64 protein-coding genes, 1 tRNA gene and 1 pseudogene (1 of these 66 cut by a window edge) are annotated in these 55,972 nt (G+C 35.0%); 51 read left to right on the top strand and 15 right to left on the bottom strand.

What is annotated here, in order from left to right:
• The 29 genes from PWP26_RS03690 to PWP26_RS03830 all read left to right on the top strand — a co-directional run.
• On the top strand, positions 1-953 hold a 953-nt coding region (locus tag PWP26_RS03690; protein WP_301398973.1), incomplete at its 5' end, for an aspartate-semialdehyde dehydrogenase.
• 3 nt (positions 954-956) lie between these two features.
• Positions 957-2,057, top strand: coding sequence for a spore photoproduct lyase family protein (locus tag PWP26_RS03695; protein ID WP_038061186.1), 1,101 nt, complete (start codon positions 957-959; stop codon positions 2,055-2,057).
• Positions 2,045-3,295 carry a hypothetical protein gene (locus PWP26_RS03700; protein ID WP_038061185.1) on the top strand — a complete coding sequence of 417 codons (1,251 nt, stop codon included), beginning with the start codon at positions 2,045-2,047 and terminating at the stop codon, positions 3,293-3,295. The genes PWP26_RS03695 and PWP26_RS03700 overlap by 13 nt, the downstream gene beginning before the upstream one ends.
• The gene (rph, locus tag PWP26_RS03705; protein WP_301398974.1) at positions 3,295-4,005 is read left to right on the top strand and encodes a ribonuclease PH; all 711 of its coding nucleotides are present in this window, start codon (positions 3,295-3,297) and stop codon (positions 4,003-4,005) included. The genes PWP26_RS03700 and rph overlap by 1 nt, the downstream gene beginning before the upstream one ends.
• On the top strand, positions 4,002-4,649 hold the full coding sequence (locus PWP26_RS03710; RefSeq protein WP_038061181.1) for an XTP/dITP diphosphatase: 648 nt from the start codon (positions 4,002-4,004) through the stop codon (positions 4,647-4,649). Before rph ends, PWP26_RS03710 begins: the two co-directional genes overlap by 4 nt.
• Complete coding sequence (gene pgeF, locus PWP26_RS03715; RefSeq protein ID WP_051754456.1) at positions 4,634-5,362, top strand: peptidoglycan editing factor PgeF; 729 nt, start codon at positions 4,634-4,636, stop codon at positions 5,360-5,362. The genes PWP26_RS03710 and pgeF overlap by 16 nt, the downstream gene beginning before the upstream one ends.
• Before the next feature lie 15 nt (positions 5,363-5,377).
• Positions 5,378-6,631 (top strand): 3-deoxy-D-manno-octulosonic acid transferase, encoded by a 1,254-nt coding sequence (locus PWP26_RS03720; RefSeq protein WP_038061179.1) that lies wholly within the window; start codon positions 5,378-5,380, stop codon positions 6,629-6,631.
• Positions 6,632-6,698: 67 nt separating this feature from the next.
• On the top strand, positions 6,699-7,283 hold the full coding sequence (locus PWP26_RS03725; RefSeq protein ID WP_051754455.1) for a biotin transporter BioY: 585 nt from the start codon (positions 6,699-6,701) through the stop codon (positions 7,281-7,283).
• Between the two features lie 49 nt (positions 7,284-7,332).
• A tRNA-Ser gene (locus PWP26_RS03730) sits at positions 7,333-7,426 on the top strand.
• A gap of 210 nt (positions 7,427-7,636) precedes the next feature.
• Positions 7,637-8,134, top strand: a complete 498-nt coding sequence (gene fliL / locus PWP26_RS03735; RefSeq protein ID WP_038061178.1) for a flagellar basal body-associated protein FliL — start codon at positions 7,637-7,639, stop codon at positions 8,132-8,134.
• A gap of 2 nt (positions 8,135-8,136) precedes the next feature.
• Positions 8,137-9,126 (top strand): flagellar motor switch protein FliM, encoded by a 990-nt coding sequence (gene fliM, locus PWP26_RS03740; RefSeq protein WP_301398976.1) that lies wholly within the window; start codon positions 8,137-8,139, stop codon positions 9,124-9,126.
• Between the two features lie 19 nt (positions 9,127-9,145).
• Positions 9,146-9,667, top strand: a complete 522-nt coding sequence (gene fliN / locus PWP26_RS03745; protein WP_301398977.1) for a flagellar motor switch protein FliN — start codon at positions 9,146-9,148, stop codon at positions 9,665-9,667.
• 3 nt (positions 9,668-9,670) lie between these two features.
• Positions 9,671-9,922 (top strand): flagellar biosynthetic protein FliO, encoded by a 252-nt coding sequence (locus tag PWP26_RS03750; protein ID WP_022855128.1) that lies wholly within the window; start codon positions 9,671-9,673, stop codon positions 9,920-9,922.
• Complete coding sequence (gene fliP / locus PWP26_RS03755) at positions 9,912-10,610, top strand: flagellar type III secretion system pore protein FliP (protein WP_038061173.1); 699 nt, start codon at positions 9,912-9,914, stop codon at positions 10,608-10,610. Before PWP26_RS03750 ends, fliP begins: the two co-directional genes overlap by 11 nt.
• A 16-nt stretch (positions 10,611-10,626) precedes the next feature.
• Positions 10,627-10,896, top strand: a complete 270-nt coding sequence (fliQ, locus tag PWP26_RS03760) for a flagellar biosynthesis protein FliQ (protein ID WP_287568237.1) — start codon at positions 10,627-10,629, stop codon at positions 10,894-10,896.
• 7 nt (positions 10,897-10,903) lie between these two features.
• A complete protein-coding gene (locus PWP26_RS03765; protein WP_287568236.1) occupies positions 10,904-11,680 on the top strand; it encodes a flagellar biosynthetic protein FliR in 777 nt (258 codons plus the stop codon).
• A gap of 14 nt (positions 11,681-11,694) precedes the next feature.
• Positions 11,695-12,765 carry a flagellar biosynthesis protein FlhB gene (gene flhB / locus PWP26_RS03770; RefSeq protein WP_301398978.1) on the top strand — a complete coding sequence of 357 codons (1,071 nt, stop codon included), beginning with the start codon at positions 11,695-11,697 and terminating at the stop codon, positions 12,763-12,765.
• 4 nt (positions 12,766-12,769) lie between these two features.
• A complete protein-coding gene (flhA, locus tag PWP26_RS03775; RefSeq protein ID WP_301398979.1) occupies positions 12,770-14,839 on the top strand; it encodes a flagellar biosynthesis protein FlhA in 2,070 nt (689 codons plus the stop codon).
• A gap of 8 nt (positions 14,840-14,847) precedes the next feature.
• A complete protein-coding gene (locus PWP26_RS03780; RefSeq protein ID WP_287568233.1) occupies positions 14,848-15,843 on the top strand; it encodes a hypothetical protein in 996 nt (331 codons plus the stop codon).
• Positions 15,844-15,864: 21 nt separating this feature from the next.
• Positions 15,865-16,656, top strand: a complete 792-nt coding sequence (locus PWP26_RS03785) for a MinD/ParA family protein (RefSeq protein WP_287568232.1) — start codon at positions 15,865-15,867, stop codon at positions 16,654-16,656.
• A 27-nt stretch (positions 16,657-16,683) separates the two neighbouring features.
• Entirely contained in the window at positions 16,684-17,433 is a 750-nt protein-coding gene (locus tag PWP26_RS03790) for a FliA/WhiG family RNA polymerase sigma factor (protein WP_287568231.1), read from the top strand.
• Between the two features lie 5 nt (positions 17,434-17,438).
• Positions 17,439-17,822: a response regulator gene (locus PWP26_RS03795; RefSeq protein ID WP_301398980.1), complete on the top strand. Its 384-nt coding sequence runs from the start codon at positions 17,439-17,441 to the stop codon at positions 17,820-17,822.
• A 1-nt stretch (position 17,823) separates the two neighbouring features.
• The gene (locus tag PWP26_RS03800) at positions 17,824-18,621 is read left to right on the top strand and encodes a hypothetical protein (RefSeq protein ID WP_301398981.1); all 798 of its coding nucleotides are present in this window, start codon (positions 17,824-17,826) and stop codon (positions 18,619-18,621) included.
• A gap of 2 nt (positions 18,622-18,623) precedes the next feature.
• On the top strand, positions 18,624-18,965 hold the full coding sequence (locus tag PWP26_RS03805; RefSeq protein WP_301398982.1) for a hypothetical protein: 342 nt from the start codon (positions 18,624-18,626) through the stop codon (positions 18,963-18,965).
• Between the two features lie 15 nt (positions 18,966-18,980).
• Positions 18,981-19,781 carry a hypothetical protein gene (locus PWP26_RS03810; RefSeq protein ID WP_038061152.1) on the top strand — a complete coding sequence of 267 codons (801 nt, stop codon included), beginning with the start codon at positions 18,981-18,983 and terminating at the stop codon, positions 19,779-19,781.
• Between the two features lie 16 nt (positions 19,782-19,797).
• On the top strand, positions 19,798-20,178 hold the full coding sequence (locus tag PWP26_RS03815) for a PleD family two-component system response regulator (RefSeq protein ID WP_235181306.1): 381 nt from the start codon (positions 19,798-19,800) through the stop codon (positions 20,176-20,178).
• Between the two features lie 4 nt (positions 20,179-20,182).
• Entirely contained in the window at positions 20,183-21,235 is a 1,053-nt protein-coding gene (locus tag PWP26_RS03820; RefSeq protein ID WP_301398983.1) for a chemotaxis response regulator protein-glutamate methylesterase, read from the top strand.
• Complete coding sequence (locus PWP26_RS03825; protein WP_301398984.1) at positions 21,228-22,037, top strand: protein-glutamate O-methyltransferase CheR; 810 nt, start codon at positions 21,228-21,230, stop codon at positions 22,035-22,037. The genes PWP26_RS03820 and PWP26_RS03825 overlap by 8 nt, the downstream gene beginning before the upstream one ends.
• Before the next feature lie 18 nt (positions 22,038-22,055).
• A complete protein-coding gene (locus PWP26_RS03830) occupies positions 22,056-22,946 on the top strand; it encodes a DnaJ C-terminal domain-containing protein (protein WP_038061141.1) in 891 nt (296 codons plus the stop codon).
• A gap of 5 nt (positions 22,947-22,951) precedes the next feature.
• Here PWP26_RS03830 and PWP26_RS03835 read toward each other — a convergent pair whose 3' ends face one another.
• The 5 genes and pseudogenes from PWP26_RS03835 to PWP26_RS03855 form a co-directional block, all read right to left on the bottom strand.
• Positions 22,952-23,551 carry an HNH endonuclease gene (locus tag PWP26_RS03835; RefSeq protein ID WP_038061139.1) on the bottom strand — a complete coding sequence of 200 codons (600 nt, stop codon included), beginning with the start codon at positions 23,549-23,551 and terminating at the stop codon, positions 22,952-22,954.
• 3 nt (positions 23,552-23,554) lie between these two features.
• A complete protein-coding gene (locus PWP26_RS03840; protein ID WP_301398985.1) occupies positions 23,555-24,604 on the bottom strand; it encodes a hypothetical protein in 1,050 nt (349 codons plus the stop codon).
• Positions 24,605-24,817: 213 nt separating this feature from the next.
• The gene (locus PWP26_RS03845) at positions 24,818-25,639 is read right to left on the bottom strand and encodes a DUF169 domain-containing protein (RefSeq protein ID WP_038061135.1); all 822 of its coding nucleotides are present in this window, start codon (positions 25,637-25,639) and stop codon (positions 24,818-24,820) included.
• Between the two features lie 72 nt (positions 25,640-25,711).
• Entirely contained in the window at positions 25,712-26,107 is a 396-nt protein-coding gene (locus PWP26_RS03850; RefSeq protein ID WP_301399006.1) for an NAD-binding protein, read from the bottom strand.
• Positions 26,105-26,572 (bottom strand): annotated as a pseudogene (locus tag PWP26_RS03855) (NAD(P)-dependent oxidoreductase); the annotation flags it as partial. The pseudogene PWP26_RS03855 and the gene PWP26_RS03850, both read right to left, overlap by 3 nt.
• Positions 26,573-26,729: 157 nt before the next feature.
• Between PWP26_RS03855 and PWP26_RS03860 the strand changes: the two are divergent.
• The 5 genes from PWP26_RS03860 (at position 26,730) to PWP26_RS03880 (ending at position 30,083) form a co-directional block, all read left to right on the top strand.
• Entirely contained in the window at positions 26,730-27,110 is a 381-nt protein-coding gene (locus tag PWP26_RS03860) for a hypothetical protein (protein WP_273011620.1), read from the top strand.
• 2 nt (positions 27,111-27,112) lie between these two features.
• Entirely contained in the window at positions 27,113-28,051 is a 939-nt protein-coding gene (locus tag PWP26_RS03865; RefSeq protein ID WP_301398986.1) for a ketopantoate reductase family protein, read from the top strand.
• Between the two features lie 109 nt (positions 28,052-28,160).
• Positions 28,161-28,508: a helix-turn-helix transcriptional regulator gene (locus tag PWP26_RS03870; protein ID WP_273019113.1), complete on the top strand. Its 348-nt coding sequence runs from the start codon at positions 28,161-28,163 to the stop codon at positions 28,506-28,508.
• 27 nt (positions 28,509-28,535) lie between these two features.
• On the top strand, positions 28,536-29,813 hold the full coding sequence (locus PWP26_RS03875) for a permease (protein WP_301398987.1): 1,278 nt from the start codon (positions 28,536-28,538) through the stop codon (positions 29,811-29,813).
• Between the two features lie 30 nt (positions 29,814-29,843).
• Entirely contained in the window at positions 29,844-30,083 is a 240-nt protein-coding gene (locus PWP26_RS03880) for a thioredoxin family protein (protein WP_301398988.1), read from the top strand.
• On the opposite strand, the gene PWP26_RS03885 is transcribed toward PWP26_RS03880, so the two are convergent.
• The 6 genes from PWP26_RS03885 to PWP26_RS03910 form a co-directional block, all read right to left on the bottom strand.
• On the bottom strand, positions 30,075-30,725 hold the full coding sequence (locus PWP26_RS03885; protein ID WP_273011824.1) for an energy-coupling factor ABC transporter ATP-binding protein: 651 nt from the start codon (positions 30,723-30,725) through the stop codon (positions 30,075-30,077). The two genes, PWP26_RS03880 and PWP26_RS03885, sit on opposite strands and share 9 nt — an antisense overlap.
• Before the next feature lie 16 nt (positions 30,726-30,741).
• Positions 30,742-31,485 carry a cobalt ECF transporter T component CbiQ gene (gene cbiQ, locus PWP26_RS03890; RefSeq protein ID WP_287568640.1) on the bottom strand — a complete coding sequence of 248 codons (744 nt, stop codon included), beginning with the start codon at positions 31,483-31,485 and terminating at the stop codon, positions 30,742-30,744.
• A 7-nt stretch (positions 31,486-31,492) separates the two neighbouring features.
• Positions 31,493-32,116, bottom strand: coding sequence for a hypothetical protein (locus PWP26_RS03895; RefSeq protein WP_287568639.1), 624 nt, complete (start codon positions 32,114-32,116; stop codon positions 31,493-31,495).
• The gene (cbiM, locus tag PWP26_RS03900; RefSeq protein ID WP_038061122.1) at positions 32,106-32,711 is read right to left on the bottom strand and encodes a cobalt transporter CbiM; all 606 of its coding nucleotides are present in this window, start codon (positions 32,709-32,711) and stop codon (positions 32,106-32,108) included. The genes PWP26_RS03895 and cbiM overlap by 11 nt, the downstream gene beginning before the upstream one ends.
• Positions 32,712-33,509: a DUF4198 domain-containing protein gene (locus tag PWP26_RS03905; protein WP_301398990.1), complete on the bottom strand. Its 798-nt coding sequence runs from the start codon at positions 33,507-33,509 to the stop codon at positions 32,712-32,714.
• An 82-nt stretch (positions 33,510-33,591) separates the two neighbouring features.
• Positions 33,592-34,815 carry a 2,3-bisphosphoglycerate-independent phosphoglycerate mutase gene (locus PWP26_RS03910; protein ID WP_301398991.1) on the bottom strand — a complete coding sequence of 408 codons (1,224 nt, stop codon included), beginning with the start codon at positions 34,813-34,815 and terminating at the stop codon, positions 33,592-33,594.
• Between the two features lie 51 nt (positions 34,816-34,866).
• On the opposite strand from PWP26_RS03910, the gene PWP26_RS03915 reads away from it, so the two are divergent.
• Both PWP26_RS03915 and PWP26_RS03920 read left to right on the top strand, forming a co-directional pair.
• Complete coding sequence (locus PWP26_RS03915; RefSeq protein WP_301398992.1) at positions 34,867-35,352, top strand: biosynthetic peptidoglycan transglycosylase; 486 nt, start codon at positions 34,867-34,869, stop codon at positions 35,350-35,352.
• A complete protein-coding gene (locus tag PWP26_RS03920) occupies positions 35,345-35,746 on the top strand; it encodes a transglycosylase domain-containing protein (protein ID WP_301398993.1) in 402 nt (133 codons plus the stop codon). Before PWP26_RS03915 ends, PWP26_RS03920 begins: the two co-directional genes overlap by 8 nt.
• On the opposite strand, the gene PWP26_RS03925 is transcribed toward PWP26_RS03920, so the two are convergent.
• Positions 35,743-36,174 (bottom strand): hypothetical protein, encoded by a 432-nt coding sequence (locus PWP26_RS03925; protein ID WP_287568635.1) that lies wholly within the window; start codon positions 36,172-36,174, stop codon positions 35,743-35,745. The genes PWP26_RS03920 and PWP26_RS03925 overlap by 4 nt on opposite strands.
• Positions 36,175-36,457: 283 nt before the next feature.
• On the opposite strand from PWP26_RS03925, the gene PWP26_RS03930 reads away from it, so the two are divergent.
• The 7 genes from PWP26_RS03930 to PWP26_RS03960 all read left to right on the top strand — a co-directional run bounded on the left by PWP26_RS03930 (position 36,458) and on the right by PWP26_RS03960 (position 42,463).
• Positions 36,458-36,970 carry a BCAM0308 family protein gene (locus tag PWP26_RS03930; protein WP_287568634.1) on the top strand — a complete coding sequence of 171 codons (513 nt, stop codon included), beginning with the start codon at positions 36,458-36,460 and terminating at the stop codon, positions 36,968-36,970.
• 17 nt (positions 36,971-36,987) lie between these two features.
• A complete protein-coding gene (locus PWP26_RS03935; protein WP_301398994.1) occupies positions 36,988-37,848 on the top strand; it encodes a universal stress protein in 861 nt (286 codons plus the stop codon).
• 15 nt (positions 37,849-37,863) lie between these two features.
• A complete protein-coding gene (locus tag PWP26_RS03940) occupies positions 37,864-38,886 on the top strand; it encodes a sodium:calcium antiporter (RefSeq protein WP_287568632.1) in 1,023 nt (340 codons plus the stop codon).
• A 5-nt stretch (positions 38,887-38,891) separates the two neighbouring features.
• Positions 38,892-40,169: a folylpolyglutamate synthase/dihydrofolate synthase family protein gene (locus PWP26_RS03945; RefSeq protein ID WP_301398995.1), complete on the top strand. Its 1,278-nt coding sequence runs from the start codon at positions 38,892-38,894 to the stop codon at positions 40,167-40,169.
• Between the two features lie 105 nt (positions 40,170-40,274).
• Entirely contained in the window at positions 40,275-40,628 is a 354-nt protein-coding gene (locus PWP26_RS03950) for a Rho termination factor N-terminal domain-containing protein (RefSeq protein ID WP_022855090.1), read from the top strand.
• A gap of 12 nt (positions 40,629-40,640) precedes the next feature.
• A complete protein-coding gene (locus PWP26_RS03955; RefSeq protein ID WP_301398996.1) occupies positions 40,641-41,528 on the top strand; it encodes a phosphoribosylaminoimidazolesuccinocarboxamide synthase in 888 nt (295 codons plus the stop codon).
• Positions 41,528-42,463, top strand: a complete 936-nt coding sequence (locus tag PWP26_RS03960; protein WP_273019100.1) for a ParB/RepB/Spo0J family partition protein — start codon at positions 41,528-41,530, stop codon at positions 42,461-42,463. Before PWP26_RS03955 ends, PWP26_RS03960 begins: the two co-directional genes overlap by 1 nt.
• A gap of 5 nt (positions 42,464-42,468) precedes the next feature.
• On the opposite strand, the gene holA is transcribed toward PWP26_RS03960, so the two are convergent.
• Genes holA through PWP26_RS03975 form a run of 3 tightly spaced genes read right to left on the bottom strand, consistent with a single transcriptional unit; the run spans position 42,469 to position 48,174 of the window.
• Positions 42,469-43,539 (bottom strand): DNA polymerase III subunit delta, encoded by a 1,071-nt coding sequence (gene holA, locus PWP26_RS03965; protein WP_273011337.1) that lies wholly within the window; start codon positions 43,537-43,539, stop codon positions 42,469-42,471.
• Between the two features lie 7 nt (positions 43,540-43,546).
• On the bottom strand, positions 43,547-44,983 hold the full coding sequence (pyk, locus tag PWP26_RS03970; protein WP_038061107.1) for a pyruvate kinase: 1,437 nt from the start codon (positions 44,981-44,983) through the stop codon (positions 43,547-43,549).
• Positions 44,980-48,174: an EAL domain-containing protein gene (locus PWP26_RS03975; RefSeq protein WP_301398997.1), complete on the bottom strand. Its 3,195-nt coding sequence runs from the start codon at positions 48,172-48,174 to the stop codon at positions 44,980-44,982. Before PWP26_RS03975 ends, pyk begins: the two co-directional genes overlap by 4 nt.
• 162 nt (positions 48,175-48,336) lie before the next feature.
• Between PWP26_RS03975 and PWP26_RS03980 the strand changes: the two genes are divergently transcribed.
• The 8 genes from PWP26_RS03980 to PWP26_RS04015 all read left to right on the top strand — a co-directional run.
• The gene (locus PWP26_RS03980; protein ID WP_038061104.1) at positions 48,337-48,771 is read left to right on the top strand and encodes an Rrf2 family transcriptional regulator; all 435 of its coding nucleotides are present in this window, start codon (positions 48,337-48,339) and stop codon (positions 48,769-48,771) included.
• Between the two features lie 24 nt (positions 48,772-48,795).
• On the top strand, positions 48,796-50,121 hold the full coding sequence (locus PWP26_RS03985; RefSeq protein WP_022855082.1) for a cytochrome ubiquinol oxidase subunit I: 1,326 nt from the start codon (positions 48,796-48,798) through the stop codon (positions 50,119-50,121).
• 30 nt (positions 50,122-50,151) lie between these two features.
• A complete protein-coding gene (cydB, locus tag PWP26_RS03990; RefSeq protein ID WP_273018803.1) occupies positions 50,152-51,171 on the top strand; it encodes a cytochrome d ubiquinol oxidase subunit II in 1,020 nt (339 codons plus the stop codon).
• A 458-nt stretch (positions 51,172-51,629) separates the two neighbouring features.
• Positions 51,630-53,429, top strand: a complete 1,800-nt coding sequence (locus PWP26_RS03995) for an aldehyde ferredoxin oxidoreductase family protein (RefSeq protein WP_038061098.1) — start codon at positions 51,630-51,632, stop codon at positions 53,427-53,429.
• A 109-nt stretch (positions 53,430-53,538) separates the two neighbouring features.
• Positions 53,539-54,576: a tungsten cofactor oxidoreductase radical SAM maturase gene (locus PWP26_RS04000; protein ID WP_301398998.1), complete on the top strand. Its 1,038-nt coding sequence runs from the start codon at positions 53,539-53,541 to the stop codon at positions 54,574-54,576.
• Positions 54,577-54,595: 19 nt separating this feature from the next.
• Positions 54,596-54,817: a MoaD/ThiS family protein gene (locus PWP26_RS04005; RefSeq protein WP_028840711.1), complete on the top strand. Its 222-nt coding sequence runs from the start codon at positions 54,596-54,598 to the stop codon at positions 54,815-54,817.
• Positions 54,780-55,508: a ThiF family adenylyltransferase gene (locus tag PWP26_RS04010; protein ID WP_367652116.1), complete on the top strand. Its 729-nt coding sequence runs from the start codon at positions 54,780-54,782 to the stop codon at positions 55,506-55,508. Before PWP26_RS04005 ends, PWP26_RS04010 begins: the two co-directional genes overlap by 38 nt.
• A gap of 19 nt (positions 55,509-55,527) precedes the next feature.
• Positions 55,528-55,972, top strand: the 5' portion of a protein-coding gene (locus PWP26_RS04015) for a Fur family transcriptional regulator (protein WP_273010796.1). It continues 11 nt past the right edge of the window; the window shows 445 of its 456 coding nt (coding positions 1-445); the start codon lies at positions 55,528-55,530; the stop codon falls past the right edge of the window.

The raw sequence follows: 55,972 nt of genomic DNA on the forward strand, positions 1-55,972 counted from the left end.
AAGAAAGAAATTTTCCTGTAAAAAATATAAGATTTTTTGCTTCTCCTAAGTCTAAAGGTATAAAACTTCCTTTTAAAGGGGAAGAGATACCTGTGGAAGTTTTAGAAGAGACCAAAAGCTTTAAAGGAATTGATATTGCCCTCTTTTCAGCAGGCGGACAAAGAAGTTTAGATTATGCTCCTCTGTTTGCAAGAGATGGTGCGGTAGTTATAGATAATTCAAGTGCCTGGAGGATGGACCCTGAGGTGCCCTTAGTAGTTCCAGAGGTAAATCCTCAGGCAGTAGCCCAATATAAAAACAAAGGTATCATTGCTAACCCCAACTGTTCTACCATTCAAATGGTGGTAGCTCTAAAACCATTGCATGATTATGCAAAAATTAAAAGAATAGTAGTAAGCACCTATCAATCAGTTTCAGGGGCAGGGCAAAAGGCTATAGCTGAACTTGAAGCTCAGGTTAAGGCTTGGTGTATGGGAGAACCTATGCCAGAGCCTAAAGCCCTTCCTCAGTTTATTGCTTTCAACTGTATACCCCAAATAGACGTTTTCCTTCCTAACCGGTATACTAAGGAAGAGATGAAGATGGTAGAGGAGACCAAAAAAATCATGGAAGACGATACCATAAGGGTTACCTCTACCACGGTAAGAGTGCCTGTATTTTATGGACATGCTGAAGCTGTTAACATAGAAACAGAAAAAAAACTTACTGTAGAAAAGGCTATAGAACTTTTAGAAAAAGCTCCCGGAGTGGTAGTTTTTGACAATCCAGAAAAAAAGGTTTATCCACTTCAGATAGAGGTTGCAGGAAGAGACGAAGTTTTTGTGGGAAGGATCAGAGAAGACTTTTCTATAGAAAATGGTTTAAATTTATGGATAGTAGCAGATAACTTAAGAAAGGGTGCAGCCACCAACGCGGTTCAGATTGCAGAATTACTGATAAAAGATTATCTTTAAGTAATGAAAATTCTTGTAGAAGAAGAAGCTTTTTCTTATTATTTAACCCAGGAAATAATAAAAAAATATCCTTATGAGGTTATTCCTACTTACGAAGATTTTCGATGGAAAGCCTGGGCTTCCCAGGCAGAGCTTGTTTCTTTAGGTAAAAGATTTCTTTTTTTGATAAGGTTTAAGGGTAGGTTTTTCAGAGATTGTCCTGGAACTAAAAACTATCTTTGTTGTGGTTATAAAATCTTTCATTTTGCTGAAGGATGTTTGTTTGACTGCACCTATTGTATTCTTCAGCTTTATTTAAATCGCCCGGGCATAAAACTTTGGGCTAATGTTGTCGAGGATGGATTTCAAGAATTAGAAAGAGTTCTTAATAATGCCAGAAAAGAAAAAAGAGTACTGAGAATTGGAACAGGAGAGTTTGCAGATAGTATGGTTTTGGAACCCTTTGGGGGTGTTTCTGAAAAATTAATCAACTTTTGGGAAACGTTAAATCCTTTTGCTGTACTTGAATTAAAAACTAAGGCTTTTATTAAAGAAAATTACTTTAAAAAATTTAAATCTGACCCTAAAATTATTTTTGCTTGGTCCTTAAATACCCCATTTATTATAAACACCGAAGAACACGGAACCTCTTCATTGGAACAGAGAATTGAAAGCGCAAGATATGCGATAAAACATGGGTTTACAGTAGCCTTTCACTTTGACCCAATCATTTTTTACGAAAACGCAGAGGCTGAATATCCTCAAGTTTTAGAAAAGGTTTTAAACGCAATACCATGGGAAAAGATTGCCTGGATAAGTTTAGGAGCTTTAAGATACCCTAAAGAGCTAAAATACATCGCAGAAGAAAGATTTCCTCAAACCTCAATCTATGCTTATGAGTTTATCGAAGGCCTTGATTTAAAAAAGAGATACTTTATAGACCTCAGAAAAAAACTTTTTCAAAGTTTGGCTAAAATCATAAAAGAAGTGGAAGATAAAATAACCTTTTATTTTTGTATGGAAGGCGAAAGGATTTGGGAAGAAGTTTTAGGGAAACCTTTAAAAAGTTCTAACCAAGTTTGTCAGCTCCTTGACCAAGTGGCTTATAGACTGTGTCAGTCATAAAGCTGTTTTTTTTAACCATATTTTTGAGTTTTTTCCTTTTTGGTTGTGCTAACCAACCTAAAATCAAACGATGTACAGATTGTCATAACCAAATATCTTTTGATAAACTTCATCAACAAATAGATTGTACTAAATGTCATCAAGGTAACAGCAAAGCTTTTTCTAAAGAGGAAGCTCATCAAAATTTTTTAAAACACCCAGACTCTTTGGTAGTTTATCAGGTTTGCTCAGGTTGTCATAAACTTGAGCTAGACCGGTTTAAAAATTCTTTACATTACACCTACAAAACGATGATCTCAAATACCCTAAAGGCCTTTGGAATATATAAAAACATTAGTTTACAGGAACTTAAAACCTTTAATTATGAAAAACCTTTGGATAAGACCTCGGTGGTTATAGATTTTTTACGTAGAAGATGTTTGCTCTGCCACGTTGATTATGAAGGTGAAGACTATAAAAACACCCGAAGAGGTAAAGGCTGTTTAGCCTGCCATTTCGACCTATTAAATCACTCCATTGTTAAACCTACCATAAACCATTGTCTATCCTGTCATTATAGCAGTTACATAGGTTGGGATTACTTAGGATATTCCCCTCATAATTGGTATGAGGACTATCGTTCACCTTTTGTTGAAGGAAAACCACCTGAAAGGCCTTACGGAATTGAAGCCTATCAACTTTTAAAAAGTATACACTACGAAAAAGGATTGGTGTGTACAGACTGTCATAAAAAAGAAGAAGTAATGTTTGGTCGTAATAAAATAAAATGTTTAGATTGTCATCAAAATCTCAGTAAAAAAACCCATAACCAGAAAACCCTTTCAAAATACCGATGTGAAGTCTGTCATGCAAACTTTGTCAATCTTGATGGTAAGCTTTCTTGTATTCTTGAGTTTAATCCTTCGTTAGACGATTGGTACGGGTTGACTGTCCAAGAATCCTCTGAGGTTGAAAAATTTTTTGATTTATTGGCCAAATCTCCCAAATTAGCCAAACCTCTTATGAAAGATAAACTTACTGGTAAATTAAAAGAAGGATTATGGTTGTGTGGTTTAGGAGAGAGAACTTTTGAAAAACTGTTTTTAGGAAAGGATTTATATGGTAAAATGTGTGTTTTAAGAAAAAAGAACATAACCATCTATTACGACGAAGATTTGAAGTTGGAAGGTAGTTTAAAAAAATGCATATCTCCTCATTCCATAGGAAAAGGTAATCTTTTTAGCCCAGGAGGGTTATGATGCGACATGATGGAAGAGCTTTTGACCAACTTAGAGAGGTAAAGTTTACGATAGATTTTTTAAAGAATCCGTTAAGTTCTGTTTTGGTTGAGTTTGGCAACACTAAGGTACTTTGTACGGTAAGTTTAGAGGAAAAGGTCCCCCCTTTTCTTAAGGGTACAGGAACAGGTTGGATTACCGCAGAGTATGCCTTTATTCCTGGGGCTACTTTAGAAAGAACCCCCAGAGAAACTATGGGCCGAAAAGGTAGGTCTATGGAAATACAGAGGCTTATAGGCAGGGTTTTAAGAGGGGTGGTAGACCTATCAAAATTAGGAGAAAGAACCCTCTGGATAGACTGCGAAGTTTTAAACGCAGATGGGGGAACAAGGACTGCCTCAGTTACAGGCGCTTTCTTAGCCTTAACCTTAGCGGTTAAAAAGCTTATAGAAAAAGGAGTTCTCTCCACCTCTCCGGTTTTAGAATTCTTAGCGGAGGTTAGTGTAGGTAAGATAGGAGAAAACTTTCTTTTAGACCTTGATTATCAAGAAGATATAATTGCTGAGGTAGATGCTAATTTTTTTATGACTGAGTCTGGGAAAATAGTAGAAATTCAGGCAAGTGCTGAAAAAAGTTTGTTTACCTGGGAAGACTTAGAGCAGATGAAAAACCTTGCCTTTAAGGGTATTAAAGAACTGATTAACAAACAAAAAGAGGTGTTAGGAATATGAGCCAAAAAATAATCTTAGTTATAGCTACTTCTAATTTAGGTAAGGTTAGAGAAATAGAAAAAGCCCTTGAAGATCTAAAGTCTGAAATTAACTTAGAAGTAAAAAGTCTTAAAGATTTTTCTGAAATCACCCCTCCTGAAGAAACAGGAAAAACTTTTTTAGAAAACGCTTTGATTAAAGCTAAGTATTACGCTGAAAAAACCGGATGTTTGTGTCTTGCAGACGATTCTGGACTTGAAGTAGATGCCTTAAACGGTGCACCTGGGGTGTATTCTTCTCGCTATGCTGGAGAAGACGCAAATGATGAAAAGAACAACCAAAAGCTTCTTCAAGAGTTAGCTGATGTGCCTCCGGAAAAAAGAACCGCAAGGTTTAAGTGTGTCTTGGTTCTTTATCATCCTTGCGGAAAATATCTGGTTTCAGAAGGTGTATGGGAAGGCAGAATAGGTTTTAAACCTAAAGGCTCTTATGGTTTTGGATACGACCCTATTTTTTTAGTACCTGAATACCAATTTCAAAAAACTGCAGCAGAACTTCCTTCAGAAGAAAAAAATCGTTTAAGCCATAGAGGTAAGGCTATCCAAAACTTAAAAAAACAACTTTTATCATTCTTAAAAGACCTTGAACGATGTCAAAACAACTAATCTTAGAACTTGTCAATCATTTAAAAACTGATCTTATTTTTCCAGAAAATTTTCTTAATATCAACATCTTGGCTGCATTTTCTAAAAAACTTTCTAAAGAATTTAACTTTACTTCTTTAAAAAAAATCAGTAATTATCGTTGGTTTTTACCAAAACAAGTACATAGCGACATTTTCATAACCCTTTGGAATGGGTCTTCGGTTCCAGAGATTTTTTCTTTAGAAGGTGACGGAGTGCTTACAGACCAAGAAAGGCTTTTTGTTGGGGTTAAAACAGCAGATTGTGTCCCGGTGCTTTTAGCAACCAAAGACCGTAGAATAGTAGGTGCTATTCATGCTGGATGGAAAGGCACTGTGTCTAAAATCTTAGAAAAAATCCTTAGAAAGATACTTTCTCTAGGGTATAAACCTGAAGAAATTCTTTTAGCAATAGGCCCACATATAAAAGTGTGTTGCTACGAAATAAAAGATGAAGTTTTAGATGCTTTAAGAAAAAACTTATCTTTTTATGATGAGGTTATTCAACATAACCAAGGTAAAGTCTATTTGGATTTAGAAAAGGCCAATTTTTATCAAGCTTTATGTTTGGGTATTCCTGAGGAAAATGTTTGGGTGTCAAAGGATTGTACAAGATGTTTGCATAAGGTTTATTGGTCCCATCGTTATCATGGAAAGGAGCGAGGAGTACAAATAGCTTTTATAGGAAAACCTTAAGTTATGCTTTAAGTTATGCTTTGGGTTTATACATTTATCTATTATCTGATAGCAGGCCTTATTTTACCAAGAGAGTTTTTAAAACGTCCACGAAATCTAAGATTAAAATGGTTAAGAGATAAATTTGCTATTTTTAAACAAAAAGTCACCCATTCTTCTCGTTCTTTTATCTGGGTCCATTGTGTGTCTGTAGGGGAGGTTATCGCCCTTTCTACTCTTATTAAAAAACTTTCTAAAAACTATAACATCCTTTTAAGCACGATTACCGATACCGGACAAAAAGTGGCTAAAGACCGGTTTAAAGGATTACCGGTAGAAACTATCTATCTCCCTTTAGACTGTCCTTTTGCGATAAAAAGAACCTTAAAGGCTTTTAATCCTAAGGCTTTAATCATCGCTGAAACAGAAATCTGGCCTAATCTTATTCATACTGCAGCTAAAAAAATTCCGGTTTTTTTAGTAAACGCACGTCTCAGTGAAAAATCCTTTAAAAACTATCAAAAAGTAAAGTTTTTTTTCAAAAAAGTTCTTGATAAGCTTACTCTAGTAGTAGTACAAGATAAGATTTATCAAGAAAAATTTAAAGCTCTGGGAGTAAAAGAAGAAAAAATCGTAGTAACAGGCAATACCAAGTTTGACCTTGAAATTCCTTATGTGGAATTTTTTTGGGAAGGTTGGGTTAAAAAACCGGTTGTTATTGCTGGAAGCACCCACCATCCTGAAGAAGAAATTATAACCAAGGCTTTTCTTTCAGCAGTAAACCAAGGTACCTTGCTTATAGTACCAAGACATCCCGAACGATTTGACGAGGTGTTTTCACGGTTAAACCTGATGTTAGATAATTTGGAAGATGTAAAACTTTATCGCCTAAGCGCTTTATCTAAGGAATTTTCAGACTTGAAAGAAGTAAAAAGATGTGTCCTTCTTATAGACCAGATAGGTATCTTGGGTAGTCTTTACAGAATAGGAGACTTAGCTATCATAGGAGGAAGTTTTATCCCCCATGGAGGGCAAAATCCTTTAGAAGCGTTTTACTGGAAAAAACCGGTGATATTTGGCCCGTCTATGGAAAACTTTCCTTTTATCCAAGAATTTTTGGAAAAAGAAGCCTGTATTCAAACTAAACCAGAAAATTTATCTGAAACCTTACATCATCTTCTTAAAAATCCTGAAAAACTTAAGGCCTTATCTGAAAAAGCCTACCAAATATATCTTTCTAAAACAGGAGCTACAGAAAAAATTTTAAATTTATTAGAAAGGTATCTTTAAATTTTGGTTAACCAGGATATAATATTAAGTTAACTAAAAATCTTATCTTACAATCAGGAGGTTTATTATGAAACGAACTTTAGAGATGTTAGTTCTAAGTTTAGAAGTATCTAAACAAAGTAATATTAAGGTAGAAATTTTTTGGGGACTAGTAGGAGCTCTTTTGATAGGTATTTGTTCTAACCTTAAGTTTTATCTTCCTTTTTCTCCTGTACCGGTAACCTTTCAGACCTTTGGGGTTTTTATGACTGCTCTTTTGTTTTCTCCTGTTAGATGTGGTTTGGCTAATTTTTTCTATTTGTTCTTAGGTGGGTTAGGGCTCCCATGGTTTGCAGGGTTAACTGGTGGTTTTTTAACATTTTTAGGACCTACTGGAGGATATCTATTAGGTTTTCTTCCTGCAGCATTAATGGTTAGTTTGATATATTATAGGTTTCAATGGGCTAAAAGTTTTTCAGGATTGGTTTTGCTTTTAACCTTAGCAAATTTCGGGGTTATTCATCTTTTGGGACTGGTTTGGTTAGGCTGGGTTTTAAAAATTTCTGACTTAAAGGTTTTATTGAGCATAGGAAGTCTACCTTTTATCTACGGAGACCTATTAAAAATCTTTTTGGTAGTCTCTATTTTAAAGTTTGGTTTAAAAAAGTTCTAAATACCTCTTGTCAAAACCTTGATTAGGCTTTAAAATGTAAACGAGTTTTGGAGGGGTGCCCGAGTGGACGAAGGGGTGCGACTGGAAATCGCATGTACGGGCTAAAACCCGTACCGCGGGTTCGAATCCCGCCCCCTCCGCCATCCCTTTTTCACCGCTATCTCATAAATCACTTGTCATATTTAATAAACTCACTATCTTTTTATTTAAAAACTCTTGTTTTATAAGTTTTTTGACAATTATGTTAATTTTTTGACAGAAGCAAAGAAAAACCTGAATGTTTTTAGCAAAATTCAATCCATGAAAACTTGGCATAATTTTTGATAAAATTTCTAAAAAATTAGGAGGGAATTATGGCAGAAGAGGTTAAAGAAGGAGCGGAGAAGCAGGCATCTGAGAAAAAAGGAGGAAAAAAGAAATTTCTATTGTTTTTGGTGGTAGGATTTTTGATAATAGCTCTGGCTTCTGGGGTGGTTTTGTTTTTGATGGGTAAAAAAGGAGAAGAAAAGGGTGAAGGAAAAAAAGGAGTTAAAAAAGAAAAGGTTGAAGTTAAGGTTATCTATCCTATGGAACCAGTGGTGGTAAACCTCTTGGACCCTACAGGTAAACGATATCTTCAAGTAAGGTTAGCCTTAGGGGTAGCGGATAAAAAGGCAGAAGAAGAGATTAAAACAAAAGAACCGATGATAAGAGACGTAATCATCACCTATCTTAGTAGTAAAACCCCAGAAGAGGTAATTCAGCCAGAGGCTAAAGAGACGATAAAAAAAGATCTTTTGATAAAGATCAACGAAGCTTTAGGAGATGAAATTTTACAAGCCGTTTACATAACCCAATACATAGTGGAGTAGTTATGGAAAAAATACTTAGCCAAGATGAAATAGATGCGTTACTTTCTGGACTTTCTGAAGGCAAGATAGATACTACCCCAGAGGTCAAAGAAGAGGTTAAGGCTAAGCCTTTCGACTTTAGAAACTATACCATATCTACCCGTCTTAAGATCCCAGGGCTTGAGGTTATCAACGAACAACTTGCTCGAAGTTTAAGGATGCAGCTTTCTACGCTTTTAAGAGAAATGTTGGATATCTCGAATTTACCCCTTCAGATGGAAAGGTTCAAAGATTTTTTAAACAAAATTCCTGTACCTACCTCCATCCATATCTTTAAATTAGAACCTCTTAAAGGGCAATCTCTTCTTATTATAGATGCTACTTTGGCTTTCCTGTTTATTGAAAGGTTTTTAGGGGGAGAAAGGAAACATATCAAGGTTGAAGGAAGAGAGTTTACTCCAATAGAACAACGACTTTTAAAAAAAGTGGTAGACCTTATTTTTAACGAGTTAGAAAAGGCTTGGAAAAACATCTATCCTGTAAAACCTAAATATATTAGAGGTGAAGTAAACCCACAGTTTGCAAGGGTACTTATGCCTGAAGAAACTGTGGTAGTTACTGGTTATACGTTAGAGCTTGAATCTCTCAGCGGTAAAATACTCTTTTGTTATTCTCTAAGCACCTTACAACCAATAAAAGATAAGCTTTATTCTCCTTATCAGTTAGAAGAATATATAGACTTAACCTGGAAAAAGAACTTAGAAAACTACATTCTTAATAGTAGTGTACAACTAAAAGCTATTTTAGGAAAAGGCACCATTACCTTAGAAGATTTAGTAAACCTTGAGGTAGGAGATGTGGTAATTCTCGATAAAAAAATAGAAGAACCTATAGAGGTTTATATAGAAGGGGTTCCTAAAATTTTAGGCAAATTAGGGGTCTTTAAAAAACACCTTGCTATTCAGGTAGACAAATTTTTGTCTTCAGAAAATCCAGAAAATACAGAAAAATAAAAAATCAGGGGGAAAATAAATGGCTGAAGAAGAAAAGATTAACGGACAAACCCAAGAAGAAACATCCCTTAGTCCTGAAGATTTGATGGCTATGTGGGAAGAAGCTCTAAAAGAGGCTCAAGCTGGAACTCCAGAAACTCAAGAAGAAAGCGTTCAAACCGTTTCTCAAGAGCCATCCCACGACCTTTTTCAACCTAAAGAACCCTCAGTTAAAGAAAGACCTCCTACACAGCCAGCCAGCTTTGAGGAACTTAGCCCAACCCAAAAAGGAGGTTTACATCCGGACTTAGAATTTATTTTAGACATACCTCTAGAGATTTCGGTAGAAATAGGTAGAACCAAAATGCTAATAAGAGATCTGCTAAAACTCAACCAAGGTTCTATCATCGAATTAGAAAAGTTTGCCGGAGAACCTGTAGAAGTCTATGTAAACGGCAAACTGATGGCAAAAGGAGAGGTGGTGGTAGTAAATGATAGGTTTGGCGTAAGAGTTACTGAGATTATCAGTGCTCAAGATAGGATTAAAAAACTGGGGTCTTAGTCTATGGAATGGTTTTATTATTTACAAAGTATAGGAATCTTACTGCTTATTTTAAGCCTATTTCCTATAGCCCTCCATTTTTATAAAAAATATACTGTCAAAAATATGTCAGAAAGCCCGATCAAAGTTTTAGCAGTTAAACCTATAAGTTATAAGGCACAAATTTTGCTAATAGAGGTTGAAGGTAAAAAATTTTTGGTAGGATATTCAGATAAAGGGTTTAACCTTTTAGGGGAGATAAAGCATGATGGTTAGTTTTTTGGCCATTGCTTTACCTACAGTTAAGATAGGGGTTGAAACTGCTAAAACCCCAGAACAGTTTTCTACTATCGTACAAGTACTTATTTTACTTACTGTTTTATCTATAGCTCCAGCCCTTCTTTTGATGCTAACCTCTTTTACCCGATTGGTGGTAGTATTTTCCATCTTGAGACATGCCATAGGTACTCAACAGACTCCACCTAACCAGGTTTTAATTTCTTTAGCCCTTTTTCTCACCTTTTTTATCATGACCCCTACCTTTAAAGCTGTCTATGAACAAGCTTTTATACCTTACCTCAATAAACAAATAGGAGATAAAGAATTTCTGGAAAGAGCTCAAAAACCTTTTAAAGACTTTATGCTAAGAAATACTAGAGAAAAAGACTTAGCACTTTTTATCAAACTTAGGCAAGAAGAGCGTCCGAGAACGCCTGATGACGTATCTTTTTTTACTTTGGTACCAGCCTTTATGATAAGTGAGTTAAAAACCGCCTTTCAGATAGGATTTTTATTATACATACCTTTTCTGGTAATTGATGTGGTGATTTCAAGTGTATTAATTTCTATGGGAGTGTTGATGCTTCCACCTATGATGATCTCGCTTCCGATAAAACTTCTGTTGTTTGTGCTGGTTGACGGATGGAATTTACTTGTGATGTCTTTAGTAAAAAGTTTTCATTAAAGGAGGGGTAAGAAAAATGACAGATGCTACCATTTTGACATTAGCTAAAGAATCTATCAAACTTTGTATCTTAATTTCTGGCCCCTTTTTACTTACTGCTTTGATCGTTGGTTTGATTATCAGTATCTTACAGGCAGTAACCCAAATCCAAGAAATGACTCTTACTTTTGTTCCTAAGATTTTGGCACTTATTGTTGTGTTTGTGTTAACCTTGCCTTGGCTATTAAAAAAATTAATCTCCTTTACTGAAAATCTAATTCTAAACATTCCAAATTTGATTAGTTAAAGGTAGTATGGAGCTTTTAAAATTTATCGAAAATCAAGTTTTTCTGTTTTTTTTGGTTTTTTATAGAATCCTCCTTCTTTTTGTGCTTTTTCCTGTGTTTGGGGCGGTTTATTTTCCTACTAAAAACAAGATAACCCTTTCTTTAGTTTTAGGCTTGGTTTTAACCCCTGTGATTAAGATAAACCTCCCTTCGTCTTTTAACGTCTATCAACTCTTTTTATGGCTTGTGTCGGATTTTCTGTTTATCTTTATGGTATCTTTGCTTTTTAGGATTATCTTAGCTGGGATTCAGGTAGGAGGTGAACTGGTAGGATATCAGATGGGATTTGGTATTACCCAAACCATAGACCCTCTTTCAGGATTTAGCTTGCCGGTAATCTCTCAGTTTGTCTACATCATATTTCTTTTCGTGTTTTTTACGTTTGACTTTCATCATTATTTAGTAAGTTTTATTTATTATAGTTTTGAAAGAATACCTCCTGGAAGCTTTTGGCTAGACAACAACCTTGGGCTTTTGGTGGTAAAAAAAAGCCGATTGATGTTTGATTTGGGAATAAGATTTCTTGCTCCATTGATGGTACTTATGATGCTGGTTTATATAAGCCTGGCTATAGTGGGTAGGTTGATACCCCAGATAAACATCATGTTTGTAAGTTTCCCTCTAACCATAGGTATAGGATTAATCTTTTTGGGGCTTATGTTGATTTTATTACCTAAGATAATGTTACCCATTTTTCAAAATTATTTTAATGTGCTACACGGAATTTTAATATATTTTAAGTAAAGAGGTAAAAAACTATGCCAGAAGAACTCTTTGAGGAAAGGACAGAGGAGCCTACGCCTCGACGGAGAGAAGAAGCAAGAAAAAGAGGACAGATTGTCAAAAGCCGTGAACTTTCCTCAGTAGCAGTATTAGGTACCGGCTTTTTTGGCTTTATGTTGTTAAGTTTCCTGTTTTTTCAGCAGTTTTACCTAATTTTTTATCACTGTATAAACAGCTACTATACAGATTTAAATTTATCTTTTTTGATATATCTGGCACATTTTTTACTTAAAACATTAGGAAAGGTTCTTTTACCTTTCTTTTCTATCCTTTGTTTTGTGGTGATTTTGGTTTACCTTTTGCAAACCGGAGGTGGAGTTTTGGCTTCCCAAGCCATTGGGTTAAATTTTGACAGAATTAACCCAGTTTCAGGATTTAAAAGACTTTTTTCTCTTACCGCTGCGTTTGAACTATTAAAAGTTATCGTTAAACTTGCCATTATCACAGGTATTTCTTATTTTATAATAACAAAATATCTTCCTTATATCTTAAAACTTTTTGGAGTTTCTCCTAATTATTTAGCTTTTAGTTTTAAAGTTTTTTTAAAAGATTTCGTTTCTAAGCTTTTGGTACTTCTTGTGTTTTTAGGAATTCTTGATTGGCTTTATGCTCGTTGGGATTTAGATAAAAAATTAAGACTTACCAGGAAAGAGTTAAAAGAAGAGATTAAACAGACTGAAGGAGACCCGTTAGTTAAGGCTAAGATAAGACAAAAGCAAAGAGAGATGGCAAGAAGAAGGATGCTTGCCGAGGTACCCAAGGCAGATGTAATTATTACCAACCCCACCCACTATGCTGTAGCTCTTAAATATGAAATAAGTAAAGATCCGGCTCCACAGGTAGTAGCTAAAGGAAAAGATTTTCTTGCTCAAAAAATAAAGGAAATCGCTAAAGAACATAAAGTACCTATCTATGAAGATCCACCTTTAGCCAGGCTTCTTTATGAAAAAGTAGATTTAGGAGAATATATTCCTCAAGATCTTTATCAGGTAATAGCCAAGGTTTTGGCTTATGTATATAAACTAAAAAACAAAAAGGTGATGTAAACAGATGGAAAAAAGTTTAATAGTTAAATACATTCCAGATCGTTATAGTATATTTGCTGTTTTAGGTATAGTAGTTCTTTTTGCGATCATGCTTTTTCCTCTTCCTCCTTATCTTATCGATCTTACCTTAAGCCTTAATCTTTCTGTTTCTGTGTTAATTCTAATCATGACCATGCAAGTTAACAAACCCCTTGATTTTACAGGTTTCCCAGCTCTTTTACTTTTAACCACCCTCTTTAGGTTAGCCATGAACATAACCACTACTAGGGTGATCCTACTTAAAGGACATGAAGGCACAGTGGCAGCTGGTTATATCATTAAAAGTTTTGGAGAAGTAGTTGTAGGGGGCAATTATATAGTTGGTTTTATCGTGTTTTTAATCCTGGTGTTGATAAATTTTGTGGTTATTACCAAAGGAGCTGGTAGGATTGCTGAAGTAGCAGCAAGGTTTACACTGGATGCCATGCCAGGTAAACAAATGGCTATCGATGCAGACTTAAACGCAGGTCTAATAGATGAAAAAGAGGCCAAAAGAAGACGCGAAGAAATCGCTAAGGAAGCTGATTTTTACGGGGCGATGGATGGTGCCTCTAAGTTTATAAGAGGGGAAGCTATCGCAGGGCTTATTATCACTTCTATTAACATTATAGGAGGGATTCTTATCGGAACTTTACAAAAAGATTTAGACCTTGCGACTTCAGCCAAAACTTATACCATCCTCACCATAGGAGACGGATTAGTCTCCCAGATTCCAGCTTTGATTGTTTCTACTTCAGCAGGTATTTTGGTTAGTAGAGCTGCAGCAGAAGCAGGGCTTGGTAAGGATTTAGTAATGCAATTTGCCCAAAAACCAGAGGTACTTTGGTTGGCAAGTGGTATAGTTTTAGCTATAGCCTTGATACCAGGAATTCCCTTTTTACCTCTTTTTATTTTTAGCGTAATCCTTTTTTCTTTAGGATATGTAGCCTATAAAAATCAGCAAAAGGTAGAGGCTGAAGAGGTAGCTAAAGAAGAGGCTCCACAAGCTCCACCTGAATTAGAAGAAATAAGACCTGTAGAACTTCTGGCCTTAGAGTTAGGATATGCTTTGATTTATCTTGCTGACGAAAACAGAGGAGGAGATTTACTTGAAAGGATTAAAAACTTAAGGAAACATCTTGCCCAAGAGTTAGGGATAAGGATCCCTTCTGTTCATGTAAGAGATAATTTAAGTCTCAAACCTGGAGAATATGTGATACTGATAAAAGGAGTCGAAATAGCTAAGGGAGAGCTTATGCCAAACTATCTTATGGCTCTTCCCTCAACCCCTGACCTCTCTCCTCCTTCTGGAGCCATTCCTACTAAAGAGCCTACTTTTGGTATGACAGCCTATTTTATTCCTGAGGACCAAAAGGAAGAAGCAGAAATGACAGGTTTTACCGTAGTTACACTTTCTACTGTTATAACTACTCATCTTTCTGAGGTGGTAAAAAAACATGCAGACGAATTCTTGACTAAACAAGAAGTTCAAAGGATCTTAGACAGTGTGAGTAAATATTATCCCAAAATAGTTGAAGAATGTTTAAACAATGCTAACTTAACTTTAATCCAAAAGGTATTACAAAACTTAATAAAAGAGGGTATTCCGTTGAAAGATTATGTTACCATTTTTGAAACCATAAGCGACTATGCTCCCTCTATAAAAGATCCTGACGTACTTACTGAATATGTAAGACAAAAATTAAACAGGTATATAGTAAAACCATACTTAATCGACGGAAAGCTTCCTGCATTAGTAGTAGGAGATGATATAGAAGAAACCTTAAGAAAATCACTTCAAAGAACAGAGCAAGGAGTTTTTCTGATGATAGACCCTAAGATAGGAAGCAAAATAGTAGCAGCCTTAACCCAAGCAGTAGAAAGGGCAGGGCAAAAAAACATAGTTCCTGTTATTATCTGTAGTCCTACTATAAGAAGACATCTTAGAAAATTAATAGAAAGAAGTCTCTATTATGTTCCAGTAGTTTCGCAAGCAGAAATACCCTTTGAAGTTCAAATTGATGTGTTAGAAGTGGTAAAAATAGTGAGAGATTAGGATAAAAAATGAAGATCAAAAAGTTTAGAGGGAGAACGATTTTAGAGGCTTTAAATCAGGTTAAAAAGGAATTTGGGGAAGATGCAGTTATTTTGAACTCAGAAAAGGTAAAAACCGCAGAAGGAGATTTTTTTGAGATTACCGCAGCCATCGAAGAAACAGAAGTCCCTGTTGTCTCTCCGACTCTCGAAGACAAAAAGTCTAAAAACTTTTCTTATACCCTTGACCAAGAGTTAAAGAAAGATTTAGAAGAAATCAAAGAGCTTTTAAAAAAAGTTTTACATCCCCAGTTAAGAGATATCACTTACTTAAAATACTTAGAAAAAGGAGTACCAGCTTTTATAGCTAAAGAAATGGTTGAAAAAAACCTGGACCTTCCCGAGTATATTTCTGTTAAAATAAAAGAAAAAGGAGTGGTTCCTCATTCTAAATACCAAGTTTTTATAGGAGAGGGTGGAGTAGGGAAGACCACAAATATTTTTAAAATAGCTGTTTGGTATAAATATAAGTATGAAGCTAAGGTGTTAGTTTTAAGTTTAGACACTTATAAAATAGGAGGCGCTTTCCAGACAAAAAGGTTAGCAGAACTTTTGGAGATAGATTTTGACATAGTAGACATAGAAGATTTTAAAGAAATAGCCCAAAGTTTAAATAAATATGATTATATTTTAGTAGATACACCAGGGCTCAACAAAAAGTTTAGTACTCACGATTTAGAGGAACTTGCGCAAAGGCTACCGTTTTTAAGGTTCCAGTGGGTAGTTAAGGCTACAGAACATTTTGAGTTTGGTTTACGGTTGTGGGAAAAGATAGAAAAACTTCCGGTAGAGGGTGTATTTTTGACCTTTACAGATAAGATAAAAAATAGTTTACCTATACTTTGGTTGTTAGAAAGTAATCTCCCTCCTCTCACCTTTATCTCTAACGGAGAGAGAGTGCCTGAAGACTTGTTAAAGGCTGAGGAAGATGTTTTGATAAAACTCTTTTTAAGGGGTTTTGAATAAAATAAAAAAGTAGGAGGTTTTATGAGAAGCATAGCTGTGGCTAGTGGAAAGGGTGGGGTAGGTAAGACAAGCTTTGTGATAAACCTTTCGTTAGCCCTTACCCAACTACAACAAAAGGTACTGATTTTTGACGCAGACTTAGGATTGGCAAATGTGGATGTTATGTTAGGTATTTCTCCGAAATATGATATAAGATATGTGTTAAACGGTGAAATGAGCCTTAAGGATATTATCTATTCCACAGATTATAACATCGACATCATACCTGCAGGATCTGGAGTAGTAGAGCTTACCCATCTAACTTCTATGCAAAAACTTCTTCTAAAAGAGCAAATGGAAGAGGCTTTTAAAAATTATGATTACTTAATCTTTGATGCTTCAGCCGGTATTTCAGAAAACGTGTTGTTTTTCTTTTTATTAGGGGGGGAAAGGATAGTAATCTGTACCCCTGAACCTACCTCTATAGCCGATGCTTATGCCTTGATAAAAGTAGCCTATAAAAAACATCGTATTAAAGATTTTTATTTAGTAGTAAATATGATAAATCAAGAAGAAGATGGAAAAAAAATCTATCAGCAACTACTTTATGTACAAGAAAAATTTTTACCTGAGATAAAGCTTTCCTATCTCGGAGGAATTCCATATGATGAATGTGTAAAAAAAGCCATCCGTTCGCAAGTTCCTTATCTTTTATTGTGTCCAGATAAACCTTGCAGTTTAAAAATTAAAGAAATAGCCTATAAACTTATGAAATACAATCCTCAAGCTTCTCAAGGGTTAAAGGCTTTTTTAGAGAGGGTAGTGTCTTTATGATAAAACTTTCTCGAAAAAGGATAGTGTATGGTTCCTAAGATTATTAATAAAGTACTTTTTCAAAAGCCTCCTTTAGAAAAGGTGATAGAAGAGTTTTTACCAACTATCAACTACTGGGCTAATAGATATTCTTTTCAAGGGCAGCCTGTAATTAGTAAAGAAGATTTGGTGTCTGCAGGAGTTATAGGTTTAATAGAGGCTTATCATCGATATGATCCTACCAAAAAAGTTAAATTTAGAACTTTTGCTGAGTTTAGAATTAAAGGTGCGATGCTTGATGAAATTCGAAAAATAGATATAATACCAAGAAGTATAAGGGATAAAATTTCTGAATTAGAAAATAAAGTAAAAGATTTATATAAAGATTTAGGAAGAATGCCAGAAGAAACAGAGATTGCTGAGGCTATGAATTTAAGTTTAGACGAATATCATAAGCTTTTAGAAAACATTAAAGGAATTACTTTTATAGACATTCAAAGTTTTAAACAGAGAAGTCCTGATTTAGAAGAAGAGGACATTTTTGAGTTTATAGGAGATAATAAAGAAGACCCTTTTGAAAAATATTCCTTAAAAGAATTACAGGAGGAGCTTGAAAAGGCTTTAGAACATCTTACCGAAAAGGAGCGTTTAGTTTTGGCTCTTTATTACTATGAAGGACTTACCATGAAAGAAATTGCAAAAGTTTTGGAGTGTACAGAAAGTAGGGTTTCTCAACTTCATAACCAAGCTATCATAAAACTTAGAAGTGTTTTAAATCAGTCCAAGAGAGGAGGATAGGGGGTATGGCTCTAAATACTAATTTAAAGGTATTGGTAGTAGACGATTTTGCCACGATGAGAAAGATCATAAAAAACATCTTAACCCAGTTGGGTTTTAAAAACATCTTTGAAGCAGACGACGGAAGTTCTGCATTAGAACTATTAAAAAAAGAAAAAATAGACCTTATTATTTCTGACTGGAATATGCCTAAAATGAATGGGTTAGAATTACTAAAAGCAGTAAGAAATGACCCCAATCTGAAAGATACAATATTTGTAATGGTAACAGCTGAGGCACAAAAAGATAACGTTATAGAGGCTATTAAACACGGGGTTAATCAATATATAGTTAAACCTTTTACCCCTGAAACTTTAAAGGAAAAATTAGAAAAAGTTTTAGGAGGATAGTTTGGAAGAAGAACTAAAAAAAGATTTAGAAGACATCAAAAAAGATGTAGAACAAACTTCTTCAGAAGAAATAAAAGAACCATCTCAATCTGAAAAACAAGAGGAGGGAAAAGTCGAACAGAAAACCAAAGAAGAAATTCTTCCTCCTGAAAAAGCCTCTACATTAGTAGAAGAATTGATAGAAAAACCTGAAGAGTCTGTTTCTAAAGAAATACCTTCAGAAAAGACACCTAAACCCTCTAAAATAAGTTATTTAGAAAAATTTAAAAATCCATGGATATGGGGTATATTAGGGTCTACAGTACTTCTTTTGGCAGGCATTTTTTTTATATTTAAAATCTTCTTTTTTAAAGAACCTAAAGAACCTCAGCAAACTTCTAAGGTTGAGCCTCTCTCTGAAATAACCGAATCTTCGGTAGAGAAAAAAACACCTGTAAACGCCTCCGAAACTTCAAAGGTCTCTAAAATCATCATTTCTCAAATAGAACAAAAAGACACTTACTATCCCTATAAACTTGAAATGAAAGAACTTTTAATCCCTGTAGGAAATAAAGATTATTTAAATGTAGATGCGGTGTTCTATTTCGATAACAGCACCACGATGAAAGAAATCGTATTTTCAGAAACAGCTTACCGAGAATTTCTCTACGAAAAGCTACAAAAAGTACCTTTATCTGTTTGGTTTGATGGAAGCAAGAAAAAGGAATTAGAAGAAAATTTAAAAGAAGAAATCAAAAAAAAGGGAATAACTCCAGTGCCACAGAAAATAGAAATAGAGGGAGTGGTGTTTAGGGGTTAAGGATGAGTGGTTTGACTATTACTTTTTTGATCATTCTCGTGATGGTAGATCTTCTGATGATAGCAGGGTTTGTGTTTTTTTATCTAAAATTTAAAAAGGTGTTTGACCTTCCATGGGAAGAAATCAAAGAAAGTATAGAAAGGGCTCAAGAGTTGGTAAAAAAATTAGAAGAACTTCAAAAGGCATCAAAACCTTTAGTAGAAGGAAGGGGTAAAGATAGGTCGGTTAAAGACCAGGTTTTTTATCTTTCAGAAAGAGGTTTAAGTTCTAAAGAAATAGCTAAGCAGCTTAAAATAAGTGAAGCAGAGGTAGAGGTTATTTTATCCTCTAAAAAATTAAGGTAAAAATAAGATAAACCCATGCAAATAACAGCCCCTGCACCGATACTTTATCTTCCAGAAAACCTTTGGTTTCTTTTTAGTCGACCGGGTAGAGAGTTAGTTATCAGGGTTGTAGGAATAGAGGGTAAAACCTTAAATCTCGAGTTAGGAGGAGAAAAATTTCAAGCAAAGATAGCTGGGACAGTAAATCCAGAGGATTTTAAGGTCGGAGAAAATATCAGGGTAAAGGTTTTGCAAACAGGAAACCCGGTGGTACTTCAGGTTGTTTCTGGAGAAAAAACCAGTAGTGATTTAAAAATTTTATATATTCTATCTCAAGCAGGGAAAAAGGAAAATATTAACTCTTCTTATGTAAAAGAAGAATTAAATCTCCTTTCTACCTTATTCACAGATCTTTTTATCAAAAAAGACAAAAAAAATAAACCCTTAGAAGAAAGTATTAAAGAACTTTTAGGTGACAAAGTTAAAGCTGCAACTCTTTTTTACCAGGAAGATAGTTTTTTTATCCCCTTTCTGTTTAATGATGAACGTTCTTGGGGATACATAGAATTAGGTCCTCCTCAAGAAAGAAAAGGAAAAATCAAACTTTTTTATCTTAAGTTTTATGGAGAATATTTAGGACTGGTTGAATGTTTTTTCAGTTATGACGAAAAAGAAATACTTTTGGAACTTTATTTTTATAATAAGGAAGCATATGAACTTGCTAAGATGGAATATAAAAATTTAAAGAACCTCTTTCTTTTTAGCCAAAATAAGATTATAATTAAAATATCTTATGAAGAAAGTCTGCCAGGGTCTATAATAGAAAAACGTGTTTAAAAAGTTTTAAAGAGGTATGATAAGGATGAAAAAAGCAATGGTAGTAGACGATTCTAGTGCTATCAGGCAAATAGAGAGAAAATATCTAGAAGAGATGGGGTTTGAAGTATTAGAGGCGGAGAACGGAGAAGAAGCCTTAAAGGTTCTTAACGAGCATCCGGACGTTCAACTTATTTTACTTGACTGGCATATGCCAGTAATGAATGGTTATGAATTTCTATTAAAACTGCGTGCCAACCCTAAATGGTCTGATATCAAGGTTATGATGGTTACCACAGAAAACCAACAAAAAAGTGTAATAGATGCCATTCTAGCAGGGGCTAATGAATACTTGATGAAGCCTTTTGATAAAGAGATGCTTGAAACAAAGATTAAGTTTCTTTTAGAGGGGTTCTAAACTTATGATCCGTGTCCTTGTAGTTGACGATTCTGCTATCATGAGAAAATTGATAGTAGATATCTTAAAAGAAGAAAAAGATATAGAAGTAGTCGATACTGCCAAAAATGGTCGTGAAGCGATAGAAAAGGCTAAAGCTTTAAAGCCTGATGTTATCACATTAGACATCGAAATGCCTGAGATGGATGGACTTGAGGCATTAAAAATTCTCAAAAAAGAGGTACCATCTGCTAAGGTTATTATGTTTTCTTCTTTAACCCAAGAAGGAGCTAAAGCAACTATTGAGGCACTTGCTTTAGGGGCATACGACTTTGTTCCTAAACCTTCTACTAAATCTTTTTTAGAAAGTGTAAAACAGATCAAGGATCAGCTCATACCTAAAATAAAAAGCGTTGTTCCTATAAAAAGAATATCACCTATCTATCGTCCTTCTCCGGTTAAAAAGGTTTTAAAAACAGATAATTTTAATGTTTTAGGTATAGGTGTTTCTACAGGTGGTCCACAAACCTTGATGCAGATTATTCCCAAACTTCCTAAAAATTTCCCTGTTCCTATCCTCATCGTTCAACACATGCCTCCTCTTTTTACTAAGCAACTTGCAGAGCGTCTTGATGGTCTATCTCAACTAACAGTAAAAGAAGGAGAGCAGGGAGAACCGATAAAAGCTGGGGTGGTTTACATAGCCCCTGGAGATTTTCATATGGTAGTTAAAAAAGAGAACGAAATACATAAAATTCGTCTTCATCAAGGACCACCCAGAAATTTCTGCCGTCCTGCGGTAGATGAACTGTTTGAATCTATAGCCGAGACCTATGATGGAAGTTCGGTAGGACTTATTTTGACAGGTATGGGTAGCGATGGTAAAGAGGGGGCTAAAAAGATAAAAGAACAGGGTGGGGTAATTTTAGCACAAGATGCTGAAACATCAGTTGTCTTTGGAATGCCTAAGGCTGTAATAGAAGCTGGATTAGCAGATGAAGTTTTAAGCTTAGAGCAGATCCCTCAAAGGTTAAAAGAAATTTTTAAGGTACAAGAAAATGCAAAGAGAGATGTTTGAGTTTTTTACAACTCTGGTTGAAAAAATAAGTGGTATTTCCTATAAAGAAGGTAAAGAATACTTGATAGAGAGCAGGTTAAACGAGCTTGCTTTAACCTTGGGATATAACAATGCAGAAGAACTTTATAAAATAGTAAAATCAAGACCTGACTATAAATTAATAAACGAAATTGTAGATTCTCTGACTACCAATGAGACTTATTTTTTTAGAGACCAACATCCCTTTGATACTTTAAAAAACCAGATTTTTCCTGAGTTGTTTAAAAAAAGAGAGAAAGAAAAGAAAATATCTATTTGGTCTGCCGCTTGTTCAACCGGTCAAGAGCCTTATAGCATTGCTTTACTTCTTCACGAATATTTCCAATCTTATTTAAAGACTTATCAAATAGATATCTATGCTACGGATATCTCCAAAAAAAGTATAGAAAAGGCTAAAACTGGAGTTTACAACCAAATAGAGGTCAACAGAGGATTACCTGTGGTATTTTTGGTCAAGCATTTTAAACAAGAAGGAGCTCACTGGAAAATAAACGATAACCTAAAAAATATGGTCCGTTTTGAGATTTTAAACCTTCTTGAAGTCTCGCAAAAAGTAAAGACTAAATTTGATATTATTTTTTGTCGCTATGTTCTGATATATTTTTCTCAAGAAACCAAACAAAAAGTTTTTAGAGATTTGTGGAATGTATTAAACCCTGGCGGTTATTTAATTTTAGGAGCTACAGAGATAGCTCCGGTTTCTTTTCCAGATATGGAAAAGAAAATCTTAGGAAAAACCGTCTGTTATTATAAAAAAGATTAACTTCAAAAAACTTAGCCTATGGACTTTAGACAATTTAACTCCTTTGAAGAAGCTAAAAGATTTTTTAGAGAAACGGTTAAGAAACTTCATCCTGATAGAGGAGGAGATAAAGAAGCATTTTTAGAGTTTTTAAAAAGTTATGAGGAGTTTTTTCAATCCTATCAGACGGCTTCTAAAGTTAAAGTTTTAAAAAATCCTGTTTTAAAAGGAAATTATTTTTTTTCTGTTTTAGAGTTAACGGTAGAAGAGGTAGCCCTTGGGGGAAAAAAGAAAATTACCATCCCTGGAGAAGAGAAAGTCTGCCCAAAATGTGAAGGATTAGGTAAGAAAAAAGATGGTGCATATTCACAATGTGGTTTCTGTAAAGGCAGTGGTTTTGTAGAAACTTATGACCAAAGAAAAGAGGCGATCTCTTATCTTACCTGCCCTTATTGTAAAGGGCAGGGTGTCATCCTCACTGAAAAATGTGAAGAATGTAAAGGTAAAGGGTATGTTAAATTACTTAACGAGTTTTGGTTGGATATACCTTTAGGATTAAAAGAAGGAGATTATATATATGTAGAAAAGGAAAGTTTAGGGGTTGACTATGATCTTTATTTAGAAGTAATCATTAAACCTCATCCTTATTTCTCTCTTGAAGATGGAAACCTAAAATATCGCTGTCAAATTCCTTTTTGGGAGATTCTGTTAAACGATTTCATCACCATCAAAACCTTAGAAGGGGAAGAGGTGGTTTCTTCTTCCCTTTTTACAGAAGGCCAACCTGTAATCCTTAAGGGTAGAGGTCCCTTTTTTCCCAACGGAAAAAGGGGAAATTTAATCGTTGATTACCATATTTATTTACCTAAAAAACTTCCTCCCAAAGCAAAAGACTTACTCAAAAAAGTAGTAGAATTAATAGAAAAATAGAAAGTTTAGTCTTCTATTATCCCAGCAAAGTCTAAAAACACCTTCCATACTTCCTTTTTATGTTTTGGGAACTCTTCCAAGATAAGAGATTGCCATTTAGGTGGTTTTGGAGTTTTTAAAAGTTTTAATCCTGCTTCTTCAGGGGTTTTATTACCTTTTTTTAAGTTACATTTTTTACAACAAAGGACTACGTTTGTCCAAACAGTTTTTCCTCCTCGGCTCTTAGGGATTATATGATCTATAGTTCTATCCTTAGGATTTTTTAGAAATTTTCCACAATACTGACAGGTAAAACCATCGCGTAAAAACAAATTCTGTCTAGAAAAAATAACTTCAGTTTTAGGAAGTCTTTCATAAAAAGGTAAATATATAGCCTCAGGTATAAGTATAGAAATAGAAGGACTTTTAATTAACTGAGCCCCGTTTTCATAAAACTTGCTTACTTTTATCCATTCCTCAAACGTATGGGTAGTCCAATCTGAGGTTATTACCTTTGCAGTACCTTTAACTAAATGGCAAATAGCCTTCTGTACAGTAGTTATCTGTATTGCCTGGTAATACTTGTTTAAAACTAAAACCTTTTCGTTTAAAAGTGATTTTTTCATTTATTATAAGTTAAGGGTTTGTTTAAATCGTTTAAGCCATTCCAAGGCTTTTAAAGCTAAGTCTTCAGAAAGACTTCCTAAACCACAGGCAGGAGTAAACAAACTCTTTTTTAACAGTTCTTCCTCAGAAAATCCGAGCTTTACAGCAAGATCCTTCAACTGAGTCTCAAACTTTTTCATAATCTCTTCAAAACTTGTCTCTTTTAACTGAGTACTGTCTGTTGGTATAACTCCCCAGGCTAAATATTTATTCTCTTTTTTTAGAAAATTTCTAAGTTCTTCGGCATAAATACTTAATTTTTCGTAAAAATTAAAACTGTCAAAACTTAAGATATCTACTTCAGAGCTTAAAGGAAGATCCCAAGAGGTATTAGCACAGATGTGAATACCTATCATAAGGTTGAAGTTTTTTAAACCTGAGATTACCTCGTTTAACATGTTAAGGACTTCTTCTTTAGTAATGGTAATAAAAGATGATGAACCAAAACCTGCAAGACCTGGTTCATCAAGAAATAAAATTACGTTATAGGCGATCTCTTTAAGCTTTAATCCCTGAGCCAAGGCTTTAATCAGGACAAACTTGACGATAAGGTCTTTAAGGTCTTCCCTAAAAATGGGACTTTCTCCATTAGGTAGTTTTAAGCTTGAGGCTAAGGTAAAGGGGCCTGTGATTTGGCCTTTTACCATATTAGGTTTAATTTCAGAGGCTATTTCTAAAAAAAACTTAAAACCAAGGGCTGTAAATTCTGTAAGTTCAAAGTTAGCCAACTCAGACAACTGATTTTCTTCTATGATTTTCAGATATTTTTCATAAAAAATTATCATCTGTTCTTCAAAGTCAGGAGAAGATATATCTAAGATTTCTTTTTCCCAGTTAAAACCTGGAAAGCCTTCGTTAAACTGAACGAGCATTCCTTCGTTTTTACGTTTAGATAGTTGAGGCCAAGCAGGTATGTCTAAGTATTCAAAAACCATTTTTACCGCTTTTTCAGGTTCAGAAAAAGGAAGACTGCCTATATGAGTGGTTTTTAAGTTTTGAACGATAGCCTCCATAAGATAAAACCCCCTTAATCTTGATAAATTACCAAAAAGTTTTTATAACTTTAACTAAAAATTTAGATAAAGGCAAGACAGAACAAAGAGTTTTTTCCAAGATTTTTATACAAGGTTCCTATAGGGTTCTTAAGATCAGAAACTTTATTTTACATAATATACATTATCGGAAGTTGTTTTTAAGGAACTACAGATGTAAATTATACAGACAGATTATAAAAATTTAGAAAGACTTTTCCAAACATTCCTTTCGAAAAAACTACCTTCTACATTTTCTTCCATTTCTAAAAACATTTCATAAGGAACAGCAAAAGTAAAAAGGTTATCTCCAAGTTGTTTTCTAACATTTTTTCTTGCTGAAAGGTCTGTCAATCCAACTACTGCTTTTTGTGGAACTGATTCTCTTTGTTTATACGCATAGATACCAATTGCCTGACACCCTGCACCCCAGGGAATGATTACACTATCCAAAAAACTGTTTCTCCCATAGTTTGCAAGAACAACAAGAGCAGAAAGTTGATGAGGGTTAACAGGAAAGACAATTACAACAGGTCTTTCTTCATGAATGTCTACATCTTTTAAAGGTTTAAACACCACATATTTTGTCGGAACTTCCATCATAGGTAACTCTTCTACAAACTTTTTTACCTGTTCAGGAGTTTTCAAATACCTTTCTCCTTCTAAAAAATCTTCAAGAAATTCTTTAGTTACATACGGTTTTAGATTTTCTGCTACAATTTTACCCTTCTCCCAGTTTTTATTTCCTGAAGAAAGAAAATAATAAAAACACTCAATCCCTCCTGGGAAATCAAGATATTTATTTCCAAAACCTAACCCCACTCCTCCACCCCAACATCCATAAGTTTTTCTGTCAAAAACAGCTGTTTTTCCTTTTGCTACATTTACAAAAAGCCACATTACACATCCCCATCTTCCTTCTTTAAATTGTAAAGCATTTTCAGGTTTTACATCCGACCATATTACAGCAACTGGATTAAATTGCATTTTTAAAGCTTCTGCAATTTTACTTATCATTTTTTTCCTCCTGCAATAATTTTTATAACAAAATATGACGATATAAAATAATTTTGTAACCAAGCTTAAAGACTACTCAGTCTTAAAAATCTTATACACCACAGAAAAGTCTAGATGACCTAAATCTTTGCTTCTGGCAAAACCGTAAACCTCTTTTACGTTCTGCAGAACCATGCTAAAGGCTTTAAAATCTTTGAATAAGTCCTGAGCATAGTGAAGGTCTTTATACATCAACTCAACAGAAAAATGCGGTTCAAATTTCTCTTCAAGAAGCTTTTGTTTTTTTACTTCAAGAACATAAGACCGTCCAGCTCCGTTAGAAAGTACCTCTAAAAGAAGTTCTTTTTCTAAACCAGCCTTTTCTCCTATGGCCATAGCTTCAGCAAGAACTGCCATGTAACCACCTAATACCATGTTATTTATAAGTTTCAGTTTAGTAGCTTTTCCTACTTCACCTAAGTAAATCATATTACGACAAAATTTTTCAAAAATATCCTTTGCTTCCTCAAATTTATTTTGATCACCACCAACCAAAACGGTTAACTCACCCCTTTGTGCCGGGATAACAGAACCAAGCAGAGGAGCTTCTAAATAATACGCCCCTTTTTGTTTTAACTCTTTTTCGGCTTCAACCACATATCGATAATGGTTGGTGGTTAAATCTATGATGGTCTTCCCCTGAATATCACCCTCGACAAGACCGTCTTTTCCAAAAATAACCTTTTTGGAAGCCTCACTGTCAGAAACTATGATAAAAACTTTATCTACCATAGAAATCAAGTCTTTGGGTGTTTCTACCAACTCAAGTTCCAACTGTTTAGCTTTTTCTTTAGACCTATTCCAAATGATTAACTCAACACCTTGCGAAATTAATCTTTTAGCTATCTCTCTGCCTAAGGTACCAAGCCCTATAAAACCTATCTTCATAAAGTCTACCTCCTGTTTTTGTTTTTAATTTTATTTTAATTAAAAACATATGATAAGACAAGAAAACTTCGTCTACCCTTTTAAAATACAAGAAACGCAGCTTTATAAAATAAAGGAAGATGTTATAATTACCACCAAAGACTACTTATCAAGGAGGTTTAGCTTGAAGTCCTGGGTTATTTATGTATTTGGGAGATGGATATTACTTTCTGGAATAGCTGGGGCCTTGATGCAGTATCTATTGAGTGATATGTTAAAAATCCATACCATACCTGCTTTTTTACTCAACCAATTCATCTTAGCTAATGTATTCTGGTTTATAGATAAAGCCATCTTTAAAGGTTATTTTAGTATTCCACATATTACTCTCTGGCAGATAGAAAAAAACGTAAAGTGCGCTGATTGCGGGACTGTTGGCGAAGGTTATAGAGTAGTAAAAGCCAAAAACTATGATCGTTTGAACGACCCCGAACCCGAATTTAGATGTCCAACCTGCAGAGAACGTAAACTTGAAGAATTAAGAAAAAGAGGTATAGAGGTGTAAGGATGAAAATATTAATCTTTGGTTTAGGGGCTTTAGGAACGGTTTTTGCTGTTTCTCTAAAGAATGCTGGGCACACTGTCTATGCCTTTGTCAAAGAAAAGTATCTTGATCAGCTAAAAAATAAACCTCTTCAAATAACCGGACTTTTTGGTGATAAACAAGCTTATATAGACCAATATTTTACCAACCCAGAAGATTTAAAACTCTTAGACCTTGATTTGATAATCCTTACCGTAAAAGCTTTTGACACCGAAAAGGCTCTTTCTCAGATAAAAAATTTTATTAAGCCTAACACGCTACTCTTAATAGCTCAAAATGGCTATGGAAATTACGAAAAAGCTATCCAAATTTTTCCTAAAAATCAAGTAATCCTTTCAAGGATTATCTTTGGAGCTAAAGTAATTTCACCAGGAATGGCAGAAGTAACTGTTTTTGGAGATGATGTCGTCATAGGTCAACCAGAAAAAGCCATTCCTAAAGAAACTTTAGAAAAAATAGCCCAAATCTTCACCCAGGCAGGTATACCTACCAGGGTTTCGGAAGATGTATATGCCATCCTATGGGAGAAAATCATCTACAATTCAGCCTTAAACCCTTTAGGTGCCCTTTTAGAAAGAACCTATGGGGAGCTTGCTGAAAACTATGAAACTCGATTTATCATGGACCAAATAATAGACGAAATTTTCACAGTTTTAAAGACATACAACATCCAGCTTAGATGGAAATCTTCTGAGGAATATAAAGAGCACTTTTATCAAAGACTTATTCCTCCTACAGCCGGTCATTATCCCTCTATGTATTATGACCTCAAAAACGGTAAAAAGACAGAAATAGACGCTTTAAATGGTGCCATCGTAAACCTTGCAGAGCAGAAAGGATTAGAAACTCCGGTTAACAAGTTTATTACCCTTCTGGTAAAACTTAGAGAAAAAGTCACTTAATCTTTTATCCAAAACGATCACCCTTTCACTTTTTAATTTTTAAAATACATCTTGACATATTGCTATTTTGCTATATTTTAAAAATTATATCTAAAAGGAGTGTTATAACATGAATAAAATGTATCAATTCTCCAAGTTATTTAAAGCCCTTTCAGACCCAACTAGACTTGAAATCATCGTTTATTTATCGATAAGACCTCATTGTGTATGTGAGTTAGTAAACCTTATAGGTTCTTCTCAACCCACCGTTTCACGACATCTTCAAGTATTAACCGAGGCAGGAATAACGACTTATCAAAAAACTAAATCGTTTATTGTATATAAACTTTCACCAAAAGATGAATTTATAGCCAAAGTTATAAAGGAGTTGCTTGAAGAAATGAAAAAGCAATCTTTATATACAAGTTTATCCGCTAAAACTACTCTTGAGTCTGAATTCGTAAAACCAGACAGATAAAACCTGATAACAGGAGGTATATTTTAAATGTTAAAAGAACTTAAGTTTTTGTTGATTGCGGCGTTTGTTTTTTTGTTCTTTTATTTTTTACCTGCTGAACAAAGGGTTATAGAAGGTTTAAAAGAAGCTGTCTATTTAACGCATGAATATGCAAGAGAACACGTAATTTTTTGTTTATTACCAGCACTTTTCATAGCAGGCGCTATTTCTACTTTTCTCTCAGAGGCTTCTGTGATGAAATATTTAGGAGCACAGGCTCCAAAAGTTGTTTCCTATAGCGTAGCCAGTGTTTCAGGAACCATTCTTGCTGTTTGTTCTTGCACCGTCCTTCCTATTTTTGCGGGGATTTATTTTAGAGGAGCAGGCATTGGTCCTGCTACTACCTTTCTTTATTCTGGTCCTGCTATCAACGTATTAGCTATAGTGCTTACAGGGAAAATCTTAGGTATCCACATAGGGATGGCAAGAGCCATAGGGGCTATAGCAGGAAGTATCATAGTAGGATTACTTATGGCCTATATTTTTAGAAAAGAAGAAATAAAAAGGTTAGGTGAAGTAGAAATTCCTCAAACCTTAAAAACCATTCCTTTTTACCAGAAGGTGGTATTACTCTCAACTTTGGTTGGTGTTCTTATTTTTGCCACCTGGGGTGGTAAGGAAGGTTTAGCTGGATTTATCTTTAATATAAAATGGTATCTTGTTTGCTTTTTAGCTATATTACTCGGAATGCAGGTAGTTTTTTGGTTTAAAGTTTCAGCTATTTATTTAATACTCACTGGATTTTTTGTGGTTTTAACGCAATTGTTGTTACATGAAAAGGAGATATCCTTCCTTGTAGGTTTGGTAGGTTTTAGCTACGCTCTTTATAAGACAAAAGGAGACATGGAAAAATGGTTTCAAAGCACCTATCTTTTAGGTAAACAAATTTTACCTTTACTTCTGGCTGGGGTTTTTGTGGCAGGTTTCTTTTTAGGAAGACCGGGACACGAAGCCTTTATACCTTCTTTCTATGTCAACTCTTTAGTAGGAGGTAATTCCCTTTTAGCCAACTTTTTTGCCAGTGTATTGGGGGTTTTGATGTATTTTGCTACTTTAACTGAAGTTCCGATCATCCAAGGGCTTTTAGGGGCTGGTATGGGATATGGCCCTGCCCTTGCTCTTTTACTTACCGGTCCAAGTGTAAGTTTGCCAAGTCTTTTAGTCTTAAAAAGTATCTGGGGTGTTAAGAAAACTTTTGTTTACGCATTTATAGTAATCTTTTTAGGCACCATTTCTGGATATATTTTTGGGATGATAAACTCTTAAAAAACTTTAAAAATAGTTAGGGGGTTGGTTATGCAGAGGTTTGTAAAGGTTTTTGGACCAGGTTGTTTAAAATGTGAAACCCTTTATGAAAACGTTAAAAAAGCTGCTCAGGAATTAGGAATAGAGGTGTTTATAGAAAAGGTTCAGGACATAAAACAAATGGCACTTTTTGGTGTATTTAAAACACCTGCCTTATGGATAGACGGACAGTTAGTTTCGCAAGGAGAGTTATTGTCTGTAGAAGAAATAAAAAAACTACTCTCAAAGTAACTGAAAGAGTTTACCCTTTTCTAACTTAAAAATTTTATTGCTAACCTCTTTGAGGAAATCTTTTTCATGAGAAACGATAAGATAGGTAGATTGCGTTTTTAAAAATTCTATGAGTTTGGCTTTACTTTGTTCATCAAGTCCTGCAGAAGGTTCATCCAGAAGATAACATACTGGATTCATGGCAAAAATTCCTGCTAAGGCAACCAACCTTTTTTCCCCACCTGAAAGTTTATAAACTGGACGTTCCAAGAGATGGGTTATTCCAAAAAAGTGGGCTACTTTATCTATTATCTCTTTAACTTCTTCATGACTTTTTCCCAAGTTAAGAGGACCAAAGGCTATGTCTTCTTTAACCGTAGGACAAAAAAGTTGAGAGTCTGAATCTTGAAATAAAAGCCCTATTTTTTGTCTAACCTCTATAAAGTCTTTTTCTTCTTTTCTTTCTTTTTCTAAAATAATTATCTTTCCTTTTAAAGGTTTAAGAAACCCCATGATAATGTAAAGAAGGGTGGTTTTACCTGCTCCGTTAGGACCTATAAGACCTATTCTATCCCCTACCCTAACCTCTAACTCTAAATCATCAAGAATCACACGGTCGTTATACTTAAAAACTAGACCTTTTATGTCTATAACTTTTTCCATAGAGAAGGTATTATATTTAAAAAAAGAAAATTAAAAAGATAGTCGTTAAGAAAAAGAACCCAAAAAACAGGTCTAAAGGTTTTAGATAAAAATGGTTTAAAACAGGGAAAAAACCTTTAAATCCGCGAGCTAGCATCGCTCGGTAAACCTCTTCGGACCTCTCAAAACTTTTAATCAAAAGAAAAGCTATTAGATAACCATAGGTTTTGTAAGTTTGAAGACTGTTTTTAGGTACAAAACCTCTGGCTAATGCTGCCCTCTTGATTTTAAGATACTCCTCGTGCAGCACGGTGATATATCGGTAAAAAACAAAAAATACAGTCACAAGTTTTGCAGGAACCTTGAAATGAAGCAAGGCATGAGCCAACATAAAAACGTTTGAAGTGCCAAGTAACGCAATAGTAGCCATCAAAATAGCATTACACTTTAAGGTAATAAGTAAAGCCTGATATACCCCTTCAGCACTAATCTTCAGATAAGGAGTTTCTATAAGGTAAGGGTTTGACTTATACATAAAAGGAATAAAAACCCAAAAGAACACCAAAAAAACATTGGCAGGAAATAAACGGGCTAATACCTTTTTAAATTCAAGCTTTGCCAAAAACACAAGCCCAAAACCAATAAGAAAATAAACGAAGGGATGTAGAAAGCCCTTAGCACCTACACAAAAGATTACAAAAACTATAAAACTTACAAGTTTAACCCTTGGGTCAAGGATATGTAAAAGAGACCTTCCTTCTGCAAAAACCTCTAAATGCATTTTTTACCTAACCTTTCTCTTTTCTAGCTTTTAACATAGCTAACAAACCTAAAATCCCTATTATATAACCTATACCTCCAATAATGTCCTGGAACCTAACTCTGTTTAAGTCCTTTTTCAACTCCAGAAAATTTCCTTTAAAAGAAACTAACTCCTCAGATATAACCTCTTTAACCACAACTTTTAACATTTCTCTATCGATTTCTACATTTTTTGAATTAGTTATTTTCATGCTCTCGACATCTTTTTTGTTTTGTAGATCAACTCTTTCTTTTTTTGTTATATTTTCTTTTGTTTTATCATTTGAAGCTACCTCTATAGAACCTTCTAATTTTTCCTCTGCTAAATGTCCTTCTCCTGCTATCAACCTTACCAACAAAGGTTCTTTTTCTTTTATCCTAACTTCAAACCTGCCCTTTTCGTCGGTTGTGGTTTGAGCTATTTTTTTTCCTTTCAAGGTATAAACTTCTATGGCACATTTCATACATGGAGCACCGTTTGCAAAATATCCTTCTCCAGAAATTTTTTCACCTTCTCTAAAAACAAATAGGTTCACCTTGTGGGCAAAACCATAGCTATACAAAAATAACACACAAAAGAAAAGTAATCCCAAAATAATTTTAACCCTCATTTTTAAACACCTCTGGCTTTATTTTTAACAGATATACCACAATAAAACCTGTTACCAAACCTTCTACCACGGCAATAGGTATATGGGCTATGATAAGGGTTTCACAGAGTATCAAAAACTTTTTTTCTGTGAGATAAAGAGAGAGCGCTGTAAAAAATCCTGCTCCTAACATACTTAGAAAGCCAGCTAAGAACCCAGAGATAAAAGATAGTTTTTGGTTTTCTCCTCTGATAAATCTTTTTAAAAGGTAGTAAGAGATCACACCAGGGAAAGCCATATTAAAGGTATTTATACCTAAGGTGGTAAAACCTCCAAATTGAAAAAAAAGGGCTTGAAGCAATAAACCTAAAAAGATGGCTACAAAGGAATTCCAGCCAAGGAGTATCCCTACCATTCCATTTAGTACTAAATGTGCAGCTGAAGGCCCTATAGGCACATGAATAAGAGAAGCGATAAAAAAGGCACTTGAAAGCACGGCTACTTCTGAGATTTTTCTGTGAGAAAGCTTTTTTAGGGCTATGGTTAAACCTATTAACGTTAAGCCCCACCCTGTTATCAAAACAGGAGGGGAAAGAACCCCCTCTGAAATATGCATTTATTTACCACCTTTCTTAGGCTTAGGATAGGCCTTTACCCAAATAACCGCATCTAATTCTAAAGGATACTCCTTTCCGTCATCTCCTTTTATCGTACCTCCATCAGTAATCGCGGAAAAACCCCACCATCCTTCCCAAGGCAGTGTATACTCAAAATAACCGTTTTCGTCGGTCTTTACTACCTGGGTAATCAAACTGTCATAAGGGGCTTTAAATCCTTGAGTATTTAAATATTCCACCTCAACCTCTACATTAGCTGCAGGTTTTCCGTCAACCAACACCCTTCCCTTAAACAAATTTCCCTCCCATAAGGCAAAAGGCTTAACCAAAGGAATTATCTCCACTTTTAGTCCAATAGGTTCATCCCACCCCTCTTCTTTTCCAAAAGCAGAAAAAACCACTTTAGTTATTTGTTGGATATATTTACCTTCAGCTGGTTCAAAATAAGGCTCTGGATCTACGTATAACTGATATAGACCTGGTTTGTTAAGACTTAAGTTGGTTACATATTTAGGAACCTTTTTGTTACTTCCCTTAGAAGAAGGTATATACTCTACCTTCCATTCCACAGGATATCTTTTGCCTTCTTCAAAAAGTTCACTTTTTTTAATCTTAAAATCCATGTGAGGCCCACCTTCCATAGGATGGGTAAACAAGGCTTCAACTCTAACTGGCTTCTTCTTATCAACCACGTTCTCTGTATCGGGCTTTAGCACCACAAAATGAGCATAAGAAAAAGTAGCACTTAACATTACAATAGATGTGCTTAAAATTACATTTTTTAAAAATTTTAGCATTTTAAACCTCCTTTTTTTAAATTAGTAACTACAATGGATAGATATAACCCTGATTTTACTTTTGTCAATATCATTTTAATAATTAGGCCCCAAATTTTTTTAGCCGCCCAGCGTGAGCCAAAAGCAGAGGCATCAGTTTATAAGCATAAAATATGCCTAATTCTCCCTTCAGACATTCTCTTTCTGTAAACCTTTCAGAGGTATTCCCTAAGACATAGGGAGACCAAACAAGGGTAGGCACAGGATGCCAGGAATGGGCTTTCATAATACATGGAGTAGAGTGGTCTCCTGTGATACAAAGTACTTGGGGATTTAAGTCTAAAATTTCAAGAAGGTATTGATCAAAAGACTCTATAGTTTTAATTTTTGCCTCAGCGTTTCCATCTTCTCCGTAAGAATCAGTCTTTTTTATATGGACAAAAAAGTAATCGTAAGTTTCCCAAACTTCTTTCAAAGCTTGGATTTCATCTTTCAGGTCTGTCCCTTTAACAGAAACTATTTTCATCCCTACAAGGCTTGCAAGTCCTTTATACATAGGATAGGTTGCTATACAACATGGGGTTACCCCAAACCTTTGTTGTAAGGTTGGAAGGTCAGGCTTTACAGAAAAACCCCTCAGCAAGACGTAATTGGCCTTAGGTTCATCTTTTAAGATTTCAGAGGCTTGATCGATAAACTTAGAGACAACCTCTACTACTTTTTTAAGCTCTGGATAAGGAGAAGAAACCGGGATAGGAGGTTTTCCTAAAACTTGAGGGTCTGTATCGTTTAGTTGATTTACCAGATCTGAAACTTTTTCTTGAAACCTAAAAACTACTACAAACCGGTGTTCCATTCCTGATTTTAAAATTACCTCAACACCATCTATGTTTTTTATTTTTTCGGAAAGTTTGGCGATTAACCTTTGGTTCTCTTCGGTAGAGATTCTACCTGCCCTTCTATCTATCACGACAGGATTTTGATTTTGATACTCCACCGTAGCAAAATTACCTCTAACAGCTATATCTGTATCTTTTAATTCTATTCCTACACCTAAAGCTTCTAATACACCTCTTCCTATAGTAACTTGAGAGGGGTCATAACCAAAAATCCCAAGATGTCCTGGACCACTACCTGGAGTAATCCCATAATCTACAGGAATATGAAGGCCTGTGGCTGATTTTTTAGCCAACTGGTCAAGATTAGGTGTATAAGCTAACTCTAAAGGAGTTTTCCCATCTTTTACAGGCAAATCTCCTACTCCGTCAAGTACCACTTTTACGATTTTAGCATCTCCCTTTTTGATTAGTTTTTCAACCAACCCCATCTTGCCCTCCCTTTTGTTTTTTTTACCATTTTATCATATAATTATAAAACCATGAAAACCTTAAAAATTATCTTTTTTATATTTGTTGCAGTCTTTTTATTTTATCTGATAGGATATCCTCTTTTGCTTGATGTGTCTTCTCTAAAAACACAAAACCCTAAGCTTACCGCTATGATGAAATATCGGATGAAACAATGGGAAAAAGAAGGAAAAAAGGTTCAAATAAAACAGATTTGGGTTCCGTTAAACAGTATTTCTCCTTACTTGATCAAAGCTGTGTTAATCGCGGAAGATGATAAGTTTTACAAACATGAAGGTTTTGATTTTGATGGTATAAAAAAGGCCTTGGAGAAAAATCTAAAAGAGGGAAAGCTTAAATACGGAGGAAGCACCATTTCTCAACAGCTCGCTAAAAATCTTTACTTAAACCCTTCCAAAAATCTTATAAGGAAGATTCAAGAAGCCATCCTTACCATAAGGCTTGAAAACACTTTATCTAAAAAAACGTATCTTAGAGCTTTACCTAAATGTGGCTGAATGGGGAGAGGGGATCTTTGGAGTCGAAGCAGCAGCCAGACATTACTACGGAAAAAGTGCTAAATATCTTACTCCTTGGGAAGCAGCAAGGTTGGCGGCTGTACTTCCTAATCCTTTAAAATACAACCCATTAGGGCATCAACCATATGTCGAAAAAAGAAGTAGATTGATCTACTTTATCATGAAAAAAAGAGGTATTATTAAAGAAGAATATCAAGAGGTAGAAAAAGAAACAGAAGACATTACCGAACCAGAACCTACACCCAACCAACCTGAAAAACCTGAGGACACTCCTAATAAACCTACCTTAACGCCTGGGTCTGAACAATCTCCTTTAAAAGAAAACCCTCAGCCAGATTCTAAGACAGAAGAAAAAAAGACAGAAAATCCTTAGTATATGTCTTTTTCTTTCCAGATCTCTTCTAAACGCTCTGTTTCTGCGTCTTTTTCCTGTATTGACCTTTCCCAATCCATCTTTTTCTGAAAAAGGTCTACCTCATGTTTGATCAACCTTTCTTTAAATTCTGGATGAGAAAGGTAAGGAAGGGCTACGGTCAAAAATCCCTCTTTCATCGTTGAAAAAAGTTGATTAATTTGGTCCTCAGGTACGAAATGTCTTTCTTTTCTGTAGCGGTAGTATACCTTTCCGTCGGTTTTTTCCATAAAAAGGTTATAATAAGTTTCGTTGGCAAAATCTTCTTTTTTAGGACAAACCCCTACCTGGATTAAAAGCCCTACCAACCATCTATCCCCAGCCAGTCTTCTTGAATAATCCCATATTTCTAAAGTTAACCCGTTTTCAAGCTCTATCCTATCAACCATCTTTCCCTCCCATAACGGCTTATGATTTTTTGATGGTGGGAGCCATCGATAAGCCATATCGGTAAATTTAATAGATAAAGTCTAAAAGTCAATTAGGGTTTGTTTATATCTTGAAGGCATGTTAAAATATTTTTTAAAGTTGCAATTTTTATTAAAAATTTTATAAAAATTTACATTTTAGACAAATTTAATCAAATTGTTTGCTAAAAATATTTTGTTGACAATGTCTTTATAAGAACTTATAATTTTAAAAGGGAAGAAATTTCAAAAAAAAGGAGGGTATATGAGTAAAAAAGGGGATAAATGGATCAAACATACGCATGTTTTTGAGACCACTGAAGACCCTTACGCAATGAAAGAGGCTCCTGCAGGAGAGGCCATCTGTCCCAGATGTAAAGCGGTGTTTAAAGATAAACGTTGGGTTATAGACGAGGAATTATACGAGGAACTGAAAGAAATCGATACAGTTCCGCAGCTTATATGTCCAGGCTGTAAAAAAGCTTTAGAACAGTATGCTATGGGGTATCTTTATATCTCAGGGGGTTTTTGGGAATCTCATAGGGGAGATATTATGAAATTGTTAAACAATGAGTATGAAAGAGCTCGCAACATTAACCCTCTGCATCAAATTATCAACATAAACGAAGAAGACGGAACAACTGTCATAGAGACCACTACCGACCATTTAGCTCAAAGACTTGGAAGGGCTCTTTACAGAGCCTATAAAGGAGATTTAGAATTTAAATGGTCCAAAGGAGACAAATTGGTAAGAGTTTACTGGCACAGAGACAAATAAATTTTAGGACAAAAGTCATGAGTTTAACCATAGCTTTAGCCATAGACTTTAAAAAGTTAACCCCAAATGTGATAACCTCTGGCCTTTTCTTGGCTGACCATTTGCCAGAGGTTTCTAACATCATACTTTTTCATGCCATCGAATACTTTCTAACTCCTCCTGCCTACCTTCAACCTTATTTAGAGGAGGAAAAACAAAGGTTAAAACAGGATTTAAAGGAATTTGTTAGCTCCCATATAGACGAAAAGACTAAAAAACGATTTAATTTTCAGACTAAAGTCATTTTAGGTAACTTTTGGTATTCCCTTACCAATTTTATCGAGCAGGTCAAACCCTTTGTAGTAGTTTTAGGGTATGTACCCCATTTTCTAAAAGTTCCTACCGCAGAGAAAATGATTGAAAGGCTTAACTGTAATTTCTTAGTGGTTAAAGAAACCTCTCTTACCAAGATCCAAAGATTAGGTTGTCTTATAGATTTTTCTGAAACAAGCAAATCCTGTTTAAAAATGGCTTCTCTTTTAAGCAAAAAAGACGTGTTAGAAATATCATGTCTAAATGTAATACAACCTCCTGATTTTCTAAAAAAAACAGTATTAACCTCAGATCTTATAGAAGAAGAAAAAGAACAAAGATATGCTTTATGGAAAAAACTCATAGCAAACTTTAGTGATGAACAGGATTTTGTCCAAAAAATAAAGTTTGAAGTAATGGTAGGTAACAGGCTTGAAAAAATAGAAGAATTTGTTAAAAATCAGGCAATCGACCTGTTAATCATGGGAAAAAAAGGTAAAATGGTTAAAAAAGGTTTAGGTTCTATTGCCCGAGAGGTGGTAAGAAAGGTTGAAGTACCTATTTTAATAGTGGATCAAGTATTATAGAAAGGGTCTTGTAACATGGACATAATTTTGTTAGTATTAGCACTTTTAATCATATTGTTTTGTGCAGAAATATTTACCAACGGAGTTGAAAATTTAGGTAAAGCCCTTTCTTTATCCCAAGCAGTGGTAGGCAGTGTACTTGCAGCCGTAGGGACAGCTCTTCCAGAAACCATTATTCCCTTAGTAGCCATTCTGATGTACAAAGGAGAAGGAGGCTCTTCTATAGGCATAGGAGCGATTTTAGGAGCTCCTTTTATGTTAGTTACTGCTGGATTGTTTCTCGTAGGTATAGGGGTTTTTTTGAGCTATCTTTTAAAAAGAAGAAAGGTTTTACAGGTGTATCTTGAACCTAAAACTTTTAAAAGAGATTTTACTTTCTTTCTAATTAGTTATTCCTTGGCTATCTTTTTTCCCTTTTTCTTTGAAAATACCCGTTTTGTGCATTACATTATCGGTTTATTACTGTTGATTAACTATTTTATCTATCTTTTCTTTACCTTTCGGGCAGAAAGTTTGGAAGTTGAATCAGAAGAAAAACTGTATTTAGAAAAAATACTAAAGATTAAAAACCCTACCAAGGGTACTGTGGTGTTTTTTTCGTCAGTTCAGGTAGTTTTAGCCCTTATCCTGATGGTGAAAGGTGCTCATCTTTTTGTAGAAAAATTAGAGGTTTTATCTCATTCTTGGGGATTAGACCCTCTTCTTTTTGCCCTTTTAGTAGCTCCTATCGCTACTGAACTTCCTGAAAAATTTAACAGCCTGATTTGGACTTTAAGAGGGAGAGACGTTTTAGCTCTGGGAAACATGACCGGAGCTATGGTTTTTCAGTCAACCTTTCCTGTAAGCGTAGGTCTTCTTTTCACCGATTGGATAGTAGAAGGATTAGCTTTGACTTCAGCGATAATTGCCATATCCTTAGGGCTTATCTATGTCCTCTTCTTAAACCTTTTTAAAAAAATTCCTGTTTATCTTTTTATAATTTCAGGGATTTGTTATTTAGTGTATGGTTATTTAGTAATCCAGAGTTTCAATAATTAAAGTTTATGTCTTCTTCTTTAGAGTGGTTATATCAATTAGGATTTCACCGGATAAAACCTGGTTTAGCAAGAATTACTCAAGTCTTAACCAGACTGGGAAATCCTCAAAGAAAACTTAAAATTATACATATTGCCGGCACCAACGGTAAGGGTTCAACTGCTGCTATCTTAACCGAACTTTTAAAACAGCATAGGTTTAAAGTAGGTCTTTATACCTCCCCTCATCTTTTTAAACTCAACGAAAGGTTTAAGATAAACGGACAAGACATACCAGATGAAACCCTTGAAGCTCTAATTTCTGAGGTAAAACCTCTGGCTCAAGCTTTCAATCTAACCTTTTTTGAGGTTACCACTGCCGTTGCTTTTCTTTATTTTAGTCAAACAGAAGTAGATTTTGCGGTAATTGAGTGTGGTATGGGAGGAAGACTTGATGCTACAAACGTAGTCTTTCCTAAAGTAACCATCATTACTAACGTAGGTTTTGATCATACCAAATACTTAGGAAATACTTTAGAAAAAATAGCCTATGAAAAAGCAGGTATCATAAAGAGAAAGGTGCCATGCGTATTTGGAAACATTAAGCCTCAGGCTTTACCAGTTTTTTATCATAAACTATCACAGCTAAAAACAAAAGGTTATTTCTTAAACAAAGATTTTTTTGTAGTCGAGGATCATGGTCTCTGGAATTATTACGGAGAAAAAACCTTTAAAGATCTTTCTCTAAGTCTTTCAGGAAAATATCAAGGAGAAAACTTAGGTTGTGCACTAAAAACTCTCGAAATACTTGAAAACCTTAATCTCTTATCTATAGACTCTGAGACAGTAAAAAAAGCTTTAAAAGAGGTAAGATGGAAAGGGCGATACGAAAAAATAAAAATAAGAGAAAAGGAAATTTTAATTGATGTAGCCCATAACCCTGACGGGGTAGAAGCCTTGGTAAAGGACCTTTTGGCTAAAGGGTGTGATAAATCATTTTTAGTTATTTTTGGGGTGACCAATGAAGACGGACAAAAACCTTTCTTAGATATGTTTCTTAAGCTAAGCCAAATTAGTCGTAAAACCTTTTTATGTGAATTTTCCTCCCACAGAAAAATAGTAACCCTTTCTGAATGGAAGAAAGCTATTAAAAATTATACCCAAGAAGAAGTTGTCTTTTTTCCCTCACCACAAGAAGCTCTAAGAGCAGCTTTGAACGAACCTATCTCCAAAATTCTGGTTACTGGGTCTATTTATTTTGTGGCCGAAGTTTTCAAAGTATTAGAAAATTTTGAAAAAGAAGTTTAAGATAATTACACTCTTGGGTTAGTTTATTGATTTCTTTTAATTTTATGATAACTTAAAAGAGATTTTAGGGTTTAAAACTATCTCTCAACAAGGAGGTTAAAGACTATGGATGAGGTAAAACAGGAAGAAACCAAAGAACTTCCTAAGTTGGAGAAAAAACTTGAGAAGATGACCATCAAAGAATTAAGGGAAATTGCCTTACAAATACCAGAAATTTCAGGTGTTCACGGAATGAACAAAGAAGAACTTATTTCTGCTCTTAAAAAAGTTTATGGTATAAAAGAAGAACCTAAAAAAGTTGGTGCCTCTATGAGGGAAATCAAGGCTAAGGTTAAAAAGTTTAAGGCCTTAGCTGAAGAAGCTAAAAAAAATAAAGACTGGACAAAATATGAAAGATACAGAAAATTGGCGGCTAAATTTAAGAAAAGAACAAGGAAACTTGCTAAAACTATGGCTTAATCGGAGGAAAAAATGAGTCTTCCTGTTTGGGAAACAAATCTAGAAAAAGTACCTCTTCTGAAAAGAGGAAAGGTTAGAGACATTTATGACTTGGGGGATAAACTTCTTATCGTAGCTACCGACAGGATTTCAGCCTTTGACGTAGTTCTTCCCACTCCTATTCCATATAAAGGTAAAATTTTAACCCAGATGAGCCTTTTCTGGTTTGACTTTTTAAAAGACATCGTAGACAACCATCTTATTACCGCAAACCTCGAGGAGTATCCTGAGGTTTTAAAAGAATATAAAGAAACATTAGCTCAACGCAGTATGTTGGTTAAAAAAGCTAAGGTTTTACCTGTAGAATGTATCGTCCGGGGATACATCACCGGGTCTGCCATGAAAGAATATCAAAAAACAGGGCAAGTTTGTGGAATACCTTTACCACCTGGCTTAAAAGAAGCTGATAAGCTACCTGAACCTATTTTTACCCCCTCAACCAAAGCAGAAATAGGAGAGCATGATGTCAACATCACTTATCAAGAAATGGAAAAATTAGTAGGCAGTGAGGTCGCTCAATTTTTAAAAGAAACCTCTTTAAAGATTTATAAAAAAGCCTCGGAGTATGCAGAAAGCAGAGGGATTATCATAGCAGATACCAAGTTTGAGTTTGGTATTTACGAAGATAAGATTATCTTGGTAGATGAGGTTTTAACTCCAGATTCATCACGTTTCTGGCCCAAAGATGAGTATCAACCTGGTAAACCTCAGAAAAGCTTTGATAAACAATTTATAAGAGATTGGTTAAAATCTATTTCTTGGGATCCTCAAAATCCCCCTACCATTCCTGAGGACATCGTGTTAAAAACCAGAGAAAAATATTTAGAAGCCCTTTATAGGCTTACAGGAAAGACCTTGTAGTGTTAGGCCCAATAACATGTAAAACCATAGACCTATCTTCTGTGTCGACAGAAGATAGGTCCTATCTTTTTTCTTTTCCTAAAAGAGACATTTTTTTGATTGAAAGTATCAAAAATTGGGGGTTATTACAACCCCCTATCCTTTATCTTCCAAAAGAAGGAGCCTTTCAGATAATTTGCGGAGAAGGTAGAGTTTTAGCCTGTAAAACCATTGGATTTAAAGAGATTAAAGCTCTGGTTTTAAAAAACCTCTCTCCCAAAGAGCTCTTACTTATTTCTTTAGAAAGCAATCTTTTCCGAAATCTGAATTTAGTAGAAAAAGCTGAATTTCTAAACAAAGCCATACCTCTTTTCACCTTAGACGAAATCCTTATTCTGATGAAAAAAATTAATCTTCCTCCTAATAATATATGGCTTAAAATTTTACTTGAAATAAATAAATTAGACATTGAATTTAAAAATTTAATCATTAATGATAAACTAAACCTTCATATTTTGCAATTTTTTAAATTTTTAAATGAAATAGAAAAAAAAGAGTTTTTGTTGGTGATAACCCGGCTCAATCTAAGTTTTAGCGAACAACGAGAGGTGTTGGAAAAACTTTTAGACCTAAAGCGCCGGTTAGGGTTAACTTGCTTATTACCTGAAGAGTTAAAAGATGCCTTAAATCATGAGGAGTTTAACCAGAGAAGAAAAACTTTTTTTGAAAGACTAAAAGAGCTTTATTACCCTAACCTATCCGCAAAAATGATGACTTTAAAACCCTATATTGAAAAATTACAAAAAAAACAGATAAACGTAAAACTATCTCCTTACTTAGAAAAAAAAGAAATAGAACTTATTTTTAAGGTTAAGGACAGTCAAGAATTCTCTCAAAAAATTGAGTTTTTAACTCAAAATGAAGAAGTTATTAAAAAAATTTTAGAAACAATCTAAAAACTTTAGGGTTGTAAGGTCTTTTGCCAGAGGTTGATGAAAAGTTCTTTAAAAACCTGATAAGGGTTTTTAAAATCTCTTTTTAAAGAAAGTTCTGCCTTATATAGTTCCTCAAACACCTGAGGAAGATTTTTTATTTTTTCTAAATGCTTTTTAAGGTTAAAGATTCGGTAGGGATGGCGTTCAGTTAACACTTTAGGAATTTCTACTATAGGGTCGGTTTTGATTTCCTCCCATTTTTTGGAAAATTGACTAAACCTTTCTTCTTTTTTCAATTCAGGGTGTTTTTCCAAAAATTCTGCTAATATCTGAAAAATCTTAAAAGATTTATACAGATAACTTAAAATTCTATGAGGTTCTTCTTTATGGTCCAAAAGTTGTGCAACTATCCTGTAGGCTTTCTCTGGGCCAGACTGAAAAAGACTTTCTTCCACCATAAAAAGCACTTCCTCTTCGAGAGGGATGGTTACGCTCCATACATCTTCTTCTGTAATCACAGCTCTTTCTTCAGTATATAGCAAAAGTTTATCAAGCTCATTTAAAAAATGATGATAATCTTTTCCTACCAAGGACAAAAAAAGTTCGGTGGTTTTTCTGTCCATAGTTTTTCCAGTTTCTTTAAGTTTGAGGATAAGCTCTGTTTCTAAGAAATCCTCCTCTTTTTTAAAGTTAAAAAAGACTATCGCCCCTTTTTGCAAGGCAAATTGATATAAAGGTCTATTTTCCTCAAATTTTTCTGCTATGATAAACCAGGTAAAAACAGAGGTTTCTTTTTCTAAGCTTTTTATTATCTCTTCCTCTTTAGAAAGTTCTATGTTTTCTCCTCCTAAGATTAAATAAACTTTTCTCAAACCAAAAAGTCCTTCCTGATATCCTTTTATCTTAGAAAAAGTCTTTTTATCTTCTTTATCGTTTAGGTTATAAACTTCTATGGTAGAACCTTTGTCCTGTAAAATATTATAGATTTCTTTTGCTTTTTCTTTACAAAGTTGTGGCTCTCCTATAAAAATGTAAACCGGAGCAATCCGTTTTTGTTTGGCAAGTTCTAAAACTTTTGAGAAGGTTAAAACTGGCATAACAAATTTAGCTTTCTAAGAGGGCTTGAATTTGGTCTGGTTTAATCAACCTTATTAGGTTGGTAGAACCAACCTTTCCTACAGGATATCCCATGGTTAAAACGAGCGTATCTTTTTTATTAATAAGCCTTTGCTGATAAGCCCTTACCAAAAATTCTTTTACCATACTGTCTATAGTTTTTACTTCAGAAAGCACAAAACAAGGATAAACCCCCCAAACTACCGTAAGACGTCTTAAGATTTCTTCATCATGTACATTGGCTAAAATCAACTCCTTAGGCCTGAACTTTGCTATCCGCATGGCAGAACTGCCAGATTTAGTAAAAACCACGATAGCTTTGGCTTTAACCTCAGAAGCTAAAACACAACTGCTATAGGCAATGGCAAAATCTGAGGACACTTCCTGATAAGTTTCTTTTAGATAAGGATACAGCTTTTCAGCTTCTTTGATGATTTTAACCATCATTTTTACACACTCTACAGGGAAGTTGCCTATAGCTGTCTCGTCTGAAAGCATCAAAGCATCAGCCCCGTCTAAAACCGCATTGGCGATGTCTGAAACGTCTGCTCTTGTAGGCATGGTAGAATCAATCATGGAGGTTAGCATTTGAGTAGCAATTATCACCGGTTTACCCAATTTTCTACCCTTTTCTACCAATACTTTTTGTATAACAGGAACTCGTTCGATAGGAACCTCTACCCCAAGGTCTCCCCTTGCAACCATAAGTCCGTCAGCTACCTCTAAAATTTCTTCTATGTTTTCAAGAGCAGTTTGTGTTTCTATCTTGGCAAACACAGGTTGCCCCTTGCCAAATTTCTCTATCACCTCTTTACAAGCTAAAACGTCTTCTTTTCTATTCACAAAGGAAAGGGCTACAAAATCTATTTCATTCTGAAGTCCGAACAAAAGGTCCTCTCTATCTTTGGGAGTAAAAGCCGGTATAGAAAGAGAAACACCAGGGAAATTAAGACCTTTTTTAGAAGAAATAACCCCTCCCTGCAATACTTCAGTAATAACTCTATCCTCTAAAACTTTAATCACTCTCAACTTAATTAAACCGTCTGCTACATAGATAAGGTCTTTCTCTTTTAGGTCTTCAAGGATTTCGGGATACTCTACAGAAACCTTAAAACAATCTCCTGTCTTTTCTCCCAAAATCTTGGTTTTATGTAGTTCAAGAATCTCTCCTGCATGGACTAAAAAGGGTTTTTTAACCTCTCCTATTCGGATTTTAGGGCCTGAAAGGTCTTGTAAAATACCTACCGGAAGTTTTAACTCTGCCGAAGCCCTTCTTATAAGCTTTATACTTTGCTTATGGTATTCATGGTCACCGTGAGAAAAATTTAACCTAAAAACATTAACCCCAGCCTTTATCAATTTTTTTATCAATGTAAGATTCTGGGTCTTGGGACCTATGGTGGCTACTATCTTGGTTTTTTTCATAGGTTAGGCTTTTTAAACTTTTTTAAATATTCAAAACATTCTTCTTCTGGCATAGGTTTGGCAAATAAAAATCCCTGAAAATAGTCACAACCTAACTCCTTTAAAACCTCAAATTGTTCTTTGGTTTCCACTCCTTCAGCTATGGTTTTAATGTTAAGTTTTTTAGCCAGGGTTATTATGGTTTCTAAGATAAAAAAAGTTTTCTTGTCAGTTAAGAAATCTCTGACAAAACTTTGGTCTATTTTTATAAAGTCTATCGGTAGATCTTTTAGATAATGTAAAGAGGAATAACCTGTCCCAAAATCATCTATCGATATGTTGATTCGATAAAACTTGAGCATTCTCAAAAGTTTGTTTGCTTTTTCTAAATTAGTGGCTAAAGCATGTTCTGTGATTTCAATCCCCAAGCAACAAGGTATGTTTTTTAACAAGTCTACCTTTTTAGAGAGTATTTCAAAAATGTGCATAGTTTCTAAACTTTTAGAAGAGATGTTGATTGAAACAGGTTTTTGAATTTTTACCAAGGTTTCTAAATTTTTATCTATACTTATTTCTTCAAAATCTTTCAAGTAAGGGCTGTTTTCTAAGTAATCTATAAAATCTCCTGGGTTAAAAACTTTTCCATCCGCTTTTATCCTAACCAGGGCCTCAAGCCCTGCAACCTCAAGGTCAGAAGTAAAATAAGGTTGATAGTAAAAAACAAAGAGATGTTCCTGAATAGCCTTTTTAACCAGATTTTCTACAAAAAATATGTTTTCTACGTGTTTTTCTACATAAGGATTAAAAATTTCTATGATGTTAGGCCCTTTTTTCTTTACCTCACTCAACAACACATTTGCTTTTCGCCAAATCTCAATAAAACTACTGCCATCTTCTGGATAAAAAACAATCCCTCCTTGAAACTCTAAAAACCCCCTTTTTCCTTGTTTTACTTCAATAGGTAAAGTAAAAATTTCTTGAATTTTTTTAATCAAGCTATAAACATCTTTTTTTTCATAGTCTATCAAAAATAATGAAAAACTATCTCCTACCGGACGAGAGATTAAAGCATTAGGGAAAGACTCTTTCAACCTCTGAGCAACGGTTGTCAAAACTTTATCCCCTGCCTCAAGTCCGTAAAAATGGTTTATGTAAGAAAAGTTATACAAATCCAACAACACAAGAATACCTTCTTTCACCACCTGCAACAGGTCGGTTGTTTTTTGAGCAAATCCCTGGTAGTTTAACAAACCTGTAAGCAGGTCCTGAGTTAACATCTTTTGCTTTTCTATTTCAAAAATTATTTCTTTGGTGAGGTTTTTACCTAAGATGATAACTTTCTTATAATCGGCAAACTTAACTAAAGTTAATTTTATTTCTAAAAAACTTCGTTTTTTGGTTGAAGAAAGAGAAATAATCTTTTTTATAGTATTTAAACCCTTTAAAACCTGATTTATTTCTTCAGAGGTAATACCTAATAACTTAAATATGTTAACTTCAAAAGGGTCTTCCTCAAACTCAAGTTCATGGAAGGCAACCGGATTTAAGTATTCTAACTTTCCGTCTACATCAGCAATAATTAACATGTCTCCGCTTTGTTTGATAAAGTCGTTAAAAATTTGTATTCTTAAAAACAAGTCTATTTTTTTTAAGGCAAAAGAAAGGTTGTTTTTAAGTTCTTCTAACAGCTCAAAGTACTCTTCTGTAAAAAAGTTAGGCTCATCCGCCCAAAGCACCAACACATGAGAAACCCGTTTTCCTTTCATTATAGGAACACTGCAAACCGATCTTACGTTTAAAGCCTTTAAGATCTCAGAAACATCTTTAAGGTGATGATACTTTTCCACATCAGGTATTATGTTTATTCTTTTTTCGTGAAAAGCTTTATAAAAACTAAGGGTTTGATTTTCTAAGGAAAAAAGATAGGGATCAACCCTGTTTATAAAGCTTAGGGTTTCTGGATAATACAGAATAGGCTTAACTTTTTTGGTTAATTCATCTACCTCTCCTATCCAAGCCCCTTTCAATTCCAATACCTTGACCAAGGTTTTAACAACCTTATCAAACAACTCCCCTTCAGAATAACTTTCTATCAGTAAATGATTAATCTCTTTTAAAACTTCGATGAACTTTTTATGCCTTACCTCTGAGGTTATGTCTATTACTAAAGATAAACCTGCAAAATCCCCTTGAAAAACTATGGTATCTGCATAAACGTTAAACCACCTTTTTCTTCCTTGTTTAGTTTTTACAGGTATTTCATAGTAAACAGTGGGAAAAAACTCTCCTGTGCATCTTCTTTTTATGTTTTCTTTTACAACCTCTTTAATCTTTTCCTCGAAAAAGAGATCTTCCATTTTATAGTCTTCTAAATCTTGAGGTTCGTGGTTTAGTCGTTTTAGGGCATATTCATTAGCCAACAAAATCTGGTCATCTCGGTAGATTAACATACCTAAGTATGGCGATTTATAAAAGGTTTCATAGATTAAGGCCTTTTCCCATAGACTTGACAAAAGTTCTGGTAATATGGCAAAGGTTTTTATAAACTGTTCTTCTTGGGAGATAAGATCAACCTCTAATCCCTTTAAGGTAAAGGGAGTTAGAAAAAAATCTTTTAACCATAGAAAATAAGGAGAACCTGGATTGAGCATAAAAAAATGTAGATCATGGTAAGAGATAGGTAACCAAAAGTTAGATCTAATTATTTCTTGATTAGTTTTTAAAAAATCTGCTGAGAATAAAGCCAGGTCTATATGTTTTTTTAAAAAAGAATTTTTAATCTCCTCTTGAGAGGGAAAAAAAATCGGCAAAATCCTGGTTAAAGAGATGGGAAACTCTTGATATAAGACTAAAAGCAGATTTATCAAACAACGCTTTTTTAAAAGTCCTAACTTGAAAAATTCTTTTTCTTTACCACTAAACTCTGAAAAATCCTTTCTACTTATTAAACAAAAGTTAGCATGCCCTAACCCTTTCGTCTTGGCTACAGGAACAAAACTTTTATTTACAGCCTCACAACTGTTAACAAAAGAGGCAAAATAGATGTCCGGAAGAGAAGAATCTAAATACCTAAGCTCCTCTTCCAGATCTCTGAAGATTTTTAGCTCGATCTTTAACCCTGTTTTCTTTACAATTCCATCAACAAGTTCTTCCCAAACTAAAGACCTATCCTTTTGACAATGACAAACCGCAAAAGTTAAAAAATTTTCCATAACACCTAAAAATTTTTTTTACAAGTATTTTAACATAATTTTTCTATGTACACAACCTAACCAAATTTTTGATAAAATTTTTAAAATCAGTATTGACGTCAAAAAAATTTTTCTTAAAATAAAATTTAAGTAGACTAAAAACATCTACTTAAGAGGGGAATTTTGGAATTTACAGCCGCACAGGACTATGCAATAAGGATGGTTCTTTATCTGTCTTGTATCTATTTATATCAAGGAAAAACGATCGCCTCTCGAGAAGAGATTTGTCGGACGATGGGAATACCTAAGGCTTTTTTAGCCAAGATTGCTCAGTTTTTAGAAAAGGCAGGAATTTTAACCATAAAAAGAGGTAAAACCGGTGGGTATCAGTTGTTAAAAAAACCCTCACAGATTTCTTTGTTAGAGGTAGTCGAAGCGTTTGAAGGCCCTATTACCTTTACCCGATGTTTTATCAAAAAGGAACAATGTAAAAGAATCGAATTTTGTCCGGTAAACAAGGTACTGCATGAGATAAACGAGTGTTTTAGAGAAAAACTTTCTTCTTACACCTTTGATAAACTTGCAGAGGCAGAAATATTAGCCCTTAAAAAAGAGTAAACATAAAAACTAAAGGGGGGCTTTATGGATGTATTATGGTTGTCAAGGCTTCAGTTTGCAGCAGCAGCCATTTTTCATTTTTTGTTTGTACCCCTTACATTAGGTCTTTCTTTTTTGACTGCTATCTATCAAACCCTATGGCTTAAGACTGGAGATGAAGATTTTAAGCGGGCTGCCAGGTTCTGGGGTAAAATCTTTCTAATCAACTTTGGGTTAGGTGTAGTTACAGGAATAACCCTTGAGTTTCAGTTTGGAACCAACTGGCGTTATTATTCTGAATACGTAGGGGATGTTTTTGGACCTCTTTTGGCTATAGAGGCTACCTTAGCTTTTTTCCTTGAGTCTACTTTTATCGCGGTGTGGTGGTTTGGCTGGGATAGGCTTAGTCCTAAGGTTACCACCACTGCCATTTGGTTAACAGCTATCGCCTCAACCATTTCCGCGCTTTGGATTTTACTTGCCAACGGCTGGATGCAAAACCCTGTAGGTTTTGAGATAAGAAATGGAAGGGCAGAACTTACTGACTTTTGGGCCCTTTTAACTAATCCCTTTGGCTGGTCTCAGTTTTTCCATGTAGTCCCAGCAAGTTTTACCCTTGGCGGCTTTTTTGTTTTAGGTGTGTGTGGTTATCACCTTCTTAAGAAAAGAGAGGTAACCTTCTTTAAAAAATCTTTTAGAATAGCAGCTATTTGGACTTTAGTTTGGGCTATTATAGTGGTGGTGCTTGGGCATCATCATGGGGCTATAGTAGCTAAAACTCAGCCTACCAAATTAGCGGCGATGGAAGCTCTTTGGGAAACCAAAAAAGGTGCTGATTTTGCGCTTTTACTTATACCTGATGAAAAAAATGAACGAAACGTGGTAGAAACTTTTAAAATTCCAGGGATGGTAAGTTTACTTGCTTATCATAATTTTAACGCAGAGGTAAAAGGCCTTAAGGAATGGCCTAAAGAAGAAAGACCTCCTGTAGCCCTAAACTTCTGGAGTTTTAGGCTTATGGTTGGCCTTGGTTTTCTCTTTCTCTTTCTTGGTCTATGGGCTTGTATAAGAAGAAACAGTCCAGAAAACTGCCCTCTCCTTTTAAGACTACTTATAGTAAACATACCCTTACCTTATATCGCTTGTCAGCTTGGATGGATTGTAGCTGAGGTAGGAAGACAACCCTGGATAGTTTATGGGCTTATGAAAACTAAAGATGCAGTGTCCCCTCTTTCTGTCAGTCAGGTAGCTATTTCTTTTCCGGCCTTTATCATAGTGTATGGAATTTTAGGCTTTGTGTGTTTTTGGTTAATCATTAAAACTGCGATTAAAGGACCTGAAAAAGAAGCGGTAAAAACCTTGGGATATTAAAATAAAAATTTAAAATAAGGGGGTGAAAAAATGGAAGGCAACATTTACCAAATAATATGGTTTGTTCTCTGGGCTGTACTTTGGACAGGATATTTTGTTTTAGACGGATTTGACCTTGGAGCAGGCTCAGCCTTCTATCTTCTCGGTAAGAAAGAAGAAGAAAAAAAGGCTATTTACCAGGCCCTTGGTCCTTTTTGGGACGGGAATGAAGTCTGGTTAATCACCGCAGGAGGGGCTACCTTTGCAGCCTTTCCTAAAACCTATGCCGTTATGTTTAGCTCCCTTTATTCAGCCCTACTTTTATTGCTATTTTCTCTTATCCTTAGAGGTGTTTCTATAGAATACCGCAATAAATACGACAAACCTCTCTGGAAAACCTTATGGGATTTAGGGTTTTTCTTGGGAAGTATATTGCCACCTTTTCTTCTTGGGGTAGCCTTTGCCAACATTTTTCAGGGTATACCTATAGATGAAAAGGGTATATATCACGGCTCTCTCTTTACCTTACTTAATCCTTTTGGAATTTTAGGAGGAATTCTTTTTGTGTTTTGTTTTGCTGCTCATGGTTGTAATTGGATAGCTTTTAAAACAAACGGAGAGCTATCAGAAAGAGCAGCTACTCTTTCTAAAAAATTTACGGCCATCACACTTGTGTTAGCTGGGCTTTTCTTCTTTGGTGCTTATCTTTCTACCAATCTTTGGGAAAACTATTTTAAGTGTCCTTTACTTTTGATTATACCTTTAATCTCGGTAATAGGTTTCTTGATGGTATTTCCCTTTTTAATCAGGAAAAACTTTTTAGGGGCTTTTTTAGCCTCAGCTGTAGGAATATTAGGTTTTTCTGCCTGGGGTTTTGTAGGCCTTTTCCCCAACATGCTCCCCTCTTCTCTTAATCCTGCCTGGAACCTAACCATCTATAACAGCTCTTCAAGCCTTCTCACCCTTCAAATCATGACGATAGTAGCCCTGATTTTTGTCCCCATAGTACTGGCTTATACTTTTTGGGCTTATAAAACCTTTAGTTTTAAAATTTCCTCTAAAGAAATTTAGTTTTAACAAGAGGGAGGCAGTTTTAAATTGCCTCCCTCTTTCCAGCGTAATAAGGTATTACCGTTATCCCAAAAGCTAATCTGAAAATCTCTCCTTCACACTCACACTTAATTGATTTACTTTCTTTCTCAACCTCTGTATATCTAACATCTTTGCTACACGAACTATTTCTATACCCCTCTAATTTTTTTCTTTAGATGAATAGTTTGACGGTAGGAGATACATTAGTGAGTATAAATTTTTTCCATAAAAATTATTATTTTTTCAGAATAAAAAACTTTTAATCAAAAAGAAGAAAATTAATTATAATTTTGCGGCATTTAAACTTTAAAATAATATCTAACATTTTAATTTTGGACTTACAACACACAAAAATAGGCTTGACTTTTTATAAAAAATTCTATATAAACTTAATTAAAAAAGGTAAGTACAAACATATCAAAAATAGGAGGTGTGCTATGTACGGGTATGCTGGGAAAATTTTAAGAATTAACCTCACCAATCAAACCATTAAGGTTGAAGATTTAAATGCTGAATGGGCTAAGAAGTATATTGGAGGAAGAGGGCTTGCGAGTAAGTATTTATATGAGGAAATAGACCCTAAAGTAGACCCCTTTAGCCCTGAAAACAAGTTGATAATTACTACAGGTCCTCTTACCGGTACCTCTGTCCCTACAGGTGGAAGATATATGGTGGTTACTAAATCTCCTCTGACAGGGGCCATAGCTTGTTCTAACTCCGGAGGTTTTTTTGGTGCTGAACTTAAAGCTGCTGGTTATGACATGATAATCCTTGAAGGTAAAGCTCCCAAACCAGTCTATATCACCATAGAAGACGATAAGGTTGAGATAAAGGATGCTACCCATCTCTGGGGAAAGTTAGTTTATGAAACTACCGACCTTTTAAAACAAGAATATGGAGATAAGGCCAAAGTCCTTGCGATAGGACCAGCAGGGGAAAAATTAGTAAGGATCGCTGCGGTGATGAACGATTATGATAGAGCAGCAGGAAGGTCTGGAGTGGGTGCTGTTATGGGGTCTAAAAACGTAAAAGCTATAGTAGCCAAAGGTAGTAAGGGTGTTTCTGTGGCTGACGAACAAAAAGTAAAAGATGTAGTAGCAAGCAAGATAAAAATCATTCGTGAAAACCCTGTAACTGGAGAAGGACTTCCTGCCTACGGAACAGCCATCTTGGTAAACATAATAAACGAACATGGTATCTTTCCTGTGGCTAACTTTCAAAAAGCCTATACCCCTGAGGCTGATAAGATAAGTGGAGAAACCATGGCTAAAACTATTTTAACTAAAAAACATGCCTGTTTTAGATGTCCTATAGCCTGTGGAAGGGTGGTAAGGTTAAAAGACGGAAAAGAGGTTGGTGGGCCTGAGTATGAAACTGTATGGTCTTATGGAGCCAACTGTGAGGTTTACGATTTAAATGCTATTTCTGAGGCTAACTACTGGTGTAATCAGTATGGGTTAGACACCATCTCTACAGGTGCTACCATAGCAGCTGCTATGGAACTTTATCAAAAAGGATACATCAAAGACGATGAGATAGCTAAAGATGGATTATCTCTTAAGTTTGGAGACCCAGAAGCAATCGTAGGCTGGACGATAAAGATAGGAAAAAGAGAAGGATTAGGAGATAAATTGGCAGAAGGTTCTTACAGGTTGTGCGAGGCCTACGGTGCTCCCGACCTTTCTATGAGTGTTAAAAAACAAGAATTACCTGCCTATGACCCAAGAGGGGTTCAAGGACATGGTTTGGTTTATGCCACAGCCAACAGAGGTGGATGCCATGTGAGAGGATACCTTATCTCTGCTGAAATTTTAGGTATTCCTCAAAAACTTGACAGGTTCTCTACAGAAGGCAAAGCTGAATGGGCAAAAATTTTCCAGGACCTGACTGCAGTTATAGATTCTCTTGGGATGTGCCTTTTCACCTCTTTTGCTTTAGGGCTTAAAGACTATGTAGACCTTATGAATGCCGTTTGTGGTACTGACTACACAGAAGAAACCCTTCTTGCTGCAGGAGAAAGAATCTATAATTTAGAAAGACTATTTAACCTAAAAGCCGGTATAGACCCATCTCAAGATACCCTTCCCAAGAGGTTGCTTGAAGAACCAATCCCTGAAGGCCCTTCAAAAGGTGCAGTACATAAGCTTTCAGAGCTGTTACCTAAATACTACGAGGTAAGAGGTTGGGACGAAAAAGGTTATCCTAAGGAAGAAACCCTAAAAAGATTAGAAATCTAAGAATTAAAAGAGTTAGCTGTAGAAATAAAAAAGGGCTTCGGTAAAAATTTACCGAAGCCCTTTTTAACGATCGATCCTTTCCCAACATTCCTTATATAGGAGGTATTTCTTGATTTTTGAAAAACTATACTTAGAACTTACCAACAGATGTAACCTTAATTGCAAAATCTGTTATCGTCATGGCTGGGAAGAAACCTTACAAGATTTGGATTTTTTTCTTTTAGAAAAAATTTATAAGGAAATAAAAGATATAGATTTAAAAGAAATAGTCTTAGGGGGTATAGGAGAACCTCTATTCTATCCTAACATAAAAGAGGCAATAGAACTGTTTTCTAAATTTAATCTTACGCTAACTACCAACGGAAGTCTATTGAAGGATGACCTTGTAGAAATAGTTGCTACTAAAATAAAAAAGTTAGTGGTCTCTATCGACGGTAGTTTTGAAGTTTACGAAAAGATAAGGGGATATCCCTTAACCAATCTGATAGAAAATCTTAAAAACCTAAATAAGATTAAGCAAGAACTCAGGTCTGAATATCCTCTTTTATTGGTAGAGTTTGTGTTATCAAAAGAAAATCAGAAAGAACTTCTTAAGATTATAAACCTTTGTAATGAAATAGAAGCCTATCAACTTATCATTTCTCAGCTTGTACCTCAGTTAGAAAATAATAAAGACAGTATACTCTATAAAAAGTATCTTAACCAAGAACTTAAAGATTTATTTGAAAAAGTCAAACTGTACGCTTTAAGAACTGGGTTAAAATTGGTTTTACCTAAGGTTGAGCTTAAGACTGAAAGATATTGTTCTTTTATCGAGGAAAAAGCTTTGGTAGTAGGGTCAGACGGCAAGGTTTATCCTTGTTACAGATTTTCTCATAATATGATAGAATACGTTTTTGGTAGAAAAAAACAGATATACAAACATCCCTTTGGAGACTTAAGGAAAAAAAGTTTAACAGAAATTTTTGGAAGTCCTCAATATAAAGATTTTTACTACCGGATCTATGCAAACAGATACCCCTCTTGTATCGATTGTGATCTGGTAGATGGCTGTGAACTGGTAAAAACCTCTGAGTGTGACTGTTATGCTTTGATGCCTTCCTGTGGAGACTGTTTGTGGAGCAGAGGTTTTGCCCTATGTCCTTAAAATTGCAGGAGGTTTAAACATGATAAAGGTTAAACTTTTTGCCACCTTAAGAGAAGGAAGAGCAAATGAAATTGACTTTGAATTTTTTCCAGGTATAAACGGGAGATTTATCCTTGAAAAGCTTGGCATACCAGAGAAACAGGTGTCCATATTTTTGGTAAACGGAAGAGATTACTCCTTAGACGAACCGATCTCTGACGGTGATGTTATTGCCATTTTTCCACCGGTTGGAGGAGGTTAAGCTCTTGATAGAAAAAAGATACCTAAGAAACTTTAAGATGCTTTCTTTAGAGGAACAGGAGAGATTAAAAAAGACTAAGGTGTTAGTTGCTGGATGTGGAGGCCTTGGTGGATATGTGGTTGAAATGCTTGCAAGACTTGGTATAGGATGGATAACTGTGGTTGATGATGAGGTCTTTGAAGAAACCAACCTAAATAGACAGCTTTTTAGTACAGTTAATACTCTTGGGAAAAAAAAGGCTTTGGTAGCTAAACAACGAATCTTAGAAGTTAATCCTGATGTAGTAGTAAACCCTATTTTAACCAGAATAGAAGAAAAAAACGCAAAAGAGGTGGTTGCTGGTCATGAGGTAGTGGTGGATGCCCTTGATAGCATCCCCCATAGAATCCTTCTTGAAAGTGTGTGTGAAGAACTAAAAATACCTCTGATACATGGTGCGGTAGCAGGATGGTATGGTCAGGTTACAACCGTTTTGCCAGGAGATAGGACTTTATCTATGGTCTACAAAAACCATAAAGAAGGAATAGAAAAAGAATTAGGGACTCCTTCTTTTTCTCCTGCTGTGGTAGCTGGGATTCAGGTGTGTGAGGTATTAAAGGTAATCTTAAACAAAGGAGAGCCTCTTTCCAAGAAACTTTTATACATAGATCTACTTAGTCAGGAATATCAAAAAATAGAGTTGCATTTTTAAGAAAGTTTTGTTTAATTAAATGATTATGAGACATGGTGGATGGTGTTGGAAAAAACATGGGTTTAAAGAATGTGGTTTAAGAAAAACCCAGGCACGAGAGGCCTTAATCAAACTTCTCAGTCAAACAGAAGGCCATCTTACAGCCGAAGAAATTTTCTGGAAGCTAAAAGAAATATTACCTGGTATAGGTCTGGCTACTGTATACCGAACTTTAGAACTTCTCACCCAGCTTGGCATAATCAAAAAATTAGACTTTCAAGAAGGTAAAGCCCGTTTTGAATTCATAAAACAGGAAGAAAGAGACCATCATCATCTTATATGCAAAGTTTGTGGTAAAATTATTAACTACCCGCCTTCTGAGGAATATCAGGTTTTAAAGGATTTAACCCAAAAGATAGAACAAGACTTTGACTTTAAGGTTGAAACCTTAGAAATTCAAGCCTATGGTGTTTGCAAGGACTGCA

This window comes from Thermodesulfobacterium sp., from assembly GCF_030445475.1.
Taxonomy (GTDB): Bacteria; Desulfobacterota; Thermodesulfobacteria; order Thermodesulfobacteriales; family Thermodesulfobacteriaceae; genus Thermodesulfobacterium; species Thermodesulfobacterium commune.

Excerpts from the sequence above, each read along its gene's own strand:
- PWP26_RS03695 (WP_038061186.1), top strand. The coding sequence starts at position 957 with ATGAAAATTCTTGTAGAAGAAGAAGCTTTTTCTTATTATTTAACCCAG.
- rph (WP_301398974.1), top strand. The coding sequence starts at position 3,295 with ATGCGACATGATGGAAGAGCTTTTGACCAACTTAGAGAGGTAAAGTTT.
- PWP26_RS03710 (WP_038061181.1), top strand. The coding sequence starts at position 4,002 with ATGAGCCAAAAAATAATCTTAGTTATAGCTACTTCTAATTTAGGTAAG.
- pgeF (WP_051754456.1), top strand. The coding sequence starts at position 4,634 with ATGTCAAAACAACTAATCTTAGAACTTGTCAATCATTTAAAAACTGAT.
- PWP26_RS03720 (WP_038061179.1), top strand. The coding sequence starts at position 5,378 with ATGCTTTGGGTTTATACATTTATCTATTATCTGATAGCAGGCCTTATT.
- PWP26_RS03725 (WP_051754455.1), top strand. The coding sequence starts at position 6,699 with ATGAAACGAACTTTAGAGATGTTAGTTCTAAGTTTAGAAGTATCTAAA.
- fliL (WP_038061178.1), top strand. The coding sequence starts at position 7,637 with ATGGCAGAAGAGGTTAAAGAAGGAGCGGAGAAGCAGGCATCTGAGAAA.
- fliM (WP_301398976.1), top strand. The coding sequence starts at position 8,137 with ATGGAAAAAATACTTAGCCAAGATGAAATAGATGCGTTACTTTCTGGA.
- fliN (WP_301398977.1), top strand. The coding sequence starts at position 9,146 with ATGGCTGAAGAAGAAAAGATTAACGGACAAACCCAAGAAGAAACATCC.
- PWP26_RS03750 (WP_022855128.1), top strand. The coding sequence starts at position 9,671 with ATGGAATGGTTTTATTATTTACAAAGTATAGGAATCTTACTGCTTATT.
- fliP (WP_038061173.1), top strand. The coding sequence starts at position 9,912 with ATGATGGTTAGTTTTTTGGCCATTGCTTTACCTACAGTTAAGATAGGG.
- fliQ (WP_287568237.1), top strand. The coding sequence starts at position 10,627 with ATGACAGATGCTACCATTTTGACATTAGCTAAAGAATCTATCAAACTT.
- PWP26_RS03765 (WP_287568236.1), top strand. The coding sequence starts at position 10,904 with ATGGAGCTTTTAAAATTTATCGAAAATCAAGTTTTTCTGTTTTTTTTG.
- flhB (WP_301398978.1), top strand. The coding sequence starts at position 11,695 with ATGCCAGAAGAACTCTTTGAGGAAAGGACAGAGGAGCCTACGCCTCGA.
- flhA (WP_301398979.1), top strand. The coding sequence starts at position 12,770 with ATGGAAAAAAGTTTAATAGTTAAATACATTCCAGATCGTTATAGTATA.
- PWP26_RS03780 (WP_287568233.1), top strand. The coding sequence starts at position 14,848 with ATGAAGATCAAAAAGTTTAGAGGGAGAACGATTTTAGAGGCTTTAAAT.
- PWP26_RS03785 (WP_287568232.1), top strand. The coding sequence starts at position 15,865 with ATGAGAAGCATAGCTGTGGCTAGTGGAAAGGGTGGGGTAGGTAAGACA.
- PWP26_RS03790 (WP_287568231.1), top strand. The coding sequence starts at position 16,684 with ATGGTTCCTAAGATTATTAATAAAGTACTTTTTCAAAAGCCTCCTTTA.
- PWP26_RS03795 (WP_301398980.1), top strand. The coding sequence starts at position 17,439 with ATGGCTCTAAATACTAATTTAAAGGTATTGGTAGTAGACGATTTTGCC.
- PWP26_RS03805 (WP_301398982.1), top strand. The coding sequence starts at position 18,624 with ATGAGTGGTTTGACTATTACTTTTTTGATCATTCTCGTGATGGTAGAT.
- PWP26_RS03810 (WP_038061152.1), top strand. The coding sequence starts at position 18,981 with ATGCAAATAACAGCCCCTGCACCGATACTTTATCTTCCAGAAAACCTT.
- PWP26_RS03815 (WP_235181306.1), top strand. The coding sequence starts at position 19,798 with ATGATAAGGATGAAAAAAGCAATGGTAGTAGACGATTCTAGTGCTATC.
- PWP26_RS03820 (WP_301398983.1), top strand. The coding sequence starts at position 20,183 with ATGATCCGTGTCCTTGTAGTTGACGATTCTGCTATCATGAGAAAATTG.
- PWP26_RS03825 (WP_301398984.1), top strand. The coding sequence starts at position 21,228 with ATGTTTGAGTTTTTTACAACTCTGGTTGAAAAAATAAGTGGTATTTCC.
- PWP26_RS03830 (WP_038061141.1), top strand. The coding sequence starts at position 22,056 with ATGGACTTTAGACAATTTAACTCCTTTGAAGAAGCTAAAAGATTTTTT.
- PWP26_RS03835 (WP_038061139.1), bottom strand. The coding sequence starts at position 23,551 with ATGAAAAAATCACTTTTAAACGAAAAGGTTTTAGTTTTAAACAAGTAT.
- PWP26_RS03840 (WP_301398985.1), bottom strand. The coding sequence starts at position 24,604 with ATGGAGGCTATCGTTCAAAACTTAAAAACCACTCATATAGGCAGTCTT.
- PWP26_RS03845 (WP_038061135.1), bottom strand. The coding sequence starts at position 25,639 with ATGATAAGTAAAATTGCAGAAGCTTTAAAAATGCAATTTAATCCAGTT.
- PWP26_RS03850 (WP_301399006.1), bottom strand. The coding sequence starts at position 26,107 with ATGATTTACTTAGGTGAAGTAGGAAAAGCTACTAAACTGAAACTTATA.
- PWP26_RS03865 (WP_301398986.1), top strand. The coding sequence starts at position 27,113 with ATGAAAATATTAATCTTTGGTTTAGGGGCTTTAGGAACGGTTTTTGCT.
- PWP26_RS03870 (WP_273019113.1), top strand. The coding sequence starts at position 28,161 with ATGAATAAAATGTATCAATTCTCCAAGTTATTTAAAGCCCTTTCAGAC.
- PWP26_RS03875 (WP_301398987.1), top strand. The coding sequence starts at position 28,536 with ATGTTAAAAGAACTTAAGTTTTTGTTGATTGCGGCGTTTGTTTTTTTG.
- PWP26_RS03880 (WP_301398988.1), top strand. The coding sequence starts at position 29,844 with ATGCAGAGGTTTGTAAAGGTTTTTGGACCAGGTTGTTTAAAATGTGAA.
- PWP26_RS03885 (WP_273011824.1), bottom strand. The coding sequence starts at position 30,725 with ATGGAAAAAGTTATAGACATAAAAGGTCTAGTTTTTAAGTATAACGAC.
- cbiQ (WP_287568640.1), bottom strand. The coding sequence starts at position 31,485 with ATGCATTTAGAGGTTTTTGCAGAAGGAAGGTCTCTTTTACATATCCTT.
- PWP26_RS03895 (WP_287568639.1), bottom strand. The coding sequence starts at position 32,116 with ATGAGGGTTAAAATTATTTTGGGATTACTTTTCTTTTGTGTGTTATTT.
- cbiM (WP_038061122.1), bottom strand. The coding sequence starts at position 32,711 with ATGCATATTTCAGAGGGGGTTCTTTCCCCTCCTGTTTTGATAACAGGG.
- PWP26_RS03905 (WP_301398990.1), bottom strand. The coding sequence starts at position 33,509 with ATGCTAAAATTTTTAAAAAATGTAATTTTAAGCACATCTATTGTAATG.
- PWP26_RS03910 (WP_301398991.1), bottom strand. The coding sequence starts at position 34,815 with ATGGGGTTGGTTGAAAAACTAATCAAAAAGGGAGATGCTAAAATCGTA.
- PWP26_RS03915 (WP_301398992.1), top strand. The coding sequence starts at position 34,867 with ATGAAAACCTTAAAAATTATCTTTTTTATATTTGTTGCAGTCTTTTTA.
- PWP26_RS03925 (WP_287568635.1), bottom strand. The coding sequence starts at position 36,174 with ATGGTTGATAGGATAGAGCTTGAAAACGGGTTAACTTTAGAAATATGG.
- PWP26_RS03930 (WP_287568634.1), top strand. The coding sequence starts at position 36,458 with ATGAGTAAAAAAGGGGATAAATGGATCAAACATACGCATGTTTTTGAG.
- PWP26_RS03935 (WP_301398994.1), top strand. The coding sequence starts at position 36,988 with ATGAGTTTAACCATAGCTTTAGCCATAGACTTTAAAAAGTTAACCCCA.
- PWP26_RS03940 (WP_287568632.1), top strand. The coding sequence starts at position 37,864 with ATGGACATAATTTTGTTAGTATTAGCACTTTTAATCATATTGTTTTGT.
- PWP26_RS03945 (WP_301398995.1), top strand. The coding sequence starts at position 38,892 with ATGTCTTCTTCTTTAGAGTGGTTATATCAATTAGGATTTCACCGGATA.
- PWP26_RS03950 (WP_022855090.1), top strand. The coding sequence starts at position 40,275 with ATGGATGAGGTAAAACAGGAAGAAACCAAAGAACTTCCTAAGTTGGAG.
- PWP26_RS03955 (WP_301398996.1), top strand. The coding sequence starts at position 40,641 with ATGAGTCTTCCTGTTTGGGAAACAAATCTAGAAAAAGTACCTCTTCTG.
- holA (WP_273011337.1), bottom strand. The coding sequence starts at position 43,539 with ATGCCAGTTTTAACCTTCTCAAAAGTTTTAGAACTTGCCAAACAAAAA.
- pyk (WP_038061107.1), bottom strand. The coding sequence starts at position 44,983 with ATGAAAAAAACCAAGATAGTAGCCACCATAGGTCCCAAGACCCAGAAT.
- PWP26_RS03975 (WP_301398997.1), bottom strand. The coding sequence starts at position 48,174 with ATGGAAAATTTTTTAACTTTTGCGGTTTGTCATTGTCAAAAGGATAGG.
- PWP26_RS03985 (WP_022855082.1), top strand. The coding sequence starts at position 48,796 with ATGGATGTATTATGGTTGTCAAGGCTTCAGTTTGCAGCAGCAGCCATT.
- cydB (WP_273018803.1), top strand. The coding sequence starts at position 50,152 with ATGGAAGGCAACATTTACCAAATAATATGGTTTGTTCTCTGGGCTGTA.
- PWP26_RS03995 (WP_038061098.1), top strand. The coding sequence starts at position 51,630 with ATGTACGGGTATGCTGGGAAAATTTTAAGAATTAACCTCACCAATCAA.
- PWP26_RS04005 (WP_028840711.1), top strand. The coding sequence starts at position 54,596 with ATGATAAAGGTTAAACTTTTTGCCACCTTAAGAGAAGGAAGAGCAAAT.
- PWP26_RS04010 (WP_367652116.1), top strand. The coding sequence starts at position 54,780 with ATGTTATTGCCATTTTTCCACCGGTTGGAGGAGGTTAAGCTCTTGATA.